Genomic DNA, 57,671 nt, shown 5'->3' with positions numbered 1-57,671 from the left:
ACTCATCTAGCTCCCCTTTTTCTATTTGAACTCGCACGGCATCGGTCAGCTGTATTTGCACCAAATTTTCTGACACTTGCTCGATAGGATCTTCAAAAGACAAAATACTCTCAGAACCTTTGCTAAGCTGTGTTTGCTTATCAAGAATGGCTCCCATTAACGTACTTTTACCTGAGCCTGTGGGACCAGCCGCAATAACTAAGCCGTTTTCACTTTTTAAAATTTTGTCAATGTAATGAATGATGTTCTCAGGAACATTTAAGTCTTCCAGCGAGGCAATTGAGTCTTTAATCTCCCAAATACGTAACACAACACGGACCAACTCTTTACCTGACGCGTCCTTAATCCCCAAAGGTGCAAATTCTGGACGCATTTTTATCCGCATTACGCCTGCTTGGTTCTCATAATCAAACACCATGCCTGATACAGGTCTCGTTATTGTGCGTCCAACTTCACCTGCCTGGGTTGTGGAGTGTAAATAGCTCACCATCTCTCTAAATGTTGCGTGTTTAATACTTAATTTCGCAGCTGATTTATGTTCTGCAACGTTTGATAATTTTCCATCCACACGTATCTTTATTGAAACACTATCTTCATTTGGCAATATTGAAGGGTCACAGTGAATATCTGTACCTCCAAGCTTGATTGCTTCATTAAACAGTGCGGCCCAATTTTTAGCTACATTGTGCTGTTTCATATCTTGTTCGAATAAAACTTTTGAGCCATTTTCAACTGCAGAGTTAGCTGATGAGCTACCTAGCTCTGAAATAATGGTGTCTTCTTCCGTTAAAAAGTAATAAGTGTTACCTTCACCAAAGGAGTCAGAAATGCTGCGAATGCGAGAACGCACCTGTGGGCCTAATTGCATAAACTCTTTGAGCTTTTCTTCTGTTCCAAAGCCTAGGTACAACGTCTCATGCCCATTCAAATTGCATGTAAAAGGGATACATATTGCTTTTTTGCACTCATCAACAAACTCGGCGTCTTTTAAATCTGGTATTGCTTCAAGTGATAGCTGCCTTATTTGCGTCATTGATGCTAGGTAAGGCAACTCAAGTATCACTGCAAGCAGTTGATTTTTTGCATCTTGAATGTTTTTTTCATTCGGTGTTTGCTCAAAAACCCAACGCGCAAATGGACGCCGTTTATTTTTATCGACGTTCAAATGTTCTTCTAAAAATTTATCACGCCTTGATTCATCTAACAGGCCTTTTTGAATAAATACATCGCCTGTTTTTAGATTGTCATTTTCAATGCGCTCTAAAAATCGGATTTGGTCTTGAATGAAATCGGGTAAAGAACGAAATTGCGTAAAACCCCATTTATTAACGTATTTATTAAAAAGATCTGTCATTTATTAATCTGCTTTAGTCATTATGTGAGAAAAAATTAGAAATGATTCACCTGCTGAGTTTTTCAAGTTTTCTGATTCTACATACACGACTGCCTGCGAATCTGACAACACTCTATACTGGACAGGTGTACCATCAATTGCATATAAATCACTGCAAGTAAGCGCAGCGCCATCAAACTCAAACACACCTATGCACGAATTAAACCCACCGGTATAACCTACCGCATCGACTAAATCGATAGTGTCATCTGGCTCTAGTTTCACCCCTGCAGAGGTGGTTAAAGGTAATGTGTTTGATGAATAAACTAATCGTTGAACTGTTTCATCTAGAGAGCGATAAATACGCGTTCGCAAATTTGATAAAGTTGAAATGGTAGTAGTTTGATACCAATAAACATCACTCGGCGGTTTGTAATCGCCTTGTTCAGAAAAAAGGTTTGTTCCAACCTGATTGTTTTCTAGCACATCTTCATCAGCATAAGCACTATCGTAGCGCTTATGCCAAATGAGAGCTTTAAAATAAATCAATCCAACATCATCAAGTTCAACGGATGCGACACCTATCCTATCAGTCGCCAGAGATAATAACGGCGCATTCCCTGCATACCCTGTTAATACACCCAATGTGGCCGGAGCAGTGAATTCATTGCTAATGTAACGCTCCATAGCGCGTGAGGTTTCAATCATCTCTGATTGAAACACTTGCTCATATAAATCACTCACTCGCCCTTCAGCTCGGTACTGAATAGTCATCCCAAGCGTAGAGATGAAACCGAACATGACAAGAAATACCATGACCACAGGCATAACAACTACACTGCAAATTTACGTATAATTTTAAGGGTGCTTACACCACCAGACGAAGCCGTATGTTGTATCACACCGGTTGTGTCTGCAGTTGATAAATCACAGGTAGAAGTGCTTCCTTCAAATTTGGCAAGTAGGTCACACACTTCAGCATCTGGAGTGAGAGTGTATTCCACTGATAGCTCACCTGATGGTTGAGATGAAGAAAGACTCATCACAGATGAACCCACCTTATAAACCCCTTTTGAGCCATTCGTTGGTGCTGTTGTAATTTGAACCATGTCTGATAAACCAGATATATCAATGCGGTTAAAGTTGCTTTGTTGAGCTGCAACGATGGCTACATCCCCCCCCACACACATATCCAGTCCATCATTACCACTATTGTAATTAGGGTTAGATAACACATTAGAACCCCATCCTAAATTAGCATGTACGTTTAAAATGCATGTTTTTAACGTATCAGCCGTTCGCATTTTCAACAGTGCAGATGCTTTACTGGTACCTGAAAAAGCTGAAGGCAAGACAATAGATGCCAAAATACCCAATACAGCTAGAACCACTATTAGTTCTAATAGTGAGAAACCACTTTGTTTTGTGTTGCGATTGTTTATCTTCATGATAAGTCCTTAATTAATGTAATTTAGATTGGAAACAAAATATTATTGTTGTTACTCACATCAGGGCTTGCGCCCCGACTAATGAATCGATTAATTCTCAATGCACCTACGTGTGGCGCAGTGTCTGCTGTCGATGCGTCAACAGCTGTTAAGTCAAAATCAGCACAATACTCAATAGAACCGCCGAACAGGGTTAGGCCATAACTCGCCTCAAGTCCGACTATTGATAAAACATTGACATTCGCGCTTCCTAAGTCATACCAGCCATTGATGCAACCACCGTTGACGGTTGGATCAGAGCCTGTGTAATCTGGAGTAGATGGATGAGTTGAAACGGGCAAAAAATTAATATTTACATCGGCATTATTCGCCAACACCAATTCATGTTTGTATTCTCTGATTTTTTGCTGAACTAAAATGACACGTTCTACTGAGCTTGATGCCAAACCTTGCAAGATTTCCAAGTTATTAAATGGCACAGCCTTTTCTATTGTAGAGTTAGGTACCCACCCTGTTTGGGTATATGCAGGTGTTTTCCACGATTCATCCGTGTCACATGTAGAGCTTTTAGGACAATTAGTTTGGACTACAACAGCGGCTCGGTATTCAAGAATAAGATTAATCGCAGATGGTAGGTTAAGAGAAGCTTGATACGTTGTTGCATCAAGCATCAAACCACGCACGTTTTTTACTGATGAGCTATCATAATTTGATATCTTAGCTGTGCGTTGTGTTCTACTTTCTACATAATTAACCAATGCAGCATTTGTTGTGTCGATTGCACAAGAATAACAATCACCCTCGGTGAATGCAGAAAGAATGGCGCCACTATTATGAACTGATGCATATTTAACATGCGCGTCAGCAATAGCACGCAATTCAGTGTCATTTTCCAAATCTCGCTCAATCTTATAAAAACCGGCAATTTGATTGATCAAACCAGAAGAAGCACTTGCCGCTATGGCAAGAATCGTTATAGCAACTAATACTTCAATTAAGGAGAAACCATGGCTTTGGCGATAATTCATCTTAGACGCTCGCTGGAACTACTTTTGCTTGCAACAAAATGTAATATGTGACCTTTTCTTTCAGTCTTTCCGAATTACCAAACAGAGCCCCTACATACGAGTCTTTCAACCCAGAAGTACCACCTATGCTGTCACTAAGTCTCGTCTGGGTACGGCCTGCAGCAATGACTAATTCACCATTTTTAAGTTTAGGGCTTACTTTAAATTCTATAGTATCAACGTTTTGGTAATACCCTTTCTCAACATCATTACCAATAACATTTGTTATTTCCTTTTTTTCACCCAAGACGCTTAATTTTACATCGACTTTGGTTTTGACGGTTCCGCTTTTCATATCCAGCATGGGTAGAACTGTAATGACGCTGCCAATTTTGTATGGGAGCAATTCACTGCTTGTGCCGCCACCAGTCGTTACACCATCTGCAGTAACAGAATTGTTAGTAGTTAATTGTTGATTTATGCGATTTTGAACATCTGATAACGTAATATCCTCACCATGAAAAGCCTCACCTTCAAAATTGCCAATCGTTTGGATATTTGAATTATCTTCAGTGTAAGCATTAAATACTTGCCAAGTCTGATCCAATGATTGCAATCCCAACATCGAACTACCTATCATGTTATCGATGCCACCAGCGAACCAAGTATTAACACCTGGCTCTGAAATGCTCACATTATTGTAGATATCATTAGACACGATACAGCGGTATGAATGAGTGCAGTACGGAGCTAAGGCAGCGACATCTAGCCCCTTTTGTTGGCGCTCAGTTTCAGTCTGCGCAATGATACGACCTTTAATGACGATCTTAGAATTCATGAGAAGGTCAATTTCTTTTAGGTAATTTGCTACACGTTTTAATTTGTGTTTAGGCGCAGACACATATATATGACCAGTCGCTCTATTGATAGAAACTGTGCCCACTTTCTTTTCAATCATCCCACCAGAAACTGTTGGTCTAGGTTGTAAATTTGAAACTAATGACTCGTAATCAGTACCATTTGGCCCGTCAGTAATCTTAAGTTTTGGATTTGAAGATGGCTGTTGATTTTGATTATTAACAAGGACAACTTCTTGTAACATTGAATTTAAAAATCGCTCTGTATCATTCCAAAACGCCGCTTTTATTTCTGTCAGTGTCGTTAATGAGTTTACATCACCTGATGCACCACCTTGACCGCCCCCAGATCCGCCTTGCGCGCCTGAGCTTGAACCACCCTGACCACCACCATTTGGTGAAGCTGTGTCTTTTGTTTTGTTAACAACAAATTGACTCAACTTCTTTTCTTCATCTGGTATATTTAGGCGATATTCGAAGGTCGGCAAACCTGTAATAACAGCATACGGTTTACCTCTGTTGTCTTCGACCATGTGATAACCCATACCTAGATCATACGTGATCATATCGAGTGCTCGTCTAGCACTTGTATTTTTAATCGCGTAATTTAAAATCGGTTGCTCTAAGTCCACACCATTTTGTGAGATAACGTTCAAGCCTTTCTTCTGAAACATCTGGATCACGGCGCGCATCGTAGCCCCATTCGCCATGTTGCTCATATTAATGGTTGTTGTATCAAACACATCTTTATTTGCAGATTCACTTACTTTCGCTTCATATGAAACTTTGGGTGTATCTAGAACTGCATAACTTTTTGTTTGTTGAATTTGACTGATTTTTTCTTGCTGTTCTTTCATTTCAGAATCAAATTCTTCATCAGGTTGCATAGCAATGCATCCTGCCAGAGCAACGCTAATTGATGATGCTGCGAGGGTTTTAACTAATTGGTTATTCATTATTTAGACTTCCTGCAATTTTCAAATACATCTGGGCCGCGATACTCAAGCGTGACCGTATTAGTCATTGAATTAAATGTTGAAAAAAACGAATATTGTGAAGCGTAATAAGTAAGGCGCTCATACTTATTTTTAAAATGCGAATTAGGGATCGTATAGGTGTACTTTTCTATCAAATCACATGGGATATATGTAAAATCCACATTACTTTCTGGTATACCTAATTCAGTTTTTGCAATTCTGATGATGTTCTCATTTACCGTGCCTTTTCGGATTTCAACACCACTTACAGCAACTTGCGTAGATTCACTTCCAGCACTTGTGTTTGCCCCTTTAACCTGTTTAGTCTTAGGAATGCTGTAAACATCTCTTTTTGAAACTGAAGTACCGACTGGGTTTGCTGAAACCTGCTCGCTAGCTGAAAGAGGGTAAACTTTAATTATTCGCCCCTTAGCTGCTTCATCTTTGGCAAAACAGCCAAATGACGAACAAAGCAAAGTTACACATAAAGCAGAACGTATCATTGAAAAGTAACCCCCAAAAAATTGAAACAGCCAACAAAGTTATTGCAGCTAAAACCTGAATTAGTGAAAACTTACGTAATGAATCAAGCCCATTCAATAAAAAAGTGATTATTTCCAAATTTAGTTAAATATGGCTCTTGACGGCTGTTTTAGAAGTGGAGTTAAGTGAATATTTCTGTATTTTTTTCTGGACTTTATGGGTTTTATACTGACCTTTTCAGTAGTTAAAACGAAAAGCTATACTCTTAAATCAATAGTATAAATTGAATGCTTATATCGTTGAATGAACAAGAGACAAGGTAAATTTAAACCCATGAACGAATGACCATTATTTTATTTCATGACCAACATGAATACTAAGTTATGTTTTGGATGAGTGAACAGCAGTAGAAGAAAGACGTTTAAATATGTTAACTACGTTATATCAACTGGGAGGCTTTAATATGAATGTAAATTCAGTAATTTGTTCAGTTATAGGTTCGTGAAGCTTAAAAACTCCCACGCAGAAAGCTGTGGGGTATTTCGCAGATATTGGTAAGAAAGTAAACTAAATTACACCACATGCAAATGGTTAAGCGTAAGGATAAAGACTGCCAACCTGACTGGACAGAGAGATAGATTACCTCTTACGCAATAAATTGAATGCAAGATAGCCGCTGTAGTTACCACTCAGCGTGAGTTTTAGTGCATAGCCTGTCTTTCAAAATGCCTCAAAGAATCTTCAATAATTCCATCCAATATATGTACTGGAGTTTCTTCTTGCTCGTCGGGTATGGAGGCGTTACTTAAAACCTGCTCTCTTCTTCGCCTATCATCAATTTCATCATCCAAGTTACCACTTGGATATAACTCAACCAATAGCTGTCGTGCAGTTTGTGAACCAAGCTTTTCGATAAGCGCATCTTTTACTATGGTGTCATCCCTTGTTGATGTCGTGGCCCACAAAAATGACGGGCCATACATGGAGTATAAAAACAGCTCCCAGCGTGCCTTATCAGTCTCAATAAGCGTAATAACAGTCGAACCATCTTTATTAGGCCTGCGCATACTACTGCGCAACCTTTCAACAAGGTTTGATGGTAATTTAAAATGATTTGTTAACGATGCTATGTTGGCTTCGTTACCTCGGCCAAGAATGACAACATCTGTTGCAAGTTCAATCATGTCTTTAGGGAAGTCGGTACCTCTTTGCGAAGCTAATATAACGTCTACTTTCCACTTTCTCCCCTCTCGGATTGATAACTCCTGCAATTGCATTGCCATTGGATCGCCTTTAAAGCGATGCATTTCATCGCCACTAAAACGTTTCGGTGTTCGTTCAATAGAGGCAATTAACTTGGTATGGATCGCTGTATAGTCAAACGGAAATAACCCTGAGTTATCTGATTGCATTTCAGACAAATGTTCTTTACCAGTAAAGATACGCTTAGTGAGTGTAAAATACGCCAGGAAATACATGAGACGTAAACGTCTGACCGCGCTTTCACCAACGCCTTTACCAACCTCATCTAAGTCAAGACTAACGATACGAGATGAACCAATATCGAACTTTGTTACACCGGAAAGAATTGGGTACTTATTAAGAGATGATGTCAGTTTACGCTCAATATACCGGCACATTTTCTCACCTGTGCTCTTAACGGTCAGCTCTTCAAAACTGTTAGCAATACGTGGATCAGAGATTATTGATATAACATCCTCCATTACTGGAACTGCATATCGTTGTGCAATTGCCGCGCCGTGCAATTCACCATGCTTTGCAAGGAAATCGACTACATCCCACCACTTTATCACCCTGTTATCGATGTTAGCAGACTCAATATCTAAAGCTTCCAAAAGCTCATCGACTCTTGGCGATACATTCGGCCTATATTCATACGATGTATTACGATCAGCTCTGTATTTATACACCAACTGTATAACCTGTGTTATGACATCACCAACACCTTCTGGTGCAACACCTGAATCATCACCAATACACAGCATTGTTAAGAAGGTCTCTAAATAAGCTACCTGATTGGATAGTGGATAACGTAACCCTATTGGTGTATCAAATGAGTTGATTGCAGACTCTGCTCTATTCTGGAGTTTTTCATACACTACCTCATGCTTTCGATGCTTTGGCAGTGCATCCCTTACCATTGAGCAGAACCCTTTCATACCAGGGCCTATATCTATATTAAGTATGAATGGCAACTCATCATTATCAGGATGCAGTAAAAGCGAAAAGTGCTCACCATTCAAATGCACCGTTTTGCCGGAACCCATTGGCCCAACAATAAACTTTACCCACGCTAATTGCTGTTTCGAATAAGGCATATAAGAAACTATGCGGCCAGTATTGGTTCGATAGAGCTTCGACCCCTTCTCCCACGCTGAGCCCATTCGAGCTATTGGAGCCATTTTCAATGAGTCGTAAAGTGGCGCTGCTGCTGCATCAGCCACTGAACCTAGCATTGTACCACCTATGCTAGATAACATGCTCTCTGCTTCGTCCCCTTCAACAGCGGCAACGTCACAACTACCCCAGCTTGAAATCTTTCTGGCAAGACTGTGCTTACGCTGCCTTATTTCACGGAAATCATCTACGTTCCGACTCCATGTGCAAAATGAAATTTGTGATGAAACAATCTCTTCACCTGCTAGTGAGAGTGCTTCGAGATCATAGTAACATTGTCTTAAGCGTTTATTTGATTCTGAACCTGTAAATGACAAGAACTGCGCAAGCATGACTTTCATGCCAAAAACGCCCATACCATTATGCTTCATCAACATATGCATTCTAAAAGGTAACCGAGACTTATAAACACTGCCAAATAAAGCGTCAAATGGCTCTGGTTGTTTCGGGTGAGTTTCCATACTCAAAGGAGCATAGAAAACATCACCACTTCTCACGATACCTTCTTCATGGTCCACCATCCCTCTTGGCATCAATTGGTCTGCTATGGGCTGATGGAACATACCAGATAGATCAGCATCATTATCTGAAAGTATTTTTAATGAAACCGGATCACCTGGTACTCTTGGTGACCAATCTTGTGGCGTGAAAGTCTCATCGATATTAATTCTAATATCACGCAAGAAAGAGTGGCTGTCTGAAATAGAGGAATATATTCTGACATTGAGCAAATCACTGACTAATTGTTCACATGCTGCTAGATGCTTTTCGTAAAAATCCGGTGCTACAAATGTAACTGGCTGAGCTTTATTGTGTCTTGGTGTACCTGCCATGAATTCATTGCGGCGTTCTGCATGAAGCTTTTTTTCATTACGAGTGCTCATATGAACATTTGTCCAAACAAGCAAGTAAACACTTTCTTCTTGGCATTTTTTTGCGTGAACATCATGTATTTCTTTTATGATGTCCTCTAAATCTAACTCTAATTTTTTTGCAGTTTCTAAAGCTTGGGATGTCCACGCTTTTTCTAGAGCTTCGTCTACGTTTTCAGGATCAGATTTAAATGTCCATGAAAAAAAGTGATCTTCACTCAAGATTAGCGACTTAAACGAACTTTCTAGGGAGTCTAAAATATCAACGTATTCTTCATACCGTATATCGCGGGTAGAGCCATGTACCTTTATCGCTGTAAGCAAAGTACCATCACGCATTACGAGTGTATTTTTACCTTCAGTGGTAACAATATCGATAAAGCTGCGAGGGTTAACATGTAAGAAACTGTCATTGACTCGCTGAAATAACCAATCAAAGTTAGATGCAATGCTTTCAAATATATTTTTTTTATACGCTAGTTTCATAAGTCACTTTAGATTTTATTGGCCAAAGAGCTGTAGCTTGTATCAAGCCAATATTGAATGATGTGAGAAAAAACAAGATCGTTGGGTATATAGCGAATACCCCCAAATACTTTGTGACCTTTTTCAAGAAGCTCAGGGGGGGCAAATTTGTAAAGCGAAACATAGCCCCCCATATAATTACTTTCGACTTTTAATGCAGGAATGTTACTTACTCGCTTAACAAGTAAATCAATATAAGACTGTTTAAGCTCTTCTATATATGCAAGGAGTTGCCTATTGGGGTTTGCACTTTGATGCATTGCTAGGGCATATATGTCCCGCACTTTTTCAATGATTTTACCTTGCGGTATCTCTGGACAATAAACAAGACAGCCATGGTTATACTCTAATTTACCATTCTTTAGTGTGACTGGCCTTGATAACATTTGACTTTGCGCGCACATCAAGCACAAAAGAAATAGTTTCCCATTTATTGTTACAAACTCCATCCCACCACTTGGCACCTCTTTAGATGGCACCGCTCTAAAACCACAACATTGACACGTAAAATTGAGAATACGCATTCCTTTGTATTCATTTCTAGTTGGTGTAGCTGTTAGCAAACCTGCAGAGCTATGTGATTTTTCTGCTTTAGGATAGAAATTCATGATGAAAACCTGTAAAAATTAGGGGGGACGTGGCAGTAGCGAAACACGTTCGCTACTGGCACACTTCCAGAAACAGAACGAACTAGTTGCCTGCGCCCTTCACGATTGATTTTAGGTTATCAGCTGTTTGCGTTGTGCCCGTAGCTGTGTTTGAGAGAACCGCTAGCCAAGTCCATAATCCAATCAAGAAAACCCCCGCACCTAACGACATCCACAATTTACCTTTACCTTCTTGCTGATTATCGCGAGAGTTGAATAATTTGACACCAGAAAAAGTGAACAGGATTAAGCCAATTAAACCGGCTGCTTGCACCCAGCCATCAACAGCCTGACTAGCTTGAGAGCCTGCTTGTTTAAAAAGTGATGCCGCATCCGTTACGCCACCACCAGCATTCGCATCTGCATAGAACGAGACAAAGCTCAGCGCCACTAGCGCAATTAATAATAGTTTTTTCATAATTACCTCTGTTTGTTAAAAATTAATCTTTAATTACAATTTACTGTGTTAAGTTTTCTTTCATTTTTTCGTATGAATCACTGACTCCAAATGTTCCCCCAGCTATATCCACAGACACTTTAAAGTTTGCTAAGGCCATTCCTATAACGATTGCCGCCGCCGCCTTTCGTTTTATTCCAGGCTGGTTATACTTCGGTGCTTCTGACATTTTCAGCCAACCAGCAATAAAGCCGAACCAACCAAAGGCCATGATGATTATCTCTGCCGAATTAAAGAGCATTAAGGAATCATTGGTCGCACTAAAGCCCGTCCCAACCGTATCAAAAACAGCCCCCATTTTTTTTCCATAAAATGTGGCTGACGTAATATCCATCCACCTTTGGATATTGATCAATACAGGTGATACAACTAGACCAAACCATGCAGTTGCTCTTACCCCCTTTTCATTACTTGTACTCTTTAAAAGTGTTGTTCCCGAAATAGTAAAAACAAACAAGCCTAATACAATGATTACAGCCTTAAACCCCTCCATGATCCCTGGGATTTGTTTTGTAAATGCGGAAATAACACTGAAAAAATCCATTACTTATTTCCTGCTAATCGTGCAATGTTGGGTGCTTACTTTTCTTGCTGCTACATCCACACTTATAACAACACCACAATTCGGTATTTCAATACCTTCAAATACACGCAAATTTTTACCTGTACTTGTGTTGTAAATTTGTGTGAATCGTTCACTTGCAATCTTTAACACCCAAGAATGAGAGCTATTCCATGTAATTTTTTCTGCTTTATTTGTGCTGACCGTTTCGTTGTTGTCTTTGGCTTCATCTTTCCCTTGTTTCTCACTCTCTTTTTTTAACTTTTGAACTTCCAAATAAGTAGCCCAGTTACTGTTTACCAACTCATCTACTTCTTTCTTTATTCCATCCAGTGAAGACACTTTTTGTTTTAAAGTCTCAGTTGTTGAAAGAATATTGCCTGTATACGCATTTAGAGCATCAAGCTCTTGTTTAAAAGCATTTAATTGACGATCATAATCCTGAGTATTTAATGTTACAGGAACGGGTCTATCAGCCATTTGATTCAACATAGCGATACTTGTTTTTTGTTCATTCTGCAAGCGCTCAACCTCCACCACAGAGTGCTTGATGGCATTCAAGTCGTTATGCGATGGTAAAGCATCAATTCGGGCAATTACCTCTGCCCTTAAATCCGCCATGGCCGATTCTAGCTGACTGACAGTAACAGTTGGTTCAGCCTTTTGATCATTGCCATAAGTCTTTCCAAAAAAGCTTGGAATTGAACTTGTTACGTTAGGCTTTACCGGTTGTAATAAATTAAACAGCCCGTACCCAAAAACCGCAGCCACAGCGACTGCAATCAAAACTTTTTTTTTCGATTTTTTATCCTTGTTTGGCACCTTTACTTGAGTTGTTTTTTTACGGCTCTTTTCCTTTTTGCCAGCCTTGCTTTCTATTTCAGGCTGCTCAAAGTCGTCATTTTCATCAGCACCTTCATCACCGGCCTCTGGAAGACTTTTGTATATCTCATCATGGTCTACACCTTCTCCTGCCCGCTCAGTTTGAATCCCTTGCAGTACATCTTGAATATCTTCATCTTTATTGTGTTCTGGCATGTTGTGACACCTAAATATTTAATGTCTATATTATTGTTAATATGCAAATGTCATTTAAAGTTATATTTTGCAAAATATTCACTTTTCTGTACCTGATTTGATTACAACATCCTCAAAGAGAAAAATACCTACCTCTTCCCCATATGCAATGTTGCCTGTATAAGGTCTGTTAACATTTTCCATGAACACACTTGCCAACGATTCGCCTAATGGTTCTGTGGCTCTAATCATTAACTCTTTACCGTCCAGGCCAGAGTAAGAAACAACTTTACCTTCTTCGTCATAAGTATCTGTCCGATCTCTTGACTCCCCGACTGCAATAGCTGCACCCTGAATAAGTGAAGCGAAAGTGAGGCCCCCAAATCGATACCAGTAGTGTTTGTCAATATCACCATTCACACTTGCACTTCGTGTAGTTGGATCTACAGCGAGAGCCTGAACTGGATAACACTCACTCTTTTCAGGGCAAAGGCTGGTCACAGCTATAACAATATGATCGTATTTAAGAGCAACGACACCTTGTGCAGTCCCACGGTAGAGAGGGTGTGTGTGTGGTAAGCCCATCAAGTTAAATACAACACGGCTATCTAAGTCAGTATTAACCGTCATCTGGTTTGCACCGTATAAGACTGTGCCAGATTGAATTTTCAATAAGTCGCCGCGAGAAGCCGATGCTATATCACTATTGGTAGTATTAGCATTAACCAGACTTTGTTCGGGGTTTGAAGAACTAGACCCTGAATTAGTTATCGTTTCAGAATTAACAGGTTGTGAGAATGTTGCAACTGACGATGATGGTCTTTCTTTAAAAGCTCCATCGTACTCTGACAACTTCTGCTCCATACTTTGATAGATAGCTAAATAACGTCTATTAAGTCGGGTGATTTCTTTATCTGTTAAGGTGCTTACATCAAGTATTTTGGCTAGTTCAACCTCGGAATCTTTCTCTGAGTTACTAGGCTCTTCATCAACTTGATTTGCCGTGTCACTCTTGGAACTATTACGGTTTGGTTCATCTATCTGTTGTTTTTGTTCCGCGATGAATTCTTTTAATTTGCTGTTAGCATCACGTTCCTCCGGTGGTAATACTTCTGGGATCTCAATCAGGGTTCCGTCTTCTTTCGTAAAACCTTTACTTGTTATAATCACAGCTTGTCCATCTTCTAAAATCGGATTACCTTGGGCGTCAATGAGTGCCCCTGTATTTGTTAGGTTAAGTCTTCGACCTTGATATCTAAGCGGGTAATCGTTTGCATCTACAATTTCATTATTATCATTAACAAACGCTTGCTTTCCTTCTATGAGAACGGGTTTACCTAATCTATCTACTAATAATCCACCAGCCGTTTTATACAGCCCATTACCAATTGATGTTAATTTCCCTCCATTTGTAACCCGAAGCCCTTGAGGATCTAATGAAACTCCTTCTCCATCTTGCAAAACAGCGCCTTTCGCTGGCATTCCTGATCTATTTTTTAGCTCTCCATTATTAGTTAATGCAACCACATTCCCTTCAGCATCAGTCACAGCTACACCGTCAGTTGTATATAAACGCCCACCCTCACCAATTTTTACTGGCTTACCATTAAAGGTGATTGGCTTGCCTTGATCATCAGTTAACAAACCTTCGCGTGTCATATAAATATCACTGTTGCCTATGCGTCTCACCGCTGGCCCATCAGCCCCACCATAAAGATATTGACCATCACCATTTTGTAATAAGACACCTTCAACTGGGTTGCCATTCACATCAACAAGATCCCCTTTGTCATTCATGTGAATTGGGTTACCATCTTGATCTAGGACTGCATTACCATTTTCATCAAATAGCTGACCATTCTTTCCCCTTCTTAACCGCTTCCCTTTGTATGTTATTGATTTCCCGTTCTTATCAACTAGCAACCCATCTTTAGTAGAGAAAATACCTGACTCTCCTAATTGTTCTAATTGATTATCAGAACCTGTCTTTAGTAGTTCTCGGCCCAGTTTTGATTCAAATTCAAAGCCCTCTAAGGTAGCTAGCTCACCGTCTGGAGTAACAATTTGACCTTTACTATTTAGTGATAATGGTTGGCCGTTTTTATCTGTTAACAGCGTGCCATCTTCATCATACAACCGACCGTCAGCACCACGTTTAACCTTTTTGCCTTTGTAGTAAACTTGATGACCGTTTTCATCGAGAAGTGTGTTGTCATTTCCAATACGGAAACCTTTATTAGCAGATATTTTGCTTAGTTTCTTATCAAGTAGGTTAGCTTTGCTTGATAGGTCTTTAATACCAAAATTATCCAAACCAGCTAGCTTGCCGTCTGGAGTAACAATTTGACCTTTACTATTTAGTGATAATGGTTGGCCGTTTTTATCTGTTAACAGTGTGCCATCTTCATCATACAAACGGCCGTCAGCACCACGCCTTACCTTTTTGCCGTTGTAATAAACTTGATGACCGTTTTTATCACGTAGCTCATTATTCTTGTCAATGCGAAAGCCTGAGTTGCCGGTTATAGGTATTAACTTACGCTCTTCAACTTCAAAATCTCTAAGGGTTATTGCTCGACCACTTGGTGTGACAATCTCTCCCTTGTCATTTAACCTTAACGTTTGGCCATCGTCACCAGTGATTAATACACCTTCAGTGTCATATAGTCGCCCATCATCACCAACAAGTACTTTTTTCCCTTTGTAGTAAACTTGATTACCGTTATCATCTAAAAGGCTCCCATCAGTTGCGCGATACATACCTTTATTTTCACTAGCTGGTTTTAGCAGCATATTCTTGGTTTCAAACCCAGCAACAGAAGCCAACTGGCCGTCTGGAGTAACAATTTGACCTTTACTATTTAGTGATAATGGTTGGCCGTTTTTATCTGTTAACAGTGTGCCGCCTTCATCATACAAGCGGCCGTCAGCACCACGGATAACTTTTTTTCCATTGAAGTAGACTTGGTTTCCGTTTTCATCTAATAATTCATTATTTTTACCTGTTTTAAACCCCTTATTTTTAACTGGGGAAAATGTTACAGAGTCTACGGCAAACCCATCTAATGAAGCTGCTTGACCATCGGGAGTAACAATTTGACCTTTACTATTTAATGATAATGGCTGGCCGTTTTTATCCTTTAGTAACTCACCAGTTTCATCATATAAGCGGCCGTCAGCACCACGGATAACCTTTTTCCCTTTGTAATAAACTTGATTACCGTCTTTATCTAGTAACTCACCACCTTTGCCTAATTTAAAACCTTCATTTCCATTAATATCATTAAAAGTACTTGGTTTAGTTGCAAGCCCATCGATAGAAGCTAGTAGGCCGTCTGGAGTGACAATTTGGCCTTTACTATTTAGTGATAATGGTTGGCCGTTTTTATCTGTTAACAGTGTGCCATCTTCATCAAACAAGCTACCATCAGCACCCTGCTTTACTTTTTTGCCGTTATAGTAAACTTGATTACCGCTCTTGGTTAACAATTCTCCATTACTACCGGTCTTAAAGCCTTCATTATCAGTAATGCCCTCTAGCGGATTTTGCTCTACTTCAAACCCATCAATAGAAGCTAGTTGGCCGTCAGGAGTGACAATTTGGCCTTTACTATTTAGTGATAATGGTTGACCGTTTTTATCTGTCAACAGTGTTCCATTTTCATCATACAAACGGCCGTCAGCACCACGCTTTACCTTTTTGCCGTTGTAATAAATTTGATTACCATTTTTATCACGTAGCTCATTGTGCTTATCAACAATAAAACCTTTGTTCTGACTTAATGGAACTAATATTTTTTCATCGACAGCAAAATCTTCCATAGAAGCTAATTGGCCGTCTGGAGTGATAATTTGACCTTTACTATTTAGTGAAAGTGGCTGACCGTTTTTACCCTTTAGCAACGCTCCATCTTCATCATACAAACGCCCATCTGAACCTCGGAAAACTTTTTTCCCTTTGTAATAGATCTGACGGCCGTTTTTATCGAGTAATTGATTTTCGCTTCCAACTTCAAAGCCAATATTATCAGTAATAGGTGCTAATTTACTCAACACGCCCTCAACAACATTGCCATCCTCATCGACTACTAAACCATCATCAAGCAAGGTCATAGCTTGACCTGATGGCGATAATAGTAAATTCCCTTTACTATCATACAAACGCCCATCTTTACCTTGATAAACTTTGCGACCTTTGTAATAAATTTGTTCGCCATGGCCGCTAAGAACAGGTTTAAATCCATCAGAACCTATAATCAATTCACCATCGGATGTAATGATTACTCCTTGGGATGTGGTCAATATGCCTGATTCTGTTATCTTCAGGCCGTTATCATAAATTAATTGCCCACGCTCATTAAGAAACACTTCTTGACCTAAAAGATCTCTAATCACAACGCCTTGGTTTGTTTTTAAGCCGTAAGCATCGAGAGAATCAATTCGCTTGAATCGTCTTATGTCTTGAAAAACATCAGCACCATTAAACAACAAAGATTGCCCATCTTCTGTTGCTAAGTAGCGGTCTGCAGTGTGCCAAATCGCAGATTCAGCCAATTGTAATAATTTACCTTGACGTGATATGCGATGGCCGAAACGGTCAAATGCAACCTTTTGGCTATCTTTCAACGTTCCAGTTAGAAAAACTGGACGGTCTGCAACTAAACGACCTGAATTATTGATTGATACTTGCGAACCGGAAGAGTTAAGAACGGGACCAATTTCAGAGTTAAGAATATTATTAACGCCAACTTTGACATTGTAATTTTGATATGTGATCTCTTGGCCATAAGAGTCCACCAGCATATTTTGACTATTTACGTATAGGTCACTGTCTGAAAACCTTTTGATGTCATTTAGCTCATCAGTTAACATACTGTCGTTATCGATAAGTATGCCTCCGTGAGAAATTAGAATACCTATTCGAGAAAACTTTTCTCCTGCTCTTCCTGTTAATTTCCCGTCATTTTGTTGAAATGCAGTACGATCTTCCCATTTAATGTTCTTTCCGTAGTAATCGTGAAGACGGTTTTCCATATCTTTAAATACAGTACTTGAACCATTGAAAACCGGCTTCGCATCCATCGTAGCGAGCTGTCTGTCTGTTGTAATATAGATGTCTGTGTCATTTACTTGCGACATACCACCAGGGCGATGTGCTTTGTAGCCATTCCCTAGTAATATAACGCCATCACTTGATAGCATGCGGCCCATTAAGCGAATAATTGCTGTTACATCATTATAAAATTTCCCATCTTTAGATAGATGAATAGATTGTCCGTCAGAAGTTTCTATTGGCATTCCTGATTGTGAATGCAATACAACACCTGTATCACTCGTTCTTATTTCATCTCCATCCCACAGGTATGGATTACCCGTTTGGTCGATGATGGTACCATCTGTTTGCACATACACATCAGACTGACCTAAACGGAGACCATCACTCTTATTTATATCAGTGATACCTAGCTTCCTAAGCTCTTCAATTAATGCTTCTCTTGCTGTCGCATCAAACGTACATCCACACCCCTCAATGCTTGCAGCTTTAGTGTCAGGCTTATCATGGTAGAGGACTGGCATTGCAGCGCCAGAGATGTTTTTTGATGCCTTATCGTAATTTTCTTTATTTAGTTCTTGAATGCTTTGTTTGTATAAATCAGAAACTTGCGCATCGACATTACTCGTTTTTGCTCTACCATCAATGCTATCGAGCATGATGGATTTTTTCTTACTTTCAGTATCTTCATCTGAAAATATGAATATAAATACAAGCACAAACAAGACAACGGATATAGATGAAACCATTAAAAATGCGCGGTTATCCGGCGCAAGGAATTTCATATCAGGATTATATTTTGGGAGTTTTTTTGCTACGTTTTTGATAAATGACATCGTTATTCTCCACTCACATTTATCTGATATTCAATGCCATTGTTATCACTCATTACTAACACAGGCCATGCATCAACTTCATAAGTCGAGTAGCCATTAGGGCCTGGATACACTGAGTTAGCCGAAGGATTTATAGGGTGTAGCTTTGTTTTTAAATAGAGTTGATTATCCGTTCCTTTCCATATAACAACTTGGGAATTTGACGATTCAAGCTGTATAAAATCATCCGGTGCAACGCCGTACATCAATTCTTTCATTACTTTGTCGTTACGAATTTCGGTGGTTCTTGTAACCCTTGGAAGGGCGCGACCATTTGGCCCTACCTCAGTGATCTGCAATATAGGCTGTGGGTGGTATTTTTCTTTAGAATTTTCGACACGAATAGTTAGTGAAAGGGCTTTATCCTTTAATAATAAAGTGATGTTAGACGAACCTACACGTTCCAGCGCGGTGAGACGAAAAATGTTTTTGTACGTGTGAGCTTCGATAGCTTCAGTAGTAAAAAGCAAATTATTCCCGCTACTTGCAACCACAATCGGCCATGGCTCACCTGTTTGATCTATAACATTAACAAGCGTTTCATGACCTGGTGTAGTGTAAATTACGGGCGCTTTAGCGCTTGGATCTGTTGAAACTGTTATAATTCCTTTAAGCATCGTTGCTTTTGAGTTGTTGTAAATCGCATCTCGCTCTCTTTTTTTTAGCTCTATTGCCTTTTTAATAACACTGGCATCCAACCCCATTCGCTTTAATAGCAACGAATCCCTTGCTATTTTTGTAAGTTGCTCATCTGTTAACCTGTCGACTTCAGAGCGGCCATCTAAACTGCGCTGTAAATCAGGGTGAACAAACACTTCTTCTTGTGCGTTTGAATAAAACGAAACTAACAAAATAAATAGTAGGCGTTTCATTATCCCTTCTCCCCAATCAAGATTCGCTGTATTTTAAGGCCGTCGAGGTTATCTTCTGTTCTAACAACAAGGACACGGACGTTTAATCTATTTGGCTTAAATGTTTTATTACCCCCACCAATAAACAAATCGATATCAAACGATAATTCATAAAAATACCGCCCATTACCATTGCCAGCGCTCAAGAATTTGGGTGCTTGTCTAATTTCAATCCACATAACCAAATTGTCGTTGGTGATTTTTTCTATCCAACCTTTGTCTACTAATTCCTTTTGATAGGCATTAAATCCCTCAACTGTGAATTTTGTAGACATTGCCAAGAAGTGGTCTTGATAATCGGTAAATGAAATATGCATTGCACTTTCAACTGTCTTCGTGGCGAATCTGATAACACGCCCTTGCGAGTAAGGCTGATCAATTGGCTCAATTTGAACTACTCGACCTTGTTCATCCATTGCGTAACTAAGCGCTGTTGGTGGTCTATTTGTTACTACAGCAAAAGAGATCACGACGATAACTAAAGCAACAATAAGAACTAACAAGATAGAAGAAACGAAAATACCGAAGCGCTTGAGGTGTATATTTTCCTCAACAATCACATCTGATGAATGAGGGCACCCTTCAGTGTATATTCGCTTGAAATTGGGTTTTAATTTCTCCATCTTAGAATGGCTCCAATGAGTAGATTTGTAGACCGCGCATACTTTGCCCACGGTCTACTTCAATAAGGTTAAAAAATAAATCCTCACTCTCGAATTGGTCTTCACCTGAAAGGTTCTCGATGCGGAGCATGATTTTTACTCGGACATAAAAGTGATTAGCACCATTCTGGTACACAGACAGCGCATTAATTTCACTTGATGGCGAAAGTACAGCTGTGACATTTAATGACTCTGCTTTCACGCGAGTCAGTAGACCGCTTGCATTGAGAGTAAGCAGAAATTCGTTGTATGCTTCAGGTGTAAACAATGGCTCTAAAGCTGTTAAATCTTTGTAGTACGTAGAAAAGAAAAAAGTGCGAATTTGTATGGCAGCATCAACCGCAAACTCATAGGCATTTTCATTTGTTACTGCAGGGTTGATTGACGGTGTAACAATACTTGTCTCACCATCAGGGGTATAAAACCCAATATCACCAATGTTCGGCTTTACTATCTCATTGACAGTTAAAATAACTAAGCAAATAAGAGCAACAACACAAGGCACAATAACGCTGAACAAAAAGAAAATACGCTTCTTAGTTTTTAACGAGTCCTTGTAAATGTCGCTAATATCTTCTTTAGAAAAAACATATATTTCTTGATTTATCCAACGCTTATCCATGCTCGTCCTTATTTTCTATCAGCACTTTTTACAATTGTGATAGCCATGTTTTTTAGTGCTACGACCAACGTGTCTGCTATCACAACCATATGCATTGGATGTAGGGAGTGAATAGAATCATCATGGATAAATTCAAAAGGAATGCTTTTAGTCTTGTTTGATAAATCGAAGGAAACTTTAGAGCTAAATGGAAATATATTTTTGCATTCTTGAACTAACTCATCATGCGCTGCTTCAATGGATTTAGATTCAAAGTCAACATCAAATGAAGATCCGTTAATTGTGTCAATTATCGAGCTTAGCAACTGTACTTTTTCCATATCTGCAAGCGATAAAAAATTCTCTGGGTACATAACGCTAGTCACTAATTTTTCATTTTCAATTGAGTATGAAATCTGCAGCTCAATTAGTTCTTTTTTCGTAGTAAGGTCCATTTTTGCCTCATAGTTTTTGGTTTGATGCAATTAAACGTTCCGGCCTAAGTGAAATCAAAGAAAAAGTGAATATTTCCAAAAATAGTTAATGAAATTGCATTGCTATCCGGTGAACAATAAAAAAGAACTAAAAGCGAGTGACACTTTAATGCTTACATTGGATGAGATAATGAAATTAAAAAATAAACCACTTTCAGCCATAGCCTTATGCGCAGCAGCTGTGTTTAGTGCAGCAATCATTTATGGATTGGTGAAAGATGATTTAAAACACCCTAGTGAATTTGGCTCAAATAATGGGGAAGTGTCGCATCAGCAGAACGACATAGCTAAAGCATCCATGGCAGCACAGACTTTGCTTTTAAATACATTTAAGACAGTACCAGAGTTTGTAAGCGTGAATATCGGTCCATCTCAAACATGGTTGTTTCATGTGAAAATCGACGGCAAAGATAGGACGTTTTTTTTACTTCCAGATGGGAAAAATCTTATTGAAGGAAACCTCCTAACAAACTCTGTGGGCGAACAAATCCTTAAAGAGCACCCTAAGCCCCAAGTCGCCTCAACAGAATTAACCAGCAATGAACTAAAGAAAGAATTTTTAACAAAAGTTGGAAAATCGGTTGATAACTCTGACAAAGAAAATACAGATGAAATTGTTGAACAACCTAAAAATACAGAGCAACAACTGCCATTCAAACTGCCAGAACGTAATACTATTTTAACAAGCAAAGACAAAGGTTTATTTTTTGATAGAACAGAAGAGTTAGAGTTTATTGAGGTCGGAGATAAAAACGCACCTCTGGTTTACGTTTATTTCGATTTTAATTGTTCAGGTTGTCGAATTGCGAAAAAGGCGCTCAATGAATTTACTGACACTAATCAGTTACGAGTTAGGTATATCCCTGTTGGCGTCATCCAGCAAGAATCAGCAATTAAAGCAGCATACTCAATAATTCCTAAGTCAAATGACGATAGAACAATATTACTTGAATACTTTTCGCAAAATAAAACTGCTGATGAATTGATTCAAAAAAAGGCACCAAAAGAACGGGTATTGAAAGCCCTTGCTTCAATCAGTGAATCAAACAAAACATTCATGTTTACCCCAAAAAAACTCACGCCCGTATTCACATTTAAGCTAAATGGCGAAGTTGTCATCGCCAACTTAACAAGCAAAAACAGCATTAGAGATATGGTTGAGCGATTAAATAAGCAGGAAATGTCCCTTTAAATTCCCATTTCTGAAGATTGTTTCGATAGCTAATTGCGTTTTGTGAATAATCGTTAAATAGGGTGAATTGTAGCCTTGGAATGAATGTATGAAATATGTAATAGCCGACCCAAGCAAAATATCAATAAAACAAAAAGATTGGCAGCGTACTTTTGATAAGTATGCCCCTTTGTTGCAAAACATTCCTGCTGTAATGCAAGGAGTTACATCGATTGAAAATGCACAAAAGTGGTTGGAATGTGTGGCAAAAACGCATGCAGACTCTCACGTTTCGACTTGTATAAAACAAGCAAGCGGCATCGGTGCAAGAGATGTGAGGGCATTAATAGCCTATGAGCAAGGTGAATACTACCCAGCACTTTCTGCAAATGAAATTTATCAATCAAAACAGCTAAAAGCATTCCCAGCTAGCTTCACTCTAGCGCGTAACGAAGAGCCATTTATCATTAACGCAGTAAGGCAAGTAATGCAAGAAAGGAACGGTATTCAGCGCTCACAAGAAAATGAAGAGCGAATGCTAGCCGGTGAAGGCCAGTTGTGGTTGAAATCTCGCCCATCAATGTATGGTAAGGTCAATGGTCAAGATATCATTGTCGACATTCACATCAACAGAGGCAAGGATGTTACTCATTCAGATGAATTGAGGCTTCACTACCATAGCTTAGTTGCTTGCTCTGTAGATTTATCCCCTAAATCACTGTTCCAAGTAAACATACAATTAGAACCTGAGTTTAAAAAGCAATTGGTGGGAATGGCTGCAATATCTCCTGCAGCTGAGCAGGCAGCTATACACATACTAAAAGAAGCAATTACAAATAACGCTGATACGGTTGAATTGTCTACGCGTCTTATTCAGCAGAACCAAGATACATATGATCAACTAGCGCGAACAGGCCAAAGTCATTGGTCAAGCATGATGTCAGGCAAAGTGATTGAGCAAACTGAAAGCCTAACTGAGCTACCCGCTGATTTAGCAAATGAATATACCCAAATTAGCAAGCAAATCGTTGTTGCAAAAAACCTTAAAGACAAAGCGAGCGAGCTGGAAACTGCAGCAAGGGAGCAGATGCAAAATTTTGCTGCAGTGAACCAAATAAATGGCAATTTCAAGCTACCTTATGATGCTACGACATTAAGAACAAGCACAAAATTTGACCTTCAGGGGTTGCACGATGTGCTTACAACACAATTCAACGTCGAAAGCACATCCTTAAAAAAGGCAGCGATTGACATAGATACATATATGCACCTTTTAGATAAGTCGGCTAAAAACAACCAGCCTATTTCGCATGAACAACTTACATCCGTTATCAAATACGATGGGTTTAATGAAGCAGGGATAAAAACTGCAGCTGAACAATACGGTATAGATTTAGATGATTACTCAGAACAGCATATGAAAGTGTATATGTCAGGGCAAAGCCGTGGCGATATCTACAACGCTATGCAAACCATCAAAAATGAAATTGGCATGTTTGCTGAGAATCTAACAAATGAATTAATTGAATCACCGAGCCTTGACGATGAGCGTCTGAAGCAAAATCTTGCAAACACCGGTGTTTCACACAGTATGGATTTTTAAAGGGGTAACGACACGATGGCTGATAAAAACACAAAAAATCAAGATTATCTACTCGTAAAGGTTGAAGGATACAGTGCAAATGGCAAGTACATGTATGCACGGAAATTTCCGAGTGGTGAGAAAATAAGTATTACGGGGCACAGCAGTGTCAAAAGCGATTTCATTGGTTATTTAGCAAACACTGAAGACAACCGACATGCACCAAAGGGTTCTGTAATTGCCTTGTTCAACGTATCAAACCCAAAAGATAACTTTCATGTTTGCCGTTGGGCCAAAGCCATCAGTAAAAAGCCACAATCTGAAGATGTCATTGTCACCCCTATGACGGTTTCACCAGTGCTTGACCTTGGTAATGGAAAAACCCAAGTACTTGCTCGCGCTCTCGATCCAATCCCGTTTACTGCTAATAAATCAAGTGACATTCGTGCGGTTGCAAAATCAGTTATTGAAGACAAAGACCAAGCTGACATGTTAAAGGGTAATAGAGGCTTCATGGTACGTGTTCATACCGCTGGTCAAGGTGGTGTAGAGTCAGCTTGCTTTAAAGGTATTCCAAATCTGCCTATAGATGAAATACTCAATATCCATCTTGGAGGGCATGGAAAAGAACCATCAAAACCGATGAAGGCATTACTAAATGCGATTAACCGAGCAAATCAAGTAAGCACAGCGCAAATTGAAGTGGTTGGCTTTACAGATGCACCCGTTTTCAACTTTGGTAACTCTAAAAACGATGAAGATTTAGCTAACACGCCTAATTTTAAAGTTAAGAACAAGAACGTTATTTCAGCGACCTTTTCGAATGCAGCCATCACCATTGATAAGCAGGGGAATAATAAGATTTTGCGCGTCACTGCCTTACCTGACAAAAACATCATAAGTGATATGCACGGCCTAGTCGGTAACCATGACCGTAATGAAGTCAACACAACGCCATACCTTTTACCGAAAACATTGGTAAGTTCAGAAACGGAGCAATCTAAACAGCGTAAGCGCTATCCAGTCACTATCACCCCTTATATAGATAAATCTAATCAGAAGTATAACTCTATCCTAGTGACAGTAAACGATGATGCACCTGATGGTGTCCACCAGCGTGTAGTCAATGCGATAAGTGGTATTGTTCCCCGTAAAGGAGCTGGTGGATACTTCTTTGATAAGAAATATAAAAATAAAATCAACTCTGCATTATCAGACCTAGCAGGTACTCCCGCACTGTATACAACAAACGGGAGTATTGGTGAAGAACGCTATACGTTTATTGCAGGTCGCACAAATGAGCCTGAGTTTAAAGCAATTCTTGATGACGCAACAAAAACATCTGAATTAACAGCATTCCCTGGCGGGTTATATGGTGTCCCAGAAAATAAATCCATACAAAGCATGAGTCTATTTTCTGAACTACTGAAAAAACCGGCGTCTTCTGAGCTTGCTAAGAGCTACTTAGCCACAAAACCAGAGAACAAGCAGTCACACACATCTAAACCCCGAACGCAGCGAGAATCAAAACCTACCTATACTGAGTGGTTGCAAAACACATTCAGTGAAAACCCGACTAAAATTGCTAGTGATTTTGACCTCGAAATCAAAGCGCTTGCGGAGCAAGCAGGTATTGATTGGGATGCTACTAAAGACAACCTTATCTGGCCTACTATTAACGGAAAACCTGAATCAATAAAAGGCAAAGCGAATGTAGTGCCAAAAAACCCAGCAGACAACGGTAGCTGTTATGTCTCGACTATATTCAACTCATGGTTATCAAAGAAAGGGGAGGTGCAATACGGTATTGCAATTACCTTCACCAATCTTAATAAAAGCCGTGATGAACGATGGACGTATCTGTCACATGAAGACACTTACAACCGATATAGTGATGAAGTCTGGGGCAATAAAAAGGTAGTTCAAAAACCAACACTGACACCTGAACAGTTAAAAGCTGAGCAAGATGCCATTGAAGCTGAAAGGAAACGAAAACTAGCTGTTCGTATTGCAAATGCTGACGCAAGCAAACATGCAGCCTTTAATGAATTTAGTGCCCTTCCTCCATACGGTAACACACCACACCGAGAACTTGAGCGAAAGCAATTACCTGAATTTACTAAATGGACCAATGCCAAAGCTTACACATTGAAGTTTGGAGGTGAAAATAACAGAGCGCTTGCATTTGCTGCGTATGATATTCATGAGCGCTTTGTGGGCTATCAATATGTAACTGAAGAAAAATTGCTACTCAACAAAGAAAAGCCTGAGAAAAAGAACAGCTGGAGCAATAAACTATTTAATACTGGTTTTCAAAAGGACGATGTAAGAACAGGCCTACCACTTGGTACGCACCACACCATTGGAGAAATAAATCCAGATAAGCCGCATGCTATCCATTATTTTGAAAGTTACGCCAATGCCGGTTCAGGTTATAGCTTAACAAACCAGGCCAGCGTGATCTGTTTTGATAAAGATAACATGAAAAAAGTCATTGGTTTAATGAGTAAAAAGTACCCTAATCATACTCATGTACATGTTGCTGATAATGACAGATATTCAAGTCAAAAAGGCAATGTTGGTGTTATGGCTGCGCTTGAAAACGCTTATAATTTTAACGCTAAAGTTGTTATTCATGATGTTTCTACCATCCCTAACTTTGCTGAACAAAAGCTCTCTGATGCAAGTGATTTATTCGTAAGTAATAAACGTCAGCAGTTACTTGATGAAATAAATAATCCACTTGATGTCAGTGATGTTGCTTATAACAACCTACTAAAAATCCAACACTGTGCTGAAAGCCACCTAGATGAATACATCGCGCTAACGGCAGCTGCATTAGAAAGTAGTTCAACACAAAAGGATGTATTGGATGCAATACAGGGCGCTTTGACGTTGCGCAAAATTCAATACAGCATGGTTGAGCCAACCTACGTATCTAAATACAGCAATGGGATCACAACTGAGCAATTGAATGCGTTGCGAAAGCCAAATGAAAATGCATTTGATAAAGTTGATTATGACCTTGTGCAAAACACGCAGACTGATACAAGTGCCTCAACTACGGTTGCAAGCGCTTCAGAAGTTACAATTGATAAAACAGATGCAGCTAATACTGAACGGTCACCATGGAATGTGATCGTAGCTGGGGTCCAAAATCCACACCCAAGAGCGGGTGAACCAGCAAGAGTCATTACAGAAATATCAGATACAACAGGTGAGCATAAACAGCTTATTGAAGCGAAGCTTATTGAACTAAAAGTTCCGTATAAGTTTAGCCAACAACAAAATAAGTTTTACGCTCCTTACAAGTTCATTAATCTAATTAATAGTGGCTTATCTGATGTAACAGGTGCAGCAAAGTATTACGCGGGTCGCTCAAAGAGTGGCAACGCAAACGAAACGGTTATTCGTGGTGACTTCACAAACCCAGACAATAGAGAAGAAGTCGAGTCTATTGTTGGTCAACTTGGCATTCGCTATAACAATGAGCAAATGGGTTACGTTATAGAAGATCCGAATACATTTGTATTTGTAAAAGAATCTCTTGCAGATGGTTTTAAAAAACAGAACCCTGATGTCATCGCCCTGCACTCTTTAGAGATGTCTAATGAGCAACAGACGCTTTCTAATGTAATTGATAAAACGGCGTTCTCATTAGGCCTTGAAAAATCACAACTCGCTAAGCAGCAGGTTAAGCTCAATCAACACAACCCTATTGTTGCAGAACTAAATAGCCCGTTAATCGCTGGTGTTTACTCATTAGCTGAGCAAAAAGTCGCAAGCAGTGAACTTGCTAAAGATCTAATGCCAAGCAAGCGCGTGTTCATACAGCAACGTACCTTGTTGACGATGCTAAAATCACTGCACCTGACACACCCTACTTTAGAGCACACATACCAAGATGATGTAAGTGAGGCAATTGCAATACTGACCAAGCAAATGCCTGTAAAAAAGCCCCAAACAGCGCTCGAAGCTGATACAAAAGCGGAACTTGCATCTACTGACAAAACAAGTACCACTTCACAACAGCAAGGAAAATTCGACGCTGTAAACGTTACTGAAACGAATGTAAGTGAACATACAGATAACCAAGCTAACAACGACAATATCGCACCTAACGATGCAGATGAGGTCAGCGTTGAATCCCCAGCCAGTGAGGAAGAGTTAGAGAAAACTGAGCAACATCATGACTTACTGAGCGATATCAACCGCGCAGCACTTCAAGATAGCGTTACCTTGCAAGAGCAATTGCTTCAATTTAGAGAAGTCGTTGAAGCTACGTTTGATAACTCACAAATCACACAAGATGTTATCAATGAATCAAATGACAACTTAATGTCAATTGATGAACAAGCTGTAACGATTAAGCCAGTTGAAGCCCCTGATAGCCCCCACAAATCAGATGAAGAAATTCGTTTGCGAAACCTGTTAGAGTTTACGCAGACTTACCTTACAAATGGGTATACCCCCGAAGAAACTACAGATGCGTTACGTGAACCTGGTAGCCCATACTATGACAATGTATTAGGTTATCAAGAAAATATTCTTAGAAAAGACATCCGCAAAGTACATGGTACGTCATTAGCTAAAGAATATACTTTCCCAAAAAATATCGAATCACCATTTTTGTTCATCGCAACTGTTGAGCAAGAAAATATTGAAAGACGTTTAATCGCATTTGATGCTTTCCTTGAAAAGATCGTTGTAGCTAACCCTACGATGGAGCCTAAACGTATTTCTAAGTATCTAATTAAAGGAACTTACTCAGGTTCTGAACCGCACCCTTACTTCGATGTTGAGTCTGGATTTAATAAAGATTTACTAAAATCTGACTTGAATACATTTTCTGATTCAGGGGAAGTGATCACCCCAACAGCTTACTTTAAGCAGAAACAAGACGAATATTTGGGCTCAGTATCTCAAGGTAACACAGTCAGTGATGATGAGGTAGAAACCCAATTCAAACCTCACTTGATCAGCGCTATGCCTCCACCACCATCACTTGTAAAGTCGAGCTCTGAAGCTGTCGTTGAAACGCGCACAGATGATAAACCACAAGCCGTTATTGATAATGAGCAAACTGATAGCACGAGCACATTACCTTTAGGTTCTGTTGATACATCTACGTTTACTGTTAATGACACTGACACAACAGCGCAAGTGTCATCAGATTTAGCAGTGAAAAGCGAGTCAATTGTTGATGCACAACAACTAAAAGAGGCGGTAGATAATGATAATTCAGACTATGACACGTTTTATCAATTAGCACTGCAGTGCGCTAAAGAGCAAATGAGTTATGAAGAATTCTACGAGTCGGTATTTACTGAAGGTGGCGTGTATTTTTACGACAACCCATTTGTTGTTGGCGATAAGCTCTCGAAAAAAGACGTTGTCAATGCATTAACACCTAACGGTTTTAAATCTCCGAAAAGCTTTTATGAGTCAGCGTTCATTGATGCTATTGGTAAATCTCAAAGCGCGGTTGAACTCACACGCAGTACAGGCCTATTACCAAGCTTCGTTGAACTTAATGGTGGTATAGGCAAGCAATTTGATGCGGTAAGTACACTTCTTAACGCTAAACCTGTGTTAGAAATTGATAAAGCATTAGAGATCACCAAAGGAAGCTTCAGCGATTGGTACAATAACGGTAATAATACTATTGCGGTACCATTTCACCATATTTTCACAGAGAACTTAAATCTAACATCGGCTAAAGAACTAAGCGAAAGTTATACACTGGATGACATTAAGCTACTAGCGGATGTAATGAATATTGATGCAAGCAGTAATAACTCCCAAGTTATTGCAGAGAATACACTGCAGCAATGGAAAGCAATTCAATCGCTAAATGATTTAACCGCAAATGACTTGGCTGAACTTCCGACTAACGAACTGCATGTTATTGCCGATTCATTAAGTGTAGCGCAATCTCCATCTAACACTATCCTTGCCAAAGATATCCTTGATAAATGCGAGGAACTAAAACAATTACGTCATCTAAGGATTGCGCAGTACAGCTATGTCCTTTCTGCACTTACTGTCGAAAAAGAGCATGGCCACGTACCACCATTTGTATACAGACAACTTAATAGCTTACTCAGCGAAGAAGCTAATTACAGACCGCTCGTTGAAAATAACCTTAAAAAGGCAGAGTTAGCTAAGCTCTCTAATGCTGCAGAGCAAATGAAACAGTATATTGCTAAGTTAAGTGATGCTGAACGTCGACATGCGTTACTTACACCGGTGCCAGAAAAACCGCAAATGGTTGGTGTTGAAAACGCGGATATTATCGGTCTAGGTAGTTACGTGTATAAGGTAACTGACGGTGATGCTGTAAATACACCTAAGCCGCCACACATGACTGGCTTTGCTATCTATGGTGACAATTTAATTCTGGCCCCTGCAGCATTCCCTGCAAATTCGCTTTACAAACATAACCTACAACCAGTCAGTAATAATGCCCTTGTTGAGGCTTACACAAGTGCTCAAGACTTATTCGACAAGCAAGATTATGTCGCCTTCAGTACGCAAAAGGGTAGCTTTGGAGTTATTCAGCGACAAAATAAGAATGTCGCACTGCTTTTAAATGATGAGGGTAACGATGAAACTCAAGTGTTTAAGCACAAAACATTTGAGAAGGCATTAGAGCAAGCATTTGATTTCTTCCCGCCTTCATCAATTGAGTTTACAGATGGTTTTAGCGGCAATACCAATGATGACAGATTGACAAAAATAAACAGCATTAGTGCCGCTTTAATGCCAATCAATGCAGACAAGGAAATTGATCAAGTTACTCTTGATATCGCTACTAACATAGTAGAAAAAGCGAATGAGCTTAACTATAAGCCACAGCAAGAGTCATCAGACAACACTATACAAGCCACTATTATTCTCGATGAGTTAGCTGAATCAATTCAGCGTGAAAACTTTAATAAAATGATTAAAGGCAATGCTAGCGCAAATCCTAACTCAGAATTGATGGCTTACGCTGCGTCTTTAGCCTCGATGATTGATTCTGGTCAACCAGAGCAAAGCGAAGAAGAACTTAATTTAAACAACCTACTCAATGAGCTTTCAACTAGTGCACTAAGAGATTTGAATACGGCCTTGACACTTGAACCAGGTGTGTCGACTGCTGATGAATATATGACTCCACAAACTAATGATGATTATCTTCAGGTTAGTGACGAAGAGCATGACTTCTTAACAAGTGAACTTGAGGGTGAGGAAATACCGCATTTTGAGATCGAAGATGAAGATGCTCTGCTTGAAAAAATAGGGGCATCCCTCGATTTAACGGATGATGAGCGTGCGTTTTTACAAGCATACGCAGATGAAGAAGATGACGCCACTCCTCACATAGAAAATAATAGCGCTGAGTTGACTCCTAACACACAAGAGTTAGATGTTAATACAGACAAAGAACAACAAGTCACTGATACATCAACTGAAGAAGAAATAGCTATAAATACCCCTGTTTCATACACATTGAATGGAAATGTGAAATTTGGGTATGTCGTTGATAATGGAAATGGACGTGAGGTAGTTCAATACACTTATCAAGATATAAAAACAAACACAGAAGGCTCTGCTAATCACCTTTTGGTTACCCAAGGTGCTATCAAAAAGCCTATTTTTGCAATGAGTATGAAAGAGTATGCCAATGCGATAAAGAACACGGCTAGTACTGGATATGAACCAATTGACCGCATTCTCAATAATTTAGATAGAATTAATTCACTATCAGTAAAAGAATTGAAAGTTTTGGGTGAATTAACAGGTGTGATTGAACCCAACACTGGATTTATTCTTGGTAACACCATCACACCATTAGTTGATGATTATTTTAAAGTTAACCGAATTGCAGTTACCCCTAAAGATTTGGTTTCTAACGAACAAAAACGTTTTGTAGCCGAGTATTTTGGAAGTGATACTGCGTTCGAGAACATTGATGAGTTATCTAAAGAGCTGGTGGATGCAACGAGAGAGCGTGTTGTCAATGCAGCCTATAATGGCTTAATCGCACAAGCAGAAAAACAAGGAATTTCTCAACGCATCATTAATCACGAAAAAAATACTTTCTCGGCTATTTCAGTTGAGCAAATAGAAAATGTGATGCGTGCTAGCAAAAAGCAGATCACAGATATAGCAACATTACCTACCGAGGTACTTAACGCTAAATACACTATCAACAACAGTGCTCAAATCAACTCAGAGATTGCACAAAGTCACGATAACGTTGTGTCCATCAGAGAAGTCAAAGAAACAAAGGGCACCGAAGTATATGCAATGTATTACGGTAATCTTGTACTGGCAAACCTAAATAGAGATCTTCTAGCTAGTAATAAACAAGCAGAACTTACCTTCACTGATAGTGAGGATGAAACACATGTATTTAGTGAAGATGTGCACGCTATTTCGTTTGAAATAGAAACGATAAAACAAGAAGCTAATTCACTTCAAGATGAATACTTTGCTTCATTAGAGAATAAACCGGTAAATGAGATCACAGCCCCATACATGGAGCAAGATATCGACACTGACAGTGCTGAGTATGTGTTCTCTCATGAACTTGCAAACTTGATGATAGAAGCGACTAAATCAACATCAATATTGGGAGCAAAAATACCAAAAGGTTACGATTTATGCATTACTAATAATCAATACCATATCGAAAACACAGTGTCAGAATTGGCGAAAGAGAGCTACGATAATATAAATCAGTTTGATGATATTAAAGCACTTAACACCGCAATTTTGACTGCTAAACGAGAAGTTAATAACGAGGTTTCTAATGACAAATCTAACACCTTACGGAGTGATAGTTCAGAGTCACTTGAAAATGAACTGCCCGACACTATTGAAGACTCTGTTGCAAAACAAGACGCTGGAGCAGTACACAGTGGAAAAACAAAAGGAACTGAGTCAAGTCGTGGACAGGATCAGCAAGAAGCTGATGAAAAACCATACATCGAGCAAAACGTACATCGAGAACACGACAGCGCTAGAAGCAATCCAACAAGAAGCGCTATCTCAAGCGAAGACATTAGTGCTACCGGCTATGGAATCCGAATAGAGCCTAATCTTAACTTTAGGTATAGCGACCAATTAATCAGTGCTATATCAAGTTATAAAACGGAAAGTGAAGCATACGAGATAAACTTGGCAGCTATTAAGCTCGCTAAGGAATTAACCACTGCTAATCGCCTAGCAACACAAGAAGAAAAAGACATTTTGGCAAGTTACAGAGGCTGGGGAGGCTTATCACGCATCTTTGATAATGCTCACTCAAGCCACTCTTCTAAGCGTGCTGAATTAAATACATTGCTGTCTACTGATGAATACCAGTCACTGAAACGCTCAACACTAAGCGCTTTTTATACATCACCGGTTATCGTATCGAGTGTATGGGATGCAATGGAGAAAATGGGGTTAAAAGGCGGTTTAGGATTAGATCCTGCTTTTGGTGTAGGTAATTTTGCAAGTGCTATCCCTGAGTCGCTAAGCGAAACAGTCGCATTACAAGCGAAAGAACTAGATCCACTTACGGCAGAAATTGCTCGCCATATTCATGGACCTCTTGTACGTCAAGAAGGCTATGAAGAGGCTAAAATCCCAAAGAATACTTATGACTTTGCAATAGGCAATGTTCCTTTTGGTGATTTTAGAGTACACGATAAAGCACATAGAGACTTTGCTAAACACCAAATTCACGATTACTTTTTCTTAAAATCATTAGATAAAGTAAAGCCAGGTGGTTTTGTTTCATTTATCACATCGAGCGGTACATTAGATAAAGCATCGCCTGTGGTGAGAGAAAAAATTGCTCAAAGTGCCGATTTAATTGGCGCCATTCGCCTACCAAGTAATGCATTTTCTGATAACGCGAGAACAGATGTAAACTCTGATATTATCTTTTTACAAAAGCGTGAGCCAAACAAAGAACCTAGCAACACCAACTGGCTTAGCGTAGGTGAAAAGAGCATCCCTGTCAGTGTGCATGGTGGTTATGAAGAAAAAATCAGTGTGAATCAATACTTCATTGATAACCCAGATATGGTCCTTGGGAAACAACATATCACTACGGGTCAGTATGGAAGAAAGACATACCGTACAGTTTTAGAAAGTGATTTAAAAGAAGCGCTAGATAATGCAATCAGCAAACTACCCAGTGACATTTATTTTGAGCACCAAGAAAGCCGTAATGTAATTGATACAACTACCCCGCAACGCGACATTCTCCTAGAAGAAAAACGCTTAGGCTCATATCAACTAGATGCCAATGGAAATGTAGGCATCGTTATTGAGGAGTTTTCTTTCAACGCAGAAACTGAACAGCTCGAATCACAACAGTTCCTAGAAACTGTTGCACTTAAAAAAGCACAAATACCACGAATGAAAGGGCTCATTGAATTACGTGACCTTACGCGTGAGCATATCAACTTAATGCTCACCGAAAGTAGTGACGATGCATTTAAACAATCAATGCAAAAGCTCAACGAAACATATGATGCATTCACTAAAAAGTTTGGTGAGCTGAATAAACGAGGCAATAAACTCGCGTTTAAAGAAGATCCTGATTCATACCTAATATTGGGTCTTGAGCACTGGGATGGTAAAACCGCTGAAAAAGCCGATATTTTTACAGAAAGAACGATTTACCCTCGCAAAGAAATTACAAATACTGACAGCGTTGAAGATGCTGTGATTATCTCTCTGTCAGAAAAAGGGGCTGTGGTACCAGAGTATATTGAAAGCCTAACGGATAAAAAATGGCCTAATATTGTCTCTGAGTTAGGCGATTCTATTTTCCTTAACCCGACTTCAATGGAGTGGGAACATAGCAGCACCTATCTGTCAGGTCACGTTGTGAACAAGCTCAAAGACGCTCAAGCAGCCGTTGCTACAAATGATATATTTAAACACAATATTGAGAGCTTAAAAGAAGTACTTCCGACTCCTATCCCTTACTATGAAATTAGACTTAAACTTGGCTCTAGCTGGATACCTGAAAGCGACATTCAAGACTTCGCTAAGTTCATTGTTACAGGTGAAAATGAAGCCTGCACCGAAAAAGAAGCACAAAGCAAATTTAAAGTCGCTAAAACAAGAGGCAACTGGGATATAAACCTATCTCAATTTGAAGTAGGCGTAAACTCTGGTCGTACAGAGGGTGAATTCGGTACTCCCAGTTGGCCTGCTGATAAGCTAATGCTTGCCATTCTTAACAATCGTTCTATTGTAGTTAGAGCCAAAGACAGTGAGGGTAAGTCATACATTGTTGCTGAAGCAACAGCAGAAGCGAATGCCAAAGCTGACTTAATAAAAGACACCTTTAAGCAATGGATTTGGGAAGACTCAGACCGAGCGGCGCGTTTGGAAAAACTCTATAACGAGAAAATGAATGGCTATATTGAGACCAAGTACGATGGGTCTAAAATCGTCATTGATGGCCTTTCTCCTGTGTTACGAGGTAAAGAGTTTAAACCAAGACAGAATCAGCTGAACGCGATACAACGCTATTTAGTTGATGGCCGCGCGCTCTTCTTGCATGACGTAGGTGTTGGTAAAAGCTTCGCGCTATTAGGTTCAATTATAAAAGGTAAACAGGTTGGCAAGCACAACAAAGCGCTATTAACCGTACCAAATCCTGTTTTTGCCCAAATGCAAGACTTAGCGCTTAACCACTTCCCTAGCGCGAAGATACTGATGGTAGATGCTAAAGCGCTTAACGCTGACAACCGTAAACGCACACTGTCTTCTATCACAACGAACTCGTGGGATGCTGTTATCGTGTCTCATTCTATTTTGCCAAAAATAGATATTCCTGCAGAGTTTAAATTGGATCTCATTGATGAAGAGTTGGCTCAAATAGAGCAAGCAATGAACTCACTAGAAGACCAAGGGTATGTAGGCAAGCTATCTGTGAAAGCGCATGCTAAAAAGCTAGAAAACGCGAGAGCTAAAATCATTGACCGTATTGATTCTGATGGTAAAGATGATGTCGTTAACATAGCTGAAATGGGGATTGATGCAATTTTCGTAGATGAAGCTGATGAATTTGTTAATTTACCTAAAATCACCAACATGAACCACGTTGCGGGTGTAAACACGGCTGAATCTAAAAAGGCATGGAGCATGTATTACTTAACACAATACATGCACCACATAAATGGCAACCAAGGGGTTGTGCTAGCGACTGGTACTGATATCCGCAATAACATTGGCGATCAGTTTACAATGCTTCGATTCCTTGCTCCGGACTTGTTAGAAGAGCAAGACATTGCCCTATTTGATGACTTCATTGGTACTTTCGGTGAGATTAAAACACAATTTGAAATTGCACCTGAAGGGTCAGGTTTTATTGAAAAAACACGCTTAAATAAGTTCTATAACTTACCAGAACTTTCTATGCTATACCGCCAGGTAGCTGATATCGTCAATGCTGAAGATGCTGGCGTACAAAGACCTGTTATCACAGAAAAACATGTTGTTGCAAATAGCAGTGAAGAATTGAAGTTGTATATGGCTGTGTTGGCCGAACGTGCTAAAGCTGTAAGGAATGGTGATAACAAAAGCGATAATTTACTTGCAATTGCCAACGCTGGTAGAAAAATTGCTTTAGATGCACGCTTTATCCACCCTGCTTTACCTGACTTCCCTGAGAGCAAAGTTAATCTTTGTGTTGAAAATGTTCTAAATGAATACCACACAAACAAAGCATTAAACCCATCTCAAATTATTTTTGCTGAGTTTGGTATTCCAAATGATGAAGGTAAATTTGATTTGTACAATGACATTAAATCTAAACTGGCAGCTGGTGGCATACCTGAAGAAAAGATTGTCTTTGCGCGTGACTATGAAACCGATGCACTAAAGCAAAAGCTCCAAGAGCAAATGAACAGTGGTGATATTGCAGTAACGATTGGTACCACTATGAATATGGGAGTGGGTAAAAACGTACAAGAGCGACTTGCCGCAATTCACGATCTTTCTTTGCCTTGGCGTGTACGTGACATGGAACAGCGTGGCGGGAGAATAGAGCGTTTTGGCAACATCTTTGAAAATGCAACGCGCTATAAATATTCGACTGAAGATAGCTTTGATTTATTTATGTGGAGCAAGTTAAAGCAAAAAGCGCTATTCGCTGCACAGACAAAACGCACACCTAGAGATGCAGCGCGTGAATTTGATGAAGAATTAGATATGTCCTATTCAGAGATAATGTCAGCGGCTACTGGTAACCCACTAATAGAAGAGTCTATTACGTTAGAAGCTGAGGTTGATAAGTTAAGCATGCTGCAACGTAGCTATCACCAAGCAAAAGCAACCCGCAATTCACAGATCGAGCGCTCAAGTGAGCATATTGATTGTCTAAAAGCGGATATCCAATCAATTGAGACAAAAACTGTTTTATTTGGCGATCACAAAATAACCTTACTTGGTAAGCCTCTAGAAAGTTATGAAGGCAACTTTGAGGGCGCAGCAAAGGTAATCAACAAAGCGATAAACGATGCGAAAAAGAAAAAGACAATGGAGCACTCATTTCATGTCGGTGAAGTTAATGGAAATAATATTTATGTTAACGCAACCTCTCTCACTAAAAAACTAGCATTGACGATTGAGGGGCAAGGAAAGACTGAGGAAGTCGCAACACAACATTTTGCTGCCTCACTCCTTCGCTCTTTGGTTAATTTAAACCAAGGTCTTAGTGAAAGTAAGAAATCGGTAACCAGTGAAATTGACTTTTTTGAGAAGAAAATTGAATCATTATCTGAAGCTAACAAACAACCTTTTGAACACGGCGATAAAATTATTGCTGCGAAACAACGTTTGACAGAGGTCCAGAGGTTAATTGCAGAGCAAGTTGAAAATGAGGCCGAGGAAGAAAGTGACCAAACACCTACAGAAAACTGGGAGCAGCATTTAAACGAAGTCATTAGCAATCAGTTATCATCTGATTTAAACGCTCTTTCTAATAAGAGTGAATTGCAAAATGAAGATAATAACGCTGATGACCGTCCTGCACTTGTATTAACGTAAAAAAATGCCCTAGCAAGATATTAGTCTTGCTAGGGCGCAAGTACCAGAATACGGTACGGAAAAGTGATTATTTCGCAATTTATTTGTTGTCTTTGCTGTTGCCGATTTTGATAATTGAACTATCAATTTCTAATAAGGTAATAGCGTGATAATCACTCCCTCTTTAAGTTTACTCTACTGTCCAAACTGCAATGAGAAACTGACAATTGAACCGATGTTTAGTGAAACCAATACATCATGCTCAACCTGCGGCTATACTGAACCAGCAGGGTCAGTGCATTTCGTAACGTTTATTACAGAAGTCCTTTCACAGTTTTTAAAAAACCTCGGCGTTGAAGAGATTATCATTGGGGATGCTTCTACTAATGACTTACGGGCCGCAGTTGATGCTCAAGCTATATTACCTGCCCTGCTTGTGAACGCGAAACTAAATACCAACACCATTGGTAACGGATTTAATAATATTCCACTTACAACCGTGCACGATGAAAGTGCATTTTATCAGCGTAGAGTCGTCACTAGTACAAACAGCATTCGCAACCCATCCATTGCCATTTCAACCTTATCTGAAACGCTTTTTGCTGCACATAAAATGAGTATGATAAATAACCCAACCAAAGGGAAAAAAGCACTAGATCTTAATTTACTTTCACCGATATCAGTAAGCCAGCAAAGCAGTATAACTGAATACACAAGTAATGATGCGGTAATGAATACGACCTCACAAAAAATGGAGGCGCAATAATGTCCAATGAAACTACCGCATCTGCAAAGCAGGCTCTATTAAACTCAGGAACATTAACGCAAGACGCTAACGCAAGAGTGATTGTCAATGGAACAAAAACGATTACACCGATTGTTGCTTATCTTATTAAAGAGGGGAAAGCCGACTCACAATCTGAATTTAACTCATTACTATCATGTATAGAGAAATTGCAACGGTCTATTATGACAGCTGCTGTAGAGGCAAATTACAATATCACGAACCTACATTTTGTTTCCCTATCACGATTGGCAATTAGTTTAATTTGCGAAACCGGCTTAGAAGTTAATGAACAAACAATTGATTCAATTACTCGCATATGCACTGAATTATTAGATTTAGAAACCATTCATGCAGAAAGTATACAAAGTGAACTCACAGAAGATGACTTTGCACTGCAATTCGTTGGTATGGCACGATTATCTTGCGTAATCATTAAACACCTAATTGAGTGTGGGAATGAAAACTATGAAGATGATTTGCTCGATATTATTAATAATACAGTAGCGTGTGTTGATACTCACATTGATGAAATTATGGATAACTTTATCAATGAAGAAACAGCTCCATTTGTGCGAAATCAATTATTACTATGTTCCGCAGAAATCTTTGATGCAATCATGACACACACAAAACAAGGTAACAGCCGCCGACCTATCAACACACACCTCGTCAACAAACTTTTTGAACAAGCGTATGAACCATACATACAAGCTATTACTGTCAAAGCGCAGTTAAAGGAGTAATCAAATGCTTACCTTAATTGAGATGATAGAACAGCGCCGTTTGATGAAATCTGATGCTGATATTTATGATGTTGTCCTAACCATCACACTTCCTGACGGAAAAAATAAAGATATTACATACAGCGTTTACGCAGAGACAGAGAGTGATGCCTACGAGCTTGGTATGAAACTTCGCTTCAGAGAGCAAGAGAAGATAAATGAAGGTGCAACAACAATAGACCGGCTAGGTCTAAACATATTGGAAATGAAAGATAAAAAACTGGGCCTTATATTTCCTTGGAAAGATCCAGTTTATAAACGCTCTTTCAGTCGGGGATCACGCTTACCCATGTTGAGAGCAAAAGCGCAATCTAAAGCAATTTGGCAATTGCTACTTGGCGATCATAACAAGATACTTAAAGATGAAATGGATGATAGTAAAATTAACAAGCTTATCGTTGGCTGTATAAAGTCATATTTTGTATGTGGTGCATTACTCCTCATTATTGCGTATTCGGCTTTCACTAATATAAGTTCGGATCGCCATTCTCTTTACGTAGTTAGTGCCATACTTGCCAGCTCTATATACACATTCATTTGCTTGTATTTCACTGTACGCAAACACAAAACCCTCCTTTCTTGGAAAAGGGGGCTTACTGATGGCGAATAACAACTACCAAGACCTCGACATTGGTGCACAAATATTTTTTATTATTGCGATCATATTCGGTGTGTACGCTTTATGGTTTACAACCGGTCATTACATCGTAAACACTGCTGTTCTGATATCCATTGCGCTAATTAATGCATCTAATTTCATATACGACCTATTACCCCGAAATGACATAATAGATAGCATGTACTTCTTACTTATTGATGAAATGTTCATCAAGGACAAAGAAGCTATCCTTAGACAGATGCAGCTCTACAAGAGCAGTCGTCCTAGCCTAGGCGATGCCAGAGATGTATTTTATGTGATCGGGTACTTTTTAAGATTCCCAATACTTATGTTAGGTGTATGGGGCTCTTACCTATGCTACCGATATTCAAGGCCAAGCCAACTGCGAAGAAAGTTTGACATTTTCACTCTTGCAAATCTTATGCAAGCTCACTTTCCGCAAATACGCCCAGCACTACTTCACAATTTGATAAAGAGCGATTTTGATAAAGGGCCGCACAGACAAGAGGCATCTCCTATTCGATATGCAATCTTAAAAGGGGCACTTAGTTATGTCGATGAGGAAGGTGTTGTATTTAAAGTAAAGTTTGGAAAAAAGCTTCAATTTAAGAATAAAAGTCAAACTATGACTATTATCGATTCCTATGATGTGGATGAAGGATTACCGGTAATACATAACCGATGTTTACTTGATATATCTATCATTAGACGTTGCTTCGCAAATCAAATAACAAAACTAGGGCGCTGGGAAAGTCCCGACAAACTACCACCTCAAATAAAAGCTTTGTATGCTGTATTCCTGCTAATGATAAAAGGTGGTGATACTAATAAAGAAAAAGCATTCGCAATGCTCGATAGGTTTTCAGCCACATTTAGATCAACTAAAGCATTTGATAAAAATTTAACTTTTGATGATACCGGTGTTGATGACGTTATTGCGGAATTTGGTAACCAAGTTGCTGTAAAAAAAATTCAAAAAGCACATACATACGCAAGTACTGTTTTGGTGGCTCTCTACCACAGGGCTACACATAGGCGCTCAAAGCTTCCACCTAGCCGCTTCCCATGGTTAAAAGAAGTTGACCGAGACACTTGGTATTCCCTACATCACAACCTTTCACCTGCTGCATGGACTGAATCAGCAGGCTCTAGAGGCCTTTGGCTCACCGAGAAAAAACTTAAAGGGAAAGCAAACTACCCTTTTACGGATAACGCGATTAATGGCTATCTAAAGTACATCAATAGTGAAGGTTGGCTTTTAGAGCAACCGAGCGGAATTAGTGAGGTGGTATCTTGAATCATAATCAAGCGCCTAGTCACAACCAGATTATAACAAACAGCAAAAAATATGCAGATACTAGAACTGAGTTACAAAAAGTATGGGCGTTTGTTACTGGCTTTGAAGCGGCGTTGTCAATCAATCTAATTTGTATAGTGCTTGTTTTTTTTGCACCGTACTACTTTTATGTATCATTTCTTACTATAACCATTGTCACGCTCAGATGTACGCTGACTAAAATCAATAAAACACTCCCCGTTAAACTTCCAATAGAGCTTAAAGGAAAATACACGGACTGGAATGCGCCTTACCCAGGAAGAATAAAGTACAAAAAGGCATTAGGTACGGTCATGCTGGGTAATATCAGGGGTGGCGCTGCAAAGGAATTATGGCAAGAAGGGGGGGACTTACTAACCCATGGACTTGTTATAGGTACAACAGGCGCCGGCAAAACTGAAACACTTATTTCATTAGTCGGAGCGACGACCTTTTGCATGGGGGGCGGTGTATTTTACCTTGATCCCAAAGCTGGAAATAAACTTCTAATCCAGATTGTTATATTGTGCAAAATGTTTGGCCGTATCGATGATCTACGTGTACTTAACTACAAAAAAGGTGGCGCAACAATTAAAGAGGAGTGGTGGCAAAAAGGAACAAATACGTTTAACCCATTTGCTCTTGGAAACCCTTCAGAAAACTTTCAAATATTAGGCATGCTAATCCCTTCAGAAGCAGGTCAAAATGAATCTTTCTTAGCTAGCGCAAGAGAGGTAATGAAGGCAATTCTACCTGCTCTGTGCGAACTAAGAGACAATAATATTATCCGATTAAGCCCAGGCTTAATCGCTGACTATCTTAACCTACAACGTGTTGCTGATTTGTATTATCAAACTGATAAAAACATTTACGTGCCTGATGCTGAAGAGAATGTAACTTTTGAACTTTCAAAGAAGGTCAAAAGACCACTTCAGATGTATTTGGAAAATCTACAATACGATGGCAGCAAGAACGCGAGCCAACAAAACGAATCTGTAACTCGTAGCTTCGGGTATGCAAAAAGCTATTACGGCGAACCGTTAGCAAACCTCGCCGCAAACTTTGGTCATATTTATGATTACGACACACCTGAGATATCGCTAGAAGACGTTATTTTCAATAATCGTATTTTTCTTTCCCTGCTCCCTGCAATGGAAAACCCACCTGCAGAGCAAAAAAACTTAGGTAAGATTTCTCTTTCGGCTGTTAAGCAAGCAATGTCATTAGGACTTGGCTCTGTAACAGAAGGAAGCTTTGAGGACATTATCGAAAACTTACCAATCGACTTAAAAGTACCTTTTAATATCATTGCTGACGAATATGCAGAGGTAGCTGTTCCTGGTTTTGCAGTGGCCGCCACTCAAGGACGCAGTTTAGGTACAAGTGTTACATTTGGGTCGCAAGATCTGGCTGGTCTTATCCGTGCTGACAAAGATGAAGCTGAGATGATCTTCGGTAACACATTGAATAAATGGCTAATGAGAACGCAAGACCCAGAAACAACATGGAAAAAATTCAAAGAGCTTGCATCGACCGTTTCTGTTGCAGAAGCTGGCTCATTTAGTGAAGCATCCTTAATCAATAGATTTAAGAAAGATGTACAGGCCACAATTAAAGAAGTGGATAAGATCCACTTTGATGATGTAGCAAGTCAAATTGAAGGTGAAGCACACTTTTTTGAGCGCGGTAATGTACATAAAATAAATACGTTTTATCACGGAATTGATGAGACAAAATTCAAGACAAGCTTCCGATACAACAGGCTGATTCCAATTATACCACCCACAGACCAAGAGATTGATGTTATCAAAAGGTATGTGCATGGAGCTAATACATTAATCAAGCAGTATGAGAGTGATAATATTTACCCAAATATACCTAAGCTGAACCCAGATAGCGCATGGCTATCTGAAAGCGAGGGTAAGTCATTATTTGGTTCTACATTACATAAGTACAAACATGTTTATGATGCAATAACACCAGATAACACCCAGAAAGCTGCGCAGACTAAGCCTCAACCAGTGAAAGATGAAAAGGTAAGAACAAATACTAATACATCACAGCTAAACGTTTCTGGACTTGATGCTGAGCAATTCAATGCGAGTATGGAATCTGAATCTGTTAGTAAAGACAATCCTACCAAGGAACCGACCACACTCTCAAATGATATCGCTAACACTTTGGCTGAAGGTAGCCATCACTGGCTGTTTTCAGCTGATGGTAGCGGTATAAACATAGCAGATAAAATTAAAGAGCAATTAAACTCGATAAACAAACAGGTTTATGGTGAAAATTCTGAGCACATCAATGAAAGCGAAGTTGAAGATGTAATTAGAACTACTGCAAAAGAAATACCGTACACATCAAAACCGAGAGTACAACCAAAGAGTGATGATGAAGAAATGATGTGGAAGCATGTCGGAGAATTATTTGATTAGTGATTCGATAATAGGGAACCAACAGGATGCTGCTAGCCACCTGTTGGTCAACCTAATTTATCGAAATTCACCGAGAAAACCAAGTGATCAGAACGAAATACCAGGGCAGTTCACAAGCTGAAATAGGCCTAAACTCAATTTGTCAGATACAGTCAAAACATGACAATTATTATCACTTTTAGACTAAATTTAGCTTTTCACGCACCAAAAAACGAGTAAAGTTAATTTAATTCGTTTCCATTTGGTTGTCTTGTTTACGACCAAGTAGGTTCAAGAAGACTGATTTTAACTTTTCCATCGCTTCTCGGACTGATTCTGATAGTTTTTCTTGGGACTCTTCATCCATTTTTAAATGTTTATCTACATCGTCAAGAAGATTTTCAGTCACCTTACTAAGTTTAGATTTAGACTCATCATTCAGTTGCTCGGCAGCCTTTGCAAAGTTGTTCACACTCTCCACTAAGCGTGTATGCATTTCCTTCGAAGCTGATCCATCCCCCTCATTATATTTAGCTTCACTTAAGTCTTTAGCAAGAGTTTCTGCAGCTTTGAGAAATTGAATTTCTTCTTGGTTTTTCCTAAAATCTAAAAAAGAGCCAGTTGGCTTAACTAAACTTGTACTTGCTTCAGTAATAGATGCGGTATTGTCAATTTTAGGCTTTCCTGTTTCTGAGCTTGGTTTAGCTTCATAAGGCTGCAAACCGCCTCTATGCTTTGAAAATATATCATTGATAGAGCCATCATCCACAACTCCGCCAGTCTTGTGCGTTTTTATAATTTCTTCACAAGCATTCGCATTCTGCGCCCATCGGTGTCTAGCCCAAGAGAAAGCGTCAAATGCCCCCTTACCTGCAGCGAGAGCACCACCAACCCCTGCACCAATAAGACTTGCACCCACAGCGCCTGCCATTTTTGCGCTACCCACTAAAATAGAACCTAAGTTATAGTCTTTTTCGAATGTAGTTTGTGTGCCATATTGCGCTGGATGGTTTTGCTGATGCGGTGAGTTTTGACCAAACTCATTATCGTTTTTTGAAATCGCCGCTTCTAGCTTATTAAGCTTGCTCAACGCTTTGCTTGTTAAATCATTATCTCTAAGGTTCATTTCACTTCGTTGTAATGAAGCAAAGTCACTAGCTACTCGCGAAATCCTGTTTAATGTATGGGCTAAGTCAGTATCAATTGCTCTATGTTGATCTGCAACGTGCTTATACACGGAATCAATTACATCTAACGCATTTTCCGCTTTTGAAATCTGTTCATCTGTAAGGTCACCCTTGGCCTCTAATGTTAAATTTAATTGCTCTAACTCATTTAGCGCTTGATCTAAGTTATCTTTAATCATCACTGCATACTCATTTCTTGTTTAGCGTTTTTATCACTTGAAAATAGCTTGTTAAATAGCTCTCTAAAGGCCTTGGCGACTTGTTTAGCCGCTTCTTGTAGCGAGCTTTCATCAAGCTTACTAGTGTTATCTTCTATATCCTTTAAGATTTTTTCAGAGTCTGCTTTGTAACCTTTATTGTTAGCCTCAAGCTGTGCACTAACATCACTCATATTACTTGTTGATATCGACAACCTGTTAGCTTGGGCCGTAATATTGTTAGAGGCTTCTGATATTTTACCTAAGAGGCCTAGTACCCTATCTCTATTGTTTGAATCGTACTCTTTAGGGTTAGTAAGTTTGGCGGTCATATCGAGTAGCTTACACTGCTCTTTCTGCATTGCTTTAAGTTTTTGAATATCTCTCAGAGCTGCATTTTTAAGGTGCTCACCAAATGAATAACCAACTTCCGCTCTCTGTTGGCCCGAATCACTGTTCCTGTTAAATAATGCAGACAGTGAACCAAAGCCAAAAGACATTAGTGACTTAGAGTGGGTAAATGCTGGTTGTTGACCATAATTTGGTTGTTGACCATAATTTGGTTGTTGACCATAATTTGGTTGTTGACCATAATTTGGTTGTTGACCATAATTTGGTTGTTGACTAGTTGGTTGTTCTTGATGATTTACCGGAGTAGATGTGATTGAATCTTGGTCTATCTCCCCTTTATTGTTTAGTTCAACACTAAAATCTGAATCATGGCTAGCATCTTCTACATCATTTATATCTTGAGCTTCATCATCAACACCATCATTTTCAATAGTATCAAAAGCATCACTACCATCCAGGTTAAAGCCTTCGTGCTGTTCTGTTGAATCGAGTTCAATAAACTTATCAGGAACATCAGAGTTTAATTCATCATCTAGCATTATTTGAGGTTCGTTTGTAAGCTCTACATCGAACTGTTCACCATTAACAACATCTTCTTCGTCATCGCTCAATTGATGACTTTGCACATCAAAGGTTGAGTTTTCATGATCAAGATCGACATTGGTTTTATCTTGAAATTCAGAATCAAGATTGTCATTTGGTTCATTTTGGTGGCTAATTTCATTAGCCACCTCATTTTCTGCTTCCATATCAAGGGCTGAGTCACTATTACTGGCTTGTTGAGGTGCAGTATTAGTATTTAGACCTTCATCGATATCGCTGGCTTCAGTAAAGCTTGAGTTATCAAACGTTTGCTCTTCATACTCATCTATAGGGGGGGATTCGCTCACCCATGACGGCGGTTCAGAGTCATTTGAAACTGGTTCATCAAATTCATTACTGCCGTTAAGCTCTGTAATACTTCCCTCTTTTTTCTTATCAGCGTTCTCAATATCTGTACCGACATCCCCGTCCTTGGTTAGATGATTTTCGCTAAGATCAATCTCTCCTTGATTTTCTGCAAGTTCTTTGGCTTTTGAAAGTATTTCATCTACATCATTACTGCCAGTGCTAGGTACTTCTTGGGTAAAACTACTACCCTCTAGCTCTTCTGCAGGTACCGTAGCGCTATTGTCACTTTCTTTTGCTATCTCATCAGCCATTTTTTCAAGCTCTGAGATTTCATCGTCAGAGAAGTTATTAAATAACTCGTTATTATCCTTTTTATCTTCATCGCTCATGGCTAATTCTCTTTTAAAAGTGATTAGTTTTTTTTACATAGTAATCATCATAACAACAAAGATATTTGCAGTTTTGGCACTTAAAATGGACAAAACTAATACATCTCAATTGCTAGTAATGTGTTTTTCAGTTTTTTTGTATTTTGGATTTCTTGCAAAATTAAATTACGTTGCGCAAGCTGTAGATTATTAATAATCAACAGTGAATTTACTGGAGCTGATTTTGTGTATGTTTGTGTATTCACGTTCATAAGCTCTTGTTTGTAGGTTTCAAACATAGCCTTATTAATATTCGTCGTTTTATCTCCGGTTAGAGCTAGCAAAGTTTCTGCTTTTTCATCTGGGATCGTAACCAATTTCGAAAGCGCTGTGGTCAAAACTGATAATGCAAATTGATTTTTAATGTGGGCTACACGCTCTTGAAGGCCTGCATCTTTTATTTTTGGTTTGTTGTTGTATACAAGCGTTAAAAGCTTTTGATATTCATCCCAGTTTTCCTCCGGTATTTCAGTTAGGTTGAACGGGTTTGGGATTTCAAAATCTAGATCATCAATTAGCGAAGCCATCTGTTGGTTTTGCTGTGGCGCGGTAATTTCTTTGGCAATATCATCTTGAAAAAGAATTGCCTCTCCCGCTCTTTGTTTTTGTAACTCAATTGCTTTTGCTAATTCTGGAGCAGCAACTAAAGCATTGCTTACATGAGGAATATCGCTAACACCAGCATTCTTTGCAGTTTCGTGGACTAAATCAGCTTGGCGATTGTTTTTCTTTATATTAAAAAGCTCAGTAGCAACATGATCGATTAACCTTTCACTGATAACTGCAAACTGTTCTAGTGTTAAGTTTATAGATTTCGCGACACCATCGTAAGCTGTGATCCTTTTTTGATTAGCCATGGTTTCTTGGCTGTAGAGGCTTGCTTGCTGTTCCATAAAGGATGAGCTCAATCTACCAACTGCTTGGGTATTAGTTTGTATTTGACTTGATAATGAGCCGTATTGACTGGCTACGTTTCCTGTTAAACTAATTGCTGCAGTTCCTGTGCACATCGTGTCGCAAAATGGCATACATGGCATCCACGTTGACACATTCTCAATAGGTGAAACGCTTAAACATAAGCTAGTAATGATTAATAACTTTAAGCGCATTTTTATCTTTCACTTTTTTTAAATAAGAATGAAACAATGTGTTCTCAACTGACTTTTGAAATACAAGCTCTTGCCTTAAGGTGTGCGTTGGTAATGAGATATTGGCTCCATTAACATACGACTCAAAATTTAATTGATGTATGTTGTCACCCAATAAGTGAGATTGTTCATCTTCCTTCACAAAATCAAGTGATTTAAAGAGCGTATTAAGTGCAATAGATGTTTTCGCATTCTGCAACCTAGTTTGCTCATCATCTACGCCTGTATAAGGTAAATAAAAAATGTAACTGGCTTTTAAAAGTATCGTCAACTCTTCTTCATTAAGGTGCTCTTTTAAAAGTAATGAGCCAAAATCTATAATTGATAATTCATCATCGGCAGTTTGGCTTGCTTGAACTAATAAAACACCTTGCTCATTGGAATTTACTTTTTTTACTTCGCTTTTAATTAGCTCATTAATGGCATCTTTTGATTGTTGGAGTTTCAAATATTCAGCACGCTTCTTACCGGAACGTAGTAAATAATCACCTGTAAATGATGAATAATCACTTGAGTAATTTTTAGAATTCTCTCTTACTAAATCTGCTTGCCTCATGTTAGCGTGAAGCTCTCTATAGCTCTGAATAAAGCTATCAATATTTCTACTATTAACCTGACTGTATTGCTCTAACGCAAATGTTACGGCCTTTGAAACACCATCAAGCGCTCTTGTTCGATTTACATTGGTTGTATTGGATCTTTCAAAGTACTTAGAAAAATAATCCATCGCAGTGTTGTTAAGTTCGGACCATTTTTGAGTGTTTTCATTAAATGTACTTTGAAGCTGAAGCTCAGCTTCAGTATAAGTAACACCAAGATTTGTCCCCGCAGGTCCAAAGCATGCGGTGTCGCATGGGATCATCCCCGTAACTGGCGTGCCAGGGCAGAGGCCCCAATTATTGGCTAACACTTTTCCACTAAAGAGTAATGAACTTAAAAATAATGCGTATAGAGCGTGTAGTTTCCAATTCATAGCGCTGACCGTTGTAAGATAGATAACGTCAATAACCGCGTTTCATCTCGTTCAGCTTTCAGAATTTCAGCTAAAATCGCATTTGAAGTATTGGTCTGGTATATTTGCTCTCTTAACAACCCAGCCTCAGTTCGAGATTTAATATCTAAAAACCAATCTGGACTTAATATCTTTCCAGTGGTTTCGGCTTCATAGAATTGTTCAAAGCTGATTTTTTCATCTTCACCAGTTTTAAGCTTAAAATAACTTTTAAGCCATGATTCATCGGTTGGTATAATAGGGGCTTTGTCAGCTAGCATATTGGTAAGTGTGTCGTGTGCTACTCTTGATAAAGCGTTCTTTCTCAAGCGTGCTAATTCTTTTTTTACTGCTAAATCCCCACTAGCAAGTTCACCGGCTGTGGCCTTCGGTTGCGGGTTTGGTTCAACTAACAACTGTAGCAGTACGTGCAAGTTATTAATTTCCTCATTTGTGAGAATATCTTTCTGCAAAAGCGGTAAAATATCCCAAAATTCCTCATTATCAAGAAGTACTGCCATTTCGCCACTTTTAGCAACAGCTTTTGCTGGCTCTTGAAGCCAAAGCTCCATATTTTCCCGATATAGATTTTTTAACTCTTTACGTGTAGCAATCCCCGTCATAAGGTCATGGGCGCGTGCAGTGTTTATATCGCCTGATAATGTTTGAGACATTGGCCCAACTTGTTTGCTTGTTTCTATAGCCAAATCACCAACTCTCAGGTCTTCTTCAATCTTTTTTAAAGATGATACAAGATGGTCAGTTGCACGAATTTGCTCTTCACCTAGCCGATCAATGGTCAAAGTGATAGTTTTGGCAACGCCATCTAAGGCAGTGATTTCTTTTTGATTTAACAGTTCTAATGAGCTAACAAGTGTTTGCGTACCTGCTTGAACATTTGTATTCATCAATTCCACGGTTTGATTGTTCACTGATACTAGGTTCGTAGTTGCCCCAACACTTGATGAAATGGCACCTGAAGCAGCATCTAATGCAGCTTTAGCGCACGCATCACAAGATGCTTGTGCGTTAAAAGAAAGAAATAGGCCAAGTAAAATCGGTGTATATCGAAACATGATTAGTTACCCCCATTCCCTTCATTACCCTCATTCTCACTGCCCTCTTTGTTACTCCCCCCCCAAAATTTGTCTACATCAATCGCGTTTTCAATGGCTTTTTCAGCATCCTTTGTATTTGGCGATTTAGTACTTTTAGTGCGTTTGATCGTACCTTTCATCTGCAAACCCGATTTAGCGCTGTAGCTATTACTTCTAGCATCCTTTACAACAGAATTAGAAATTTCATTAGCTACTCTCTCATTATCAAGTTTCACATCTGGGTTAAACACACCTTCATTACCGGTTGCTGAACCTGATGCACTAATATCTAGAGACGCAATCCCGTATGGTAATTCTAGCTTTTGTGCCAAAAGGCCACTTAACTCATTTGCATAATCAGTCGCAGCAGAGCACCCACTGTTTACTAATTCATCTTTCAATTTAGAATAAACTGCTGAGAGTACATTCATTGGATCTATCACAATCGCATTCGCGTTAATTGCTCTAATTGAATCTAAGCAACCACTTTCTTTCACTTTTTGTGGTTTACTAGTAAATGTGTCGTAAAGTGCCTTACCAGTTTGATTCATATCGACACCAAGCTTTTCTAATTTCGCTTTTTGCTCGTCCAAAAGAGCTTGGCCTGAAACTTCATCACCAGCACCATCTTCTTCAGCAAAAGATGGTGTGCAAAACGTAGTGCAAAAAACTATAAAAGTAACTAAAAAGGTATCAAACCTAAACAACATCTCCATGCTCCTTTTTAACGTGTGATATAGCCAAATTCAGTGACTTAACAAACTCTTCACTAGTAATATGCGTCATGAAATTAGCTGAATTCAAATGTGTGCACCTATCTACAAACACTTGAGCGTGGCGCTTATCTGGATTGTTTTCATCATTCAGAATTGCCAATGATGCATTAAGTAAGCTGTCTGAAACTTCAGGAACTATTTCATTAAGTGAATACAATAGATAAAAAGATGTTGATGTAGGCAAAAAGAATAGTAACCAAAGCAAAGGCTGAGTTTTTTTAGATATCTCACGTAAATCACTTTCATTTAATGCATAGAGTTTTTGTCTTAATTCGGCTGTAAAACCTTTGTCCTCACCGCTTCTAGCTACCCACTTTTCCACCTTTTCCATATCAGAAAAGATCAAATTAATACCTGGTATCTCTATTGCGAATGTAGCCACTTTTTCAAGTGCTATATCTATCGGTATGTCCATTATTTTCATAAATACTCACTTTTTGATTGCAAGATACCAGTTCCAACTCTACTTTTGGCTTATTGTGGATTTGTCTAAATTAAACTCAAGAAAAAAGTCATTATTTATGAAAAAACATTATTTAATAATGCTGCTACTTTGTTTTATCAGCATAACTGCACCAATGCAGGTATATGCGGACACGGATGATGATGAAAGTGTCGTTATTGCTGAAGAAGACATCTTCTTTCAAAGCATACAAGGTTTAGTGGGTAGCGCGGCAAACATCATTGTCGGTGATGATATTCCAGACAAACCAGATCACCTTATGGCTGTGCTAATGGAAACTTACGGCTTTGGGCTCATTTCCTTTGCAATGATATTTATGGTTTTTAGAGGGGTGAAATGGTTTATACAAATGGGCCAAGAAAAAAATGACAACTCAATGCTAGATTTTAATTCCGCCCCTTTGCCTATCGCTATGTGTGTGCTCGCAATGCTCCCAATGAATGATGGCTACTCACCGATGCAACACATTGTAATTAAAGTGGGTGGTGAAAGTATTAGTCTTGCTAACAAAGAAACCTTTGCTGCTGCAGACTACCTAGAAAAATATGGTAGCTTCACAGTGAACCCTGCAATTTTAAACACATCTATGATCACAAACGGCATACTGGAAAGCGCGGTCTGCATGAGCCTAATAAATTTCACGACCGGAAAAACTAATGTAGAGGTTAATATGTATGAAGATATTGACCTTGAAAACAACAAACATAGCTTTACGGTTTCCTATGATGGAATATATTCATATAGTGATGCTAGCTCACTGTATAAAGCAGATGTTGCAGCCGGAGCAAAAAACGGATTAACGCGTGCATTTCCAAGGCAAGTATGTGGCACGAACACAATTACATTTGGTGCTATAGATGAGAAATACGTAGAACAAGCTGCGGTTATGGAGTTTAGGCGTGGTGTTATTGATGCTTATAGTCAAATGAATAAAGCTGTTTCAATAGCTGGTGCGGGATTAGTTGATAACCTTCTCATATCATATGTGACTGAACTAAACAGCTTTCCTCCCTCTGTCAAAGGGCAAATTAAAGCCGCAAAAAATAATTTCGTAAATAGCTACAGAAACCAGTTAGCTACACTAATAACCCGAATAAATGAGAGTGCTAAAAATGATGACTCTGAACTCGCAAACAATAATGCTACTCAAAGCTTGCGGAAATATGGCGCTGGATATTTAGGTGTATATTTTTGGGAATATGCAAGGCGAAACAGCATAGTTACAAGCATAACTGGACTTACGTCTAGTAACTCACAACCTCGACATAGCGATTACTTCGATAAAATACCTACACAGCCGTATGAAAAAGTGTCAAGAATCACAAAGGAACTTCTCAATGAAATGCGTACCGATTACTCATCTAAAGGTCCTCAGTCTTATGTGTATCGTGCAGAAGAGCTTGACCAGGCTGTAATAAAAACGATAAATGAAAGTACAAGTTCAACAAGCATTGGGTTTGGGTCAACTCTATTTAGCATAATTTCATCAGGTATCATCGACCAACCCGATCCTATCTTAGCATTACAGGATTTTGGCCATACTTTAATAATCACATCAGAATCAATTTTAACAGCCGCAGCTATAGGTTACAGCTTAGCTTCAATGGGAGCAGCTGGTTCTGACGCAGCGGGTGATGCTGCTGCTGCCGCACCTTTCGGAGCAGGTTCACCACTCGTTATTCCATTGAGAATGGCGTCATGGGCATTTGAAAATGGAGCTGAAATTGCCAGCGATATAATGGCATTAGCTATTGTAACTTTAATTTTTGGAATTCTTATTGCTTTTTGGATTCCAAGCATCCCTCTGATCCACTGGATAAACGGTAGTGTAGGGTTTTTAATTGTACTTATGCAGGCTTTTATATTAACGCCACTTTTGGGGTTGGCTCATTTACTATCGTCTGAAAAGGGATTTTTAAACAACCAAACACAGCACGGATACATGGCTATTATTCAATTATTTTCATATTTACCGATAATGGTTATTTCATTCTTTATAGCATACTTAACTCTTATGGCCGGAGCAAAATTCATCCAAATAGTGTTCATACCTTTTTTTGAAGCCCTTAACGGGAACAATATCACAGGTATAATTACTGGGTTTATAATGCTAGCTCTTTTCTTTATCATAAATGTACTAGTAGCTAATCGATGCTTTTCTCTTATTACCACTATCCCTGAAAAGGCAGGAAAATTTATAGGTGGTGGCGAAGAAATGCTTGGTGACTCAAGCTCTATAACTGAAGGTAAAGGAAATTTTGTAGCTGTTACAAATAGTGGTAAATCAGGTCTCCAAAGTGGTATAGCAAACGCTGCCGAGAATTTGAATAAGAAAAAGGAAAAGGCTGGTAAAGAGCAAGGACAAGGACAATCAAACGAAAACAACCCTGACAGAACAGGTAATGACACGAGCCAGGGAAAAAATATCAACAGCAAAACAAAATAATGTTGGCACACTACAATAATTCACACTACAATCAACTCATATTTTCAATAGTTGGTTGTAGTGCTGTTGAATTAAATAGCCTAATTCGTTCATTATTTCACTAATCTATGGATTAGCGCATGTCGTAGGTAATTTATTAATCCTAACAAACAAAAACCTCCTAATACAAAAATTACAACAAAAATTCCACCTTTATCAAACCCAGTTAACTTTTCCAACCAAGCACTTGCAACTACTGAAAACGCCATCCAACAAATGGCGCAGAACCAAAAAATCAAACTTCTCATTACGACACCTTATATTATCTAAAACCTCTAAAAGCAATACTATACTTAATACCAAGCTCCGTCCAAAAAAGTACTACCTCATGAAAAAGGAGCAGTTCTTACCCCTTTTCCAATGAAATATACCACCGGTTGGTACTTCAACGCCCACGACAATGTCATCGAATTTTTATAAGAACCATACTCACCGCCAAATGGAACCAAGAAGACCAACGAGACCAACAAACCAAGTAAGATATAAGTTGATTTAACACTATCAAAAAGTGGTTTTAGTGCTTCGCAAATTAACCGAATAACACCAATTACAGAAAATAATAAACTCAGCATTAACGCTAATGGTACGGCAACCAACACTCTCAAGCTATCGGCACCTTGTTCATACATTCCACCAGCTAAATAAAACTCATCTCCAGAACCTACTAGCGCTTCGGTCATTTCGTTTGATAACATGATTTTTAGTTGCTTTACAAACTTTTCATGGACACCATCACCCTCAAGTAATAGAGAGGCGTTAATTTTTAAGTTTTCTTTTACAACTTTCGCCCCATACTCTGAACGCAAAAACCGCTCAACCCTTTCATCTTCAGGAATACTTATAAACCAATAAGCAAAGCCAGCCCTTTCGTCAATAGCACCACACTCCCTCATTACTTGAACCAATTGCTCCTTGTTGGCAAACTCCCCTTTAGAACAATACCTATCAACCACCTGTGACAACAAAAAACGCTGATACTCAGGAATTTTTATCGCGTCTTCAAATTTTTGTTTAATTACTCTTGGTGGTGTACCAATAAAATGATTAATTACAGCAACATGTTGAACTTGGGTATAAAAATACTCAGGATTATTCTTGAATGTGTATTTATTTCTAGCTTCATCCTCAACCCAGTGACAAAGCAGGGTACCTTTTAAAATTGGGTTTCTAGCAACCATACGAGTGTACTCTAACCGCCTTCCAGAGGTGCAACCATTATGCAACCCCCACTCAACAATACTTGCTAATCTTCGGAATTTAGACTTCTGTGCCTTTGCAGCACCATAGGCCCTCCTCTTTAAAGAAAGCACTGCAGAATGTACCTTCTCTAAACCTTCCCAAACCTTCTCCGGTTGAACATCCACCTCACGCCCAAGTTCAAGGTATGAATCTATTAACTTCACTAGGGCGTCATAAACCTCCTTTTCTTTCTCTTCGAGTAGTTCTTTATTATTCATCACATGCGTATTAGTTATCTCTTTAACGGCAGCGACAACATCTGAACCAACCCCGTACTCTAACATTCTATAACTAGGAAGCATTACCCTTTCAAAATCACTTGCAGCACCAAAATGGCTTAAATTTAAATTATTCGTTGAAGCCCCTGCAGCGCTCTGTAACAAAAACGATGCTTGCCTTTGCTCTGCAGTTGAGTTCATCACAATAATGTCTATCACAGCCTTCTGAAAGAAAAAGAACCCTAACCAACACACAACAAGAAGCCACAAAGGAGTGCGGCCACGCTTTTTGAAATAGAAGAACCCAACAAATATAGTGACACCGGTACTACTAACACATCGACCAATAAACTCCGCTGTATCAAAGTGTGCTTTTGTACTTTCTTGACTGGCTGCTACATCTAGGAGGTAAGAGTTAAATACCATCTCAACCAGCACATAAACGGTGAACACAATCAAATTGACGATATAAAACTTTTTTTCTGTTTTTTCAGTCATAAATCACCTTTATAAGCCAAAATAGCTAGTTAGAAGAGATTGCTCACCAAGCAGTGGGATCTTTTCGTAAAGAGCAAAATACCACTCCCACAGAGCTACTGGTGAGGCATACAAGCCAATAACAAGCAAAACCAATGGGATAGTGATATGAATGGCAAACATTAAAAGCGATGGGAGTAAAATAACTTTCGAAGTCAAAGTTCGAAAATAAGGAAACTTGTTTAACAACAAAAAAGTGAGATAGGAAGCACGGACAGCAAATACGTGAACAAAAGTCCACACGATAACATCAAAGAAAAAAAACAAGAATGAAGACTTGTGCATGCTCCAAGATTGCGCACAAAAGTCGAGATTTTCACCTAGACAATTTAAGACACTTAAATCCATTAATTAGTCACCCCATAACAAACATAGGTTCATTATAGGGTAACTAGAAATTAAATCTTAAAAAGTACCACCTCAATCAAAGTGTTGATTTTAAAGTAAATTAATCAGTAATGTTTAGTGTAACCACTTTGCCATCAACAATCATTACACCTTTTGAAAGTGATTGCTTAGACTTATAAATGAAGTAGTTCTGACCGTTATCACCTTCAACCATAACAGGCTCATTAGGGTCGGGTTTTACATAAAACTCATCTTTGGTGATCTGAACCATTTTTTGCTGCCAATCTACGATAAACTTATAGCCATAGTTATTACCAATTCGCGCAAGTACCTTCAACCAATCTTCCTTTTCCGCTGAAAATGAGATTGTATTGTTAGCGTTCAGTTGCTCATCAATGTACGCAGACCAGCTTCTTGGTATCAGCGTGGCCACTCCATTTTTAAAACTGACATCCTCACCAAAGCTAGAAATAGGCTTTGTTTTAACTGGCTCCCCTATTTGAAAAACCAACCCTGAAAAATCGTTTGTTAGAAGCCTGAAACCATCAGGCGAAATTAACTGGCGCTTTTCCACTGGTGCTACTTTTGGCTTTTCCAAACCTTGGTAGTCAATGAAAAACGTTGCTGACGCTTCAAGTGAGCTTGTTAGCAGTATTAATGAAACGAACACTGACGGTATGTTATATCGCACTTTTAACTACTCCTTTTCATTAATCCAGCCAACGCAACCTTTGTTTCATTCAGTTTCGGCCTAAGTAATTGTGCTGCGTCTTGTGTTTCAGAACCTGATGTTACAATCGTCTCATTTGTTGTCTGTTCAGAACTTTCAACAGTGTTATCAGGCTCACTGTTTATAATATCATCAACTTTACTTTCAATTGGTAAATCGATTTTTCTCGGAGCCTGAATTATAGGTTGCAGTCCATCACTAATACCAACCTTACCCTGAAGGATGCGGTAACCTAATACAAATAAAACCAAGATATATGCGTCACGGTAGTTCGGGTTCAGCTCTTGAAGAAGCATACCAAGCGTTTTATGAACAAATAAATCACTGGTTCTATACCACCGAAGCTCAAAAGACTGGCTTCTCTGACTTGAATTTCTGAGAGCGCTATTTAAAGGATTGCGAACATCAGTTTTTGTGCATAACTCCACAATATCCACATCTTTGTAGAGCAAAAAGGCTGTTAGTACGCTTTGCCTTATAATATCCATTCTGATAAACCTATTTCGCCCTAGTAAATCAGTAGAAATAGCTTGCAGATCACTATCAGTATCATCTATTGTAAACTCATACCGAATGTATTTTTCATTTGCCATCTAAATACGTCATGCACTTAAGCATGCCTCTTACATTGGCAAACTGCGGGTCTTTTGGAATAAAAACAAAACCATCAGCATAATCGTCCAAG

37 protein-coding genes (1 of these 37 running past the window's edge) are annotated in these 57,671 nt (G+C 39.1%); 9 read left to right on the top strand and 28 right to left on the bottom strand.

Annotated features, from left to right (window positions below; genetic code table 11):
- The 16 genes from EVU92_RS20765 to EVU92_RS20690 all read right to left on the bottom strand — a co-directional run.
- Positions 1–1,354, bottom strand: partial view of an ATPase, T2SS/T4P/T4SS family gene (locus tag EVU92_RS20765; protein WP_130053079.1) — the 5' portion only. The gene continues 632 nt to the left of window position 1, outside the view; 1,354 of the gene's 1,986 nt are visible here — the first part of the coding sequence; it begins with the start codon at positions 1,352–1,354; its stop codon lies off the left edge, out of view.
- 3 nt (positions 1,355–1,357) lie between these two features.
- Positions 1,358–2,134 carry a hypothetical protein gene (locus EVU92_RS20760; protein WP_130053078.1) on the bottom strand — a complete coding sequence of 259 codons (777 nt, stop codon included), beginning with the start codon at positions 2,132–2,134 and terminating at the stop codon, positions 1,358–1,360.
- Between the two features lie 32 nt (positions 2,135–2,166).
- Positions 2,167–2,781, bottom strand: a complete 615-nt coding sequence (locus EVU92_RS20755; RefSeq protein ID WP_130053077.1) for a prepilin-type N-terminal cleavage/methylation domain-containing protein — start codon at positions 2,779–2,781, stop codon at positions 2,167–2,169.
- A 23-nt stretch (positions 2,782–2,804) separates the two neighbouring features.
- Positions 2,805–3,809, bottom strand: coding sequence for a prepilin-type N-terminal cleavage/methylation domain-containing protein (locus EVU92_RS20750; RefSeq protein ID WP_130053076.1), 1,005 nt, complete (start codon positions 3,807–3,809; stop codon positions 2,805–2,807).
- Position 3,810: 1 nt separating this feature from the next.
- Positions 3,811–5,601 carry a hypothetical protein gene (locus EVU92_RS20745; RefSeq protein WP_130053075.1) on the bottom strand — a complete coding sequence of 597 codons (1,791 nt, stop codon included), beginning with the start codon at positions 5,599–5,601 and terminating at the stop codon, positions 3,811–3,813.
- Complete coding sequence (locus EVU92_RS20740; protein WP_130053074.1) at positions 5,601–6,125, bottom strand: hypothetical protein; 525 nt, start codon at positions 6,123–6,125, stop codon at positions 5,601–5,603. Before EVU92_RS20740 ends, EVU92_RS20745 begins: the two co-directional genes overlap by 1 nt.
- A 681-nt stretch (positions 6,126–6,806) precedes the next feature.
- A complete protein-coding gene (locus EVU92_RS20735) occupies positions 6,807–9,881 on the bottom strand; it encodes a hypothetical protein (RefSeq protein ID WP_130053073.1) in 3,075 nt (1,024 codons plus the stop codon).
- Positions 9,882–9,889: 8 nt separating this feature from the next.
- Entirely contained in the window at positions 9,890–10,528 is a 639-nt protein-coding gene (locus EVU92_RS20730; RefSeq protein ID WP_130053072.1) for a hypothetical protein, read from the bottom strand.
- An 82-nt stretch (positions 10,529–10,610) separates the two neighbouring features.
- Positions 10,611–10,985: a hypothetical protein gene (locus EVU92_RS20725; RefSeq protein ID WP_130053071.1), complete on the bottom strand. Its 375-nt coding sequence runs from the start codon at positions 10,983–10,985 to the stop codon at positions 10,611–10,613.
- 40 nt (positions 10,986–11,025) lie between these two features.
- Positions 11,026–11,568, bottom strand: coding sequence for a hypothetical protein (locus EVU92_RS20720; protein ID WP_130053070.1), 543 nt, complete (start codon positions 11,566–11,568; stop codon positions 11,026–11,028).
- Between the two features lie 3 nt (positions 11,569–11,571).
- Positions 11,572–12,624: a hypothetical protein gene (locus EVU92_RS20715; protein ID WP_130053069.1), complete on the bottom strand. Its 1,053-nt coding sequence runs from the start codon at positions 12,622–12,624 to the stop codon at positions 11,572–11,574.
- A gap of 78 nt (positions 12,625–12,702) precedes the next feature.
- Positions 12,703–18,492, bottom strand: a complete 5,790-nt coding sequence (locus tag EVU92_RS20710) for a hypothetical protein (protein WP_130053068.1) — start codon at positions 18,490–18,492, stop codon at positions 12,703–12,705.
- Positions 18,493–18,494: 2 nt separating this feature from the next.
- A complete protein-coding gene (locus EVU92_RS20705; RefSeq protein WP_130053067.1) occupies positions 18,495–19,403 on the bottom strand; it encodes a DotH/IcmK family type IV secretion protein in 909 nt (302 codons plus the stop codon).
- A complete protein-coding gene (locus tag EVU92_RS20700; protein WP_130053066.1) occupies positions 19,403–20,065 on the bottom strand; it encodes a DotI/IcmL family type IV secretion protein in 663 nt (220 codons plus the stop codon). Before EVU92_RS20700 ends, EVU92_RS20705 begins: the two co-directional genes overlap by 1 nt.
- A gap of 1 nt (position 20,066) precedes the next feature.
- Complete coding sequence (locus EVU92_RS20695; RefSeq protein ID WP_130053065.1) at positions 20,067–20,726, bottom strand: DotI/IcmL/TraM family protein; 660 nt, start codon at positions 20,724–20,726, stop codon at positions 20,067–20,069.
- An 8-nt stretch (positions 20,727–20,734) separates the two neighbouring features.
- The gene (locus EVU92_RS20690; protein WP_130053064.1) at positions 20,735–21,190 is read right to left on the bottom strand and encodes a hypothetical protein; all 456 of its coding nucleotides are present in this window, start codon (positions 21,188–21,190) and stop codon (positions 20,735–20,737) included.
- A 139-nt stretch (positions 21,191–21,329) separates the two neighbouring features.
- Between EVU92_RS20690 and EVU92_RS20685 the strand changes: the two genes are divergently transcribed.
- The 8 genes from EVU92_RS20685 (at position 21,330) to EVU92_RS20650 (ending at position 43,921) form a co-directional block, all read left to right on the top strand.
- Positions 21,330–22,391: a hypothetical protein gene (locus EVU92_RS20685; protein WP_130053063.1), complete on the top strand. Its 1,062-nt coding sequence runs from the start codon at positions 21,330–21,332 to the stop codon at positions 22,389–22,391.
- Between the two features lie 88 nt (positions 22,392–22,479).
- The gene (locus tag EVU92_RS20680; RefSeq protein ID WP_130053062.1) at positions 22,480–23,973 is read left to right on the top strand and encodes a hypothetical protein; all 1,494 of its coding nucleotides are present in this window, start codon (positions 22,480–22,482) and stop codon (positions 23,971–23,973) included.
- A gap of 15 nt (positions 23,974–23,988) precedes the next feature.
- Positions 23,989–38,001, top strand: a complete 14,013-nt coding sequence (locus tag EVU92_RS20675; protein ID WP_130053061.1) for a hypothetical protein — start codon at positions 23,989–23,991, stop codon at positions 37,999–38,001.
- Between the two features lie 145 nt (positions 38,002–38,146).
- On the top strand, positions 38,147–38,746 hold the full coding sequence (locus EVU92_RS20670; RefSeq protein WP_130053060.1) for a hypothetical protein: 600 nt from the start codon (positions 38,147–38,149) through the stop codon (positions 38,744–38,746).
- Positions 38,746–39,510 (top strand): hypothetical protein, encoded by a 765-nt coding sequence (locus tag EVU92_RS20665; protein ID WP_130053059.1) that lies wholly within the window; start codon positions 38,746–38,748, stop codon positions 39,508–39,510. The genes EVU92_RS20670 and EVU92_RS20665 overlap by 1 nt, the downstream gene beginning before the upstream one ends.
- A gap of 4 nt (positions 39,511–39,514) precedes the next feature.
- A complete protein-coding gene (locus EVU92_RS20660; protein ID WP_130053058.1) occupies positions 39,515–40,159 on the top strand; it encodes a hypothetical protein in 645 nt (214 codons plus the stop codon).
- Positions 40,149–41,465 (top strand): hypothetical protein, encoded by a 1,317-nt coding sequence (locus tag EVU92_RS20655; protein ID WP_130053057.1) that lies wholly within the window; start codon positions 40,149–40,151, stop codon positions 41,463–41,465. The genes EVU92_RS20660 and EVU92_RS20655 overlap by 11 nt, the downstream gene beginning before the upstream one ends.
- On the top strand, positions 41,462–43,921 hold the full coding sequence (locus EVU92_RS20650) for a TraM recognition domain-containing protein (RefSeq protein WP_130053056.1): 2,460 nt from the start codon (positions 41,462–41,464) through the stop codon (positions 43,919–43,921). Before EVU92_RS20655 ends, EVU92_RS20650 begins: the two co-directional genes overlap by 4 nt.
- 226 nt (positions 43,922–44,147) lie before the next feature.
- Here EVU92_RS20650 and EVU92_RS20645 read toward each other — a convergent pair whose 3' ends face one another.
- The 7 genes from EVU92_RS20645 to EVU92_RS20615 form a co-directional block, all read right to left on the bottom strand.
- On the bottom strand, positions 44,148–45,269 hold the full coding sequence (locus EVU92_RS20645; RefSeq protein ID WP_130053055.1) for a hypothetical protein: 1,122 nt from the start codon (positions 45,267–45,269) through the stop codon (positions 44,148–44,150).
- The gene (locus tag EVU92_RS21735; RefSeq protein WP_205987958.1) at positions 45,266–46,915 is read right to left on the bottom strand and encodes a hypothetical protein; all 1,650 of its coding nucleotides are present in this window, start codon (positions 46,913–46,915) and stop codon (positions 45,266–45,268) included. The genes EVU92_RS20645 and EVU92_RS21735 overlap by 4 nt, the downstream gene beginning before the upstream one ends.
- Before the next feature lie 95 nt (positions 46,916–47,010).
- On the bottom strand, positions 47,011–47,811 hold the full coding sequence (locus EVU92_RS20635) for a hypothetical protein (RefSeq protein WP_130053054.1): 801 nt from the start codon (positions 47,809–47,811) through the stop codon (positions 47,011–47,013).
- A 223-nt stretch (positions 47,812–48,034) separates the two neighbouring features.
- Positions 48,035–49,075, bottom strand: a complete 1,041-nt coding sequence (locus EVU92_RS20630; protein ID WP_130053053.1) for a hypothetical protein — start codon at positions 49,073–49,075, stop codon at positions 48,035–48,037.
- Positions 49,072–50,001, bottom strand: coding sequence for a hypothetical protein (locus EVU92_RS20625; RefSeq protein ID WP_130053052.1), 930 nt, complete (start codon positions 49,999–50,001; stop codon positions 49,072–49,074). The genes EVU92_RS20630 and EVU92_RS20625 overlap by 4 nt, the downstream gene beginning before the upstream one ends.
- A gap of 170 nt (positions 50,002–50,171) precedes the next feature.
- The gene (locus tag EVU92_RS20620) at positions 50,172–50,900 is read right to left on the bottom strand and encodes a hypothetical protein (protein WP_130053051.1); all 729 of its coding nucleotides are present in this window, start codon (positions 50,898–50,900) and stop codon (positions 50,172–50,174) included.
- Complete coding sequence (locus tag EVU92_RS20615; protein ID WP_130053050.1) at positions 50,890–51,390, bottom strand: hypothetical protein; 501 nt, start codon at positions 51,388–51,390, stop codon at positions 50,890–50,892. The genes EVU92_RS20620 and EVU92_RS20615 overlap by 11 nt, the downstream gene beginning before the upstream one ends.
- 97 nt (positions 51,391–51,487) lie before the next feature.
- Here EVU92_RS20615 and EVU92_RS20610 point away from each other — a divergent pair, with 97 nt between their 5' ends.
- Positions 51,488–53,875: a DotA/TraY family protein gene (locus EVU92_RS20610; RefSeq protein WP_168990053.1), complete on the top strand. Its 2,388-nt coding sequence runs from the start codon at positions 51,488–51,490 to the stop codon at positions 53,873–53,875.
- 92 nt (positions 53,876–53,967) lie between these two features.
- On the opposite strand, the gene EVU92_RS20605 is transcribed toward EVU92_RS20610, so the two are convergent.
- From EVU92_RS20605 to EVU92_RS20590, 5 genes are all read right to left on the bottom strand, one after another.
- Positions 53,968–54,162 (bottom strand): hypothetical protein, encoded by a 195-nt coding sequence (locus EVU92_RS20605; protein WP_130053048.1) that lies wholly within the window; start codon positions 54,160–54,162, stop codon positions 53,968–53,970.
- A gap of 78 nt (positions 54,163–54,240) precedes the next feature.
- Positions 54,241–55,869 carry a hypothetical protein gene (locus EVU92_RS20600; protein WP_130053047.1) on the bottom strand — a complete coding sequence of 543 codons (1,629 nt, stop codon included), beginning with the start codon at positions 55,867–55,869 and terminating at the stop codon, positions 54,241–54,243.
- A gap of 9 nt (positions 55,870–55,878) precedes the next feature.
- Positions 55,879–56,256: a hypothetical protein gene (locus tag EVU92_RS21650; RefSeq protein WP_168990052.1), complete on the bottom strand. Its 378-nt coding sequence runs from the start codon at positions 56,254–56,256 to the stop codon at positions 55,879–55,881.
- A 100-nt stretch (positions 56,257–56,356) separates the two neighbouring features.
- Entirely contained in the window at positions 56,357–56,947 is a 591-nt protein-coding gene (locus tag EVU92_RS20595; protein WP_130053046.1) for a hypothetical protein, read from the bottom strand.
- Positions 56,948–56,949: 2 nt separating this feature from the next.
- Positions 56,950–57,579: a hypothetical protein gene (locus EVU92_RS20590; protein WP_130053045.1), complete on the bottom strand. Its 630-nt coding sequence runs from the start codon at positions 57,577–57,579 to the stop codon at positions 56,950–56,952.
- Positions 57,580–57,671: the final 92 nt, after the last annotated feature.

It is taken from the genome of Pseudoalteromonas sp. MEBiC 03485 (genome assembly GCF_004195145.1).
Classification (GTDB): domain Bacteria; phylum Pseudomonadota; class Gammaproteobacteria; order Enterobacterales; family Alteromonadaceae; genus Pseudoalteromonas; species Pseudoalteromonas apostichopi.
This window is presented reverse-complemented; position numbering and strand designations above follow the sequence as displayed.

Excerpts from the sequence above, each read along its gene's own strand:
- EVU92_RS20760 (WP_130053078.1), bottom strand. The coding sequence starts at position 2,134 with ATGTTCGGTTTCATCTCTACGCTTGGGATGACTATTCAGTACCGAGCT.
- EVU92_RS20755 (WP_130053077.1), bottom strand. The coding sequence starts at position 2,781 with ATGAAGATAAACAATCGCAACACAAAACAAAGTGGTTTCTCACTATTA.
- EVU92_RS20750 (WP_130053076.1), bottom strand. The coding sequence starts at position 3,809 with ATGAATTATCGCCAAAGCCATGGTTTCTCCTTAATTGAAGTATTAGTT.
- EVU92_RS20745 (WP_130053075.1), bottom strand. The coding sequence starts at position 5,601 with ATGAATAACCAATTAGTTAAAACCCTCGCAGCATCATCAATTAGCGTT.
- EVU92_RS20740 (WP_130053074.1), bottom strand. The coding sequence starts at position 6,125 with ATGATACGTTCTGCTTTATGTGTAACTTTGCTTTGTTCGTCATTTGGC.
- EVU92_RS20735 (WP_130053073.1), bottom strand. The coding sequence starts at position 9,881 with ATGAAACTAGCGTATAAAAAAAATATATTTGAAAGCATTGCATCTAAC.
- EVU92_RS20730 (WP_130053072.1), bottom strand. The coding sequence starts at position 10,528 with ATGAATTTCTATCCTAAAGCAGAAAAATCACATAGCTCTGCAGGTTTG.
- EVU92_RS20725 (WP_130053071.1), bottom strand. The coding sequence starts at position 10,985 with ATGAAAAAACTATTATTAATTGCGCTAGTGGCGCTGAGCTTTGTCTCG.
- EVU92_RS20720 (WP_130053070.1), bottom strand. The coding sequence starts at position 11,568 with ATGGATTTTTTCAGTGTTATTTCCGCATTTACAAAACAAATCCCAGGG.
- EVU92_RS20715 (WP_130053069.1), bottom strand. The coding sequence starts at position 12,624 with ATGCCAGAACACAATAAAGATGAAGATATTCAAGATGTACTGCAAGGG.
- EVU92_RS20710 (WP_130053068.1), bottom strand. The coding sequence starts at position 18,492 with ATGTCATTTATCAAAAACGTAGCAAAAAAACTCCCAAAATATAATCCT.
- EVU92_RS20705 (WP_130053067.1), bottom strand. The coding sequence starts at position 19,403 with ATGAAACGCCTACTATTTATTTTGTTAGTTTCGTTTTATTCAAACGCA.
- EVU92_RS20700 (WP_130053066.1), bottom strand. The coding sequence starts at position 20,065 with ATGGAGAAATTAAAACCCAATTTCAAGCGAATATACACTGAAGGGTGC.
- EVU92_RS20695 (WP_130053065.1), bottom strand. The coding sequence starts at position 20,726 with ATGGATAAGCGTTGGATAAATCAAGAAATATATGTTTTTTCTAAAGAA.
- EVU92_RS20685 (WP_130053063.1), top strand. The coding sequence starts at position 21,330 with ATGAAATTAAAAAATAAACCACTTTCAGCCATAGCCTTATGCGCAGCA.
- EVU92_RS20680 (WP_130053062.1), top strand. The coding sequence starts at position 22,480 with ATGAAATATGTAATAGCCGACCCAAGCAAAATATCAATAAAACAAAAA.
- EVU92_RS20675 (WP_130053061.1), top strand. The coding sequence starts at position 23,989 with ATGGCTGATAAAAACACAAAAAATCAAGATTATCTACTCGTAAAGGTT.
- EVU92_RS20665 (WP_130053059.1), top strand. The coding sequence starts at position 38,746 with ATGTCCAATGAAACTACCGCATCTGCAAAGCAGGCTCTATTAAACTCA.
- EVU92_RS20660 (WP_130053058.1), top strand. The coding sequence starts at position 39,515 with ATGCTTACCTTAATTGAGATGATAGAACAGCGCCGTTTGATGAAATCT.
- EVU92_RS20655 (WP_130053057.1), top strand. The coding sequence starts at position 40,149 with ATGGCGAATAACAACTACCAAGACCTCGACATTGGTGCACAAATATTT.
- EVU92_RS21735 (WP_205987958.1), bottom strand. The coding sequence starts at position 46,915 with ATGAGCGATGAAGATAAAAAGGATAATAACGAGTTATTTAATAACTTC.
- EVU92_RS20635 (WP_130053054.1), bottom strand. The coding sequence starts at position 47,811 with ATGGCTAATCAAAAAAGGATCACAGCTTACGATGGTGTCGCGAAATCT.
- EVU92_RS20630 (WP_130053053.1), bottom strand. The coding sequence starts at position 49,075 with ATGAATTGGAAACTACACGCTCTATACGCATTATTTTTAAGTTCATTA.
- EVU92_RS20625 (WP_130053052.1), bottom strand. The coding sequence starts at position 50,001 with ATGAATACAAATGTTCAAGCAGGTACGCAAACACTTGTTAGCTCATTA.
- EVU92_RS20620 (WP_130053051.1), bottom strand. The coding sequence starts at position 50,900 with ATGTTGTTTAGGTTTGATACCTTTTTAGTTACTTTTATAGTTTTTTGC.
- EVU92_RS20615 (WP_130053050.1), bottom strand. The coding sequence starts at position 51,390 with ATGAAAATAATGGACATACCGATAGATATAGCACTTGAAAAAGTGGCT.
- EVU92_RS20610 (WP_168990053.1), top strand. The coding sequence starts at position 51,488 with ATGAAAAAACATTATTTAATAATGCTGCTACTTTGTTTTATCAGCATA.
- EVU92_RS20605 (WP_130053048.1), bottom strand. The coding sequence starts at position 54,162 with ATGAGAAGTTTGATTTTTTGGTTCTGCGCCATTTGTTGGATGGCGTTT.
- EVU92_RS20600 (WP_130053047.1), bottom strand. The coding sequence starts at position 55,869 with ATGACTGAAAAAACAGAAAAAAAGTTTTATATCGTCAATTTGATTGTG.
- EVU92_RS21650 (WP_168990052.1), bottom strand. The coding sequence starts at position 56,256 with ATGGATTTAAGTGTCTTAAATTGTCTAGGTGAAAATCTCGACTTTTGT.
- EVU92_RS20590 (WP_130053045.1), bottom strand. The coding sequence starts at position 57,579 with ATGGCAAATGAAAAATACATTCGGTATGAGTTTACAATAGATGATACT.